This is a genomic window from Sphingomonas sp. STIS6.2 (genome assembly GCF_000732685.2).
In the GTDB taxonomy this organism is placed as follows: domain Bacteria; phylum Pseudomonadota; class Alphaproteobacteria; order Sphingomonadales; family Sphingomonadaceae; genus Sphingomonas; species Sphingomonas aerolata.
Map to the genome: position 1 here is coordinate 171,273 of NZ_JPDP02000160.1, position 50,111 is coordinate 221,383.

The 50,111-nt window shown below is 67.3% G+C and carries 56 protein-coding genes and 1 tRNA gene (1 of these 57 only partly in view); 38 read left to right on the forward strand and 19 right to left on the reverse strand.

The annotated features are described in order from the left end of the window. From ftsZ to sphst_RS18910, 3 genes are all read left to right on the forward strand, one after another. A protein-coding gene (ftsZ, locus tag sphst_RS18900) for a cell division protein FtsZ (protein ID WP_107045985.1) crosses the window boundary here: on the forward strand, window positions 1-1,092 show its 3' portion. 516 nt of this gene lie to the left of the window's left edge; only the last 1,092 of its 1,608 coding nucleotides appear in the window; its start codon lies off the left edge, out of view; it ends in the stop codon at window positions 1,090-1,092. 112 nt (window positions 1,093-1,204) lie between these two features. Further along, entirely contained in the window at window positions 1,205-3,397 is a 2,193-nt protein-coding gene (locus sphst_RS18905) for a tetratricopeptide repeat protein (RefSeq protein ID WP_107045986.1), read from the forward strand. Further along, window positions 3,394-4,560: a deoxyguanosinetriphosphate triphosphohydrolase gene (locus sphst_RS18910; protein WP_031394323.1), complete on the forward strand. Its 1,167-nt coding sequence runs from the start codon at window positions 3,394-3,396 to the stop codon at window positions 4,558-4,560. The genes sphst_RS18905 and sphst_RS18910 overlap by 4 nt, the downstream gene beginning before the upstream one ends. 58 nt (window positions 4,561-4,618) lie before the next feature. On the opposite strand, the gene sphst_RS18915 is transcribed toward sphst_RS18910, so the two are convergent. Further along, window positions 4,619-4,912: a hypothetical protein gene (locus tag sphst_RS18915; RefSeq protein ID WP_031394322.1), complete on the reverse strand. Its 294-nt coding sequence runs from the start codon at window positions 4,910-4,912 to the stop codon at window positions 4,619-4,621. A gap of 206 nt (window positions 4,913-5,118) precedes the next feature. Here sphst_RS18915 and sphst_RS18920 point away from each other — a divergent pair, with 206 nt between their 5' ends. The 10 genes from sphst_RS18920 to tatC all read left to right on the forward strand — a co-directional run bounded on the left by sphst_RS18920 (window position 5,119) and on the right by tatC (window position 14,370). Next, the gene (locus tag sphst_RS18920) at window positions 5,119-6,549 is read left to right on the forward strand and encodes a DUF1800 domain-containing protein (RefSeq protein ID WP_199849027.1); all 1,431 of its coding nucleotides are present in this window, start codon (window positions 5,119-5,121) and stop codon (window positions 6,547-6,549) included. 3 nt (window positions 6,550-6,552) lie between these two features. Then, on the forward strand, window positions 6,553-7,707 hold the full coding sequence (locus tag sphst_RS18925) for a DUF1501 domain-containing protein (RefSeq protein ID WP_107045987.1): 1,155 nt from the start codon (window positions 6,553-6,555) through the stop codon (window positions 7,705-7,707). A gap of 78 nt (window positions 7,708-7,785) precedes the next feature. Beyond that, a complete protein-coding gene (gene argS / locus sphst_RS18930) occupies window positions 7,786-9,510 on the forward strand; it encodes an arginine--tRNA ligase (protein ID WP_107045988.1) in 1,725 nt (574 codons plus the stop codon). Further along, complete coding sequence (locus sphst_RS18935; protein WP_107045989.1) at window positions 9,510-10,235, forward strand: SPOR domain-containing protein; 726 nt, start codon at window positions 9,510-9,512, stop codon at window positions 10,233-10,235. The genes argS and sphst_RS18935 overlap by 1 nt, the downstream gene beginning before the upstream one ends. 59 nt (window positions 10,236-10,294) lie before the next feature. Beyond that, window positions 10,295-11,317: a glycoside hydrolase family 3 N-terminal domain-containing protein gene (locus sphst_RS18940; RefSeq protein WP_031394826.1), complete on the forward strand. Its 1,023-nt coding sequence runs from the start codon at window positions 10,295-10,297 to the stop codon at window positions 11,315-11,317. 33 nt (window positions 11,318-11,350) lie between these two features. Beyond that, entirely contained in the window at window positions 11,351-12,109 is a 759-nt protein-coding gene (locus sphst_RS18945) for a segregation and condensation protein A (RefSeq protein WP_234387750.1), read from the forward strand. Further along, on the forward strand, window positions 12,106-12,717 hold the full coding sequence (gene scpB, locus sphst_RS18950) for an SMC-Scp complex subunit ScpB (protein ID WP_107045991.1): 612 nt from the start codon (window positions 12,106-12,108) through the stop codon (window positions 12,715-12,717). The genes sphst_RS18945 and scpB overlap by 4 nt, the downstream gene beginning before the upstream one ends. A 28-nt stretch (window positions 12,718-12,745) precedes the next feature. Next, complete coding sequence (locus tag sphst_RS18955; RefSeq protein ID WP_031394888.1) at window positions 12,746-12,985, forward strand: twin-arginine translocase TatA/TatE family subunit; 240 nt, start codon at window positions 12,746-12,748, stop codon at window positions 12,983-12,985. Between the two features lie 49 nt (window positions 12,986-13,034). Continuing rightward, window positions 13,035-13,547, forward strand: coding sequence for a Sec-independent protein translocase protein TatB (tatB, locus tag sphst_RS18960; protein WP_081877634.1), 513 nt, complete (start codon window positions 13,035-13,037; stop codon window positions 13,545-13,547). A 31-nt stretch (window positions 13,548-13,578) separates the two neighbouring features. After that, window positions 13,579-14,370: a twin-arginine translocase subunit TatC gene (tatC, locus tag sphst_RS18965; protein WP_107045992.1), complete on the forward strand. Its 792-nt coding sequence runs from the start codon at window positions 13,579-13,581 to the stop codon at window positions 14,368-14,370. Window positions 14,371-14,447: 77 nt separating this feature from the next. Here the strand turns inward: tatC and sphst_RS18970 are convergent, their stop codons facing one another. From sphst_RS18970 to sphst_RS21390, 3 genes are all read right to left on the reverse strand, one after another. Further along, entirely contained in the window at window positions 14,448-14,582 is a 135-nt protein-coding gene (locus tag sphst_RS18970) for an entericidin A/B family lipoprotein (protein WP_031394885.1), read from the reverse strand. Window positions 14,583-14,856: 274 nt separating this feature from the next. Continuing rightward, complete coding sequence (locus sphst_RS18975) at window positions 14,857-16,527, reverse strand: sensor histidine kinase (protein WP_107045993.1); 1,671 nt, start codon at window positions 16,525-16,527, stop codon at window positions 14,857-14,859. An 11-nt stretch (window positions 16,528-16,538) separates the two neighbouring features. After that, window positions 16,539-16,724, reverse strand: a complete 186-nt coding sequence (locus tag sphst_RS21390) for a NepR family anti-sigma factor (protein WP_146163677.1) — start codon at window positions 16,722-16,724, stop codon at window positions 16,539-16,541. Window positions 16,725-16,992: 268 nt separating this feature from the next. On the opposite strand from sphst_RS21390, the gene sphst_RS18985 reads away from it, so the two are divergent. Together sphst_RS18985 and sphst_RS18990 are read left to right on the forward strand one after the other, a co-directional pair. After that, window positions 16,993-17,796 carry a response regulator gene (locus sphst_RS18985; RefSeq protein ID WP_031394883.1) on the forward strand — a complete coding sequence of 268 codons (804 nt, stop codon included), beginning with the start codon at window positions 16,993-16,995 and terminating at the stop codon, window positions 17,794-17,796. A gap of 344 nt (window positions 17,797-18,140) precedes the next feature. After that, window positions 18,141-18,794 carry a sigma-70 family RNA polymerase sigma factor gene (locus sphst_RS18990; RefSeq protein WP_031439350.1) on the forward strand — a complete coding sequence of 218 codons (654 nt, stop codon included), beginning with the start codon at window positions 18,141-18,143 and terminating at the stop codon, window positions 18,792-18,794. Between the two features lie 30 nt (window positions 18,795-18,824). On the opposite strand, the gene sphst_RS18995 is transcribed toward sphst_RS18990, so the two are convergent. Then, window positions 18,825-19,007, reverse strand: a complete 183-nt coding sequence (locus tag sphst_RS18995) for a hypothetical protein (RefSeq protein WP_031394879.1) — start codon at window positions 19,005-19,007, stop codon at window positions 18,825-18,827. 73 nt (window positions 19,008-19,080) lie between these two features. On the opposite strand from sphst_RS18995, the gene sphst_RS19000 reads away from it, so the two are divergent. The 7 genes from sphst_RS19000 (at window position 19,081) to sphst_RS19030 (ending at window position 26,056) form a co-directional block, all read left to right on the forward strand. Then, window positions 19,081-21,765 (forward strand): bifunctional [glutamine synthetase] adenylyltransferase/[glutamine synthetase]-adenylyl-L-tyrosine phosphorylase, encoded by a 2,685-nt coding sequence (locus tag sphst_RS19000; protein WP_107045994.1) that lies wholly within the window; start codon window positions 19,081-19,083, stop codon window positions 21,763-21,765. Further along, window positions 21,758-22,222, forward strand: a complete 465-nt coding sequence (locus sphst_RS19005; RefSeq protein WP_031394552.1) for a peroxiredoxin — start codon at window positions 21,758-21,760, stop codon at window positions 22,220-22,222. Before sphst_RS19000 ends, sphst_RS19005 begins: the two co-directional genes overlap by 8 nt. A gap of 249 nt (window positions 22,223-22,471) precedes the next feature. Further along, window positions 22,472-23,695, forward strand: a complete 1,224-nt coding sequence (locus sphst_RS19010) for a M23 family metallopeptidase (protein WP_031394553.1) — start codon at window positions 22,472-22,474, stop codon at window positions 23,693-23,695. Between the two features lie 88 nt (window positions 23,696-23,783). Further along, window positions 23,784-24,122 carry an iron-sulfur cluster insertion protein ErpA gene (gene erpA / locus sphst_RS19015; protein ID WP_031394554.1) on the forward strand — a complete coding sequence of 113 codons (339 nt, stop codon included), beginning with the start codon at window positions 23,784-23,786 and terminating at the stop codon, window positions 24,120-24,122. 6 nt (window positions 24,123-24,128) lie between these two features. After that, complete coding sequence (gene xth, locus sphst_RS19020; protein WP_107045995.1) at window positions 24,129-24,899, forward strand: exodeoxyribonuclease III; 771 nt, start codon at window positions 24,129-24,131, stop codon at window positions 24,897-24,899. Beyond that, entirely contained in the window at window positions 24,896-25,717 is an 822-nt protein-coding gene (locus sphst_RS19025; RefSeq protein ID WP_107045996.1) for a transporter, read from the forward strand. Before xth ends, sphst_RS19025 begins: the two co-directional genes overlap by 4 nt. Next, window positions 25,718-26,056, forward strand: coding sequence for a hypothetical protein (locus sphst_RS19030; RefSeq protein WP_031395551.1), 339 nt, complete (start codon window positions 25,718-25,720; stop codon window positions 26,054-26,056). Between the two features lie 2 nt (window positions 26,057-26,058). On the opposite strand, the gene sphst_RS19035 is transcribed toward sphst_RS19030, so the two are convergent. Next, complete coding sequence (locus sphst_RS19035; protein WP_234387751.1) at window positions 26,059-26,931, reverse strand: class I SAM-dependent methyltransferase; 873 nt, start codon at window positions 26,929-26,931, stop codon at window positions 26,059-26,061. Window positions 26,932-26,972: 41 nt separating this feature from the next. Between sphst_RS19035 and sphst_RS19040 the strand changes: the two genes are divergently transcribed. The 4 genes from sphst_RS19040 to sphst_RS19055 are packed head-to-tail and all read left to right on the forward strand — an operon-like array spanning window position 26,973 to window position 29,242. Further along, window positions 26,973-27,701: a ComF family protein gene (locus tag sphst_RS19040; protein ID WP_234387752.1), complete on the forward strand. Its 729-nt coding sequence runs from the start codon at window positions 26,973-26,975 to the stop codon at window positions 27,699-27,701. A 31-nt stretch (window positions 27,702-27,732) separates the two neighbouring features. Beyond that, window positions 27,733-27,987: a glutaredoxin 3 gene (gene grxC, locus sphst_RS19045; protein WP_031396302.1), complete on the forward strand. Its 255-nt coding sequence runs from the start codon at window positions 27,733-27,735 to the stop codon at window positions 27,985-27,987. Beyond that, entirely contained in the window at window positions 27,987-28,814 is an 828-nt protein-coding gene (locus sphst_RS19050; protein ID WP_107045999.1) for a carbon-nitrogen hydrolase family protein, read from the forward strand. Before grxC ends, sphst_RS19050 begins: the two co-directional genes overlap by 1 nt. Continuing rightward, entirely contained in the window at window positions 28,811-29,242 is a 432-nt protein-coding gene (locus tag sphst_RS19055; RefSeq protein ID WP_031394804.1) for a DUF1178 family protein, read from the forward strand. Before sphst_RS19050 ends, sphst_RS19055 begins: the two co-directional genes overlap by 4 nt. A gap of 18 nt (window positions 29,243-29,260) precedes the next feature. On the opposite strand, the gene sphst_RS19060 is transcribed toward sphst_RS19055, so the two are convergent. From sphst_RS19060 to sphst_RS19070, 4 genes are all read right to left on the reverse strand, one after another. Then, the gene (locus sphst_RS19060; protein ID WP_267895137.1) at window positions 29,261-29,962 is read right to left on the reverse strand and encodes a hypothetical protein; all 702 of its coding nucleotides are present in this window, start codon (window positions 29,960-29,962) and stop codon (window positions 29,261-29,263) included. After that, complete coding sequence (locus tag sphst_RS21520) at window positions 29,935-30,324, reverse strand: oligosaccharide flippase family protein (RefSeq protein ID WP_159043709.1); 390 nt, start codon at window positions 30,322-30,324, stop codon at window positions 29,935-29,937. The genes sphst_RS19060 and sphst_RS21520 overlap by 28 nt, the downstream gene beginning before the upstream one ends. An 82-nt stretch (window positions 30,325-30,406) precedes the next feature. Continuing rightward, the gene (locus tag sphst_RS19065) at window positions 30,407-31,339 is read right to left on the reverse strand and encodes a glycosyltransferase family 2 protein (RefSeq protein ID WP_051916453.1); all 933 of its coding nucleotides are present in this window, start codon (window positions 31,337-31,339) and stop codon (window positions 30,407-30,409) included. A 236-nt stretch (window positions 31,340-31,575) separates the two neighbouring features. Next, complete coding sequence (locus sphst_RS19070) at window positions 31,576-32,271, reverse strand: hypothetical protein (RefSeq protein WP_159043710.1); 696 nt, start codon at window positions 32,269-32,271, stop codon at window positions 31,576-31,578. A gap of 245 nt (window positions 32,272-32,516) precedes the next feature. On the opposite strand from sphst_RS19070, the gene sphst_RS19075 reads away from it, so the two are divergent. Then, a tRNA-Arg gene (locus sphst_RS19075) sits at window positions 32,517-32,593 on the forward strand. Between the two features lie 178 nt (window positions 32,594-32,771). Here sphst_RS19075 and sphst_RS19080 read toward each other — a convergent pair. Beyond that, window positions 32,772-33,032: an SWIB/MDM2 domain-containing protein gene (locus sphst_RS19080; RefSeq protein WP_031394799.1), complete on the reverse strand. Its 261-nt coding sequence runs from the start codon at window positions 33,030-33,032 to the stop codon at window positions 32,772-32,774. Window positions 33,033-33,080: 48 nt separating this feature from the next. Then, a complete protein-coding gene (locus sphst_RS19085) occupies window positions 33,081-33,284 on the reverse strand; it encodes a DUF2945 domain-containing protein (protein ID WP_031394798.1) in 204 nt (67 codons plus the stop codon). A gap of 118 nt (window positions 33,285-33,402) precedes the next feature. Here sphst_RS19085 and sphst_RS19090 point away from each other — a divergent pair, with 118 nt between their 5' ends. The 7 genes from sphst_RS19090 to sphst_RS19120 all read left to right on the forward strand — a co-directional run bounded on the left by sphst_RS19090 (window position 33,403) and on the right by sphst_RS19120 (window position 38,444). Further along, on the forward strand, window positions 33,403-34,509 hold the full coding sequence (locus sphst_RS19090; protein WP_031394797.1) for an S-(hydroxymethyl)glutathione dehydrogenase/class III alcohol dehydrogenase: 1,107 nt from the start codon (window positions 33,403-33,405) through the stop codon (window positions 34,507-34,509). A 10-nt stretch (window positions 34,510-34,519) separates the two neighbouring features. Next, window positions 34,520-34,903, forward strand: a complete 384-nt coding sequence (locus sphst_RS19095) for a VOC family protein (protein WP_107046000.1) — start codon at window positions 34,520-34,522, stop codon at window positions 34,901-34,903. Next, the gene (fghA, locus tag sphst_RS19100; RefSeq protein ID WP_031395194.1) at window positions 34,903-35,742 is read left to right on the forward strand and encodes an S-formylglutathione hydrolase; all 840 of its coding nucleotides are present in this window, start codon (window positions 34,903-34,905) and stop codon (window positions 35,740-35,742) included. The genes sphst_RS19095 and fghA overlap by 1 nt, the downstream gene beginning before the upstream one ends. A 173-nt stretch (window positions 35,743-35,915) precedes the next feature. After that, complete coding sequence (gene folE, locus sphst_RS19105; RefSeq protein WP_081877669.1) at window positions 35,916-36,542, forward strand: GTP cyclohydrolase I FolE; 627 nt, start codon at window positions 35,916-35,918, stop codon at window positions 36,540-36,542. After that, window positions 36,539-37,312 (forward strand): SDR family NAD(P)-dependent oxidoreductase, encoded by a 774-nt coding sequence (locus sphst_RS19110; protein WP_031395192.1) that lies wholly within the window; start codon window positions 36,539-36,541, stop codon window positions 37,310-37,312. Before folE ends, sphst_RS19110 begins: the two co-directional genes overlap by 4 nt. Further along, window positions 37,305-37,661, forward strand: a complete 357-nt coding sequence (locus sphst_RS19115) for a dihydroneopterin aldolase (RefSeq protein WP_031395191.1) — start codon at window positions 37,305-37,307, stop codon at window positions 37,659-37,661. The genes sphst_RS19110 and sphst_RS19115 overlap by 8 nt, the downstream gene beginning before the upstream one ends. Before the next feature lie 105 nt (window positions 37,662-37,766). Then, window positions 37,767-38,444, forward strand: a complete 678-nt coding sequence (locus sphst_RS19120) for a type 1 glutamine amidotransferase domain-containing protein (RefSeq protein ID WP_031395190.1) — start codon at window positions 37,767-37,769, stop codon at window positions 38,442-38,444. Between the two features lie 42 nt (window positions 38,445-38,486). Here sphst_RS19120 and leuA read toward each other — a convergent pair whose 3' ends face one another. The 6 genes from leuA to miaA form a co-directional block, all read right to left on the reverse strand. After that, window positions 38,487-40,145, reverse strand: a complete 1,659-nt coding sequence (gene leuA, locus sphst_RS19125) for a 2-isopropylmalate synthase (RefSeq protein WP_031395189.1) — start codon at window positions 40,143-40,145, stop codon at window positions 38,487-38,489. Window positions 40,146-40,338: 193 nt separating this feature from the next. Beyond that, complete coding sequence (locus tag sphst_RS19130) at window positions 40,339-40,944, reverse strand: YceI family protein (protein ID WP_031395188.1); 606 nt, start codon at window positions 40,942-40,944, stop codon at window positions 40,339-40,341. Window positions 40,945-41,423: 479 nt separating this feature from the next. Further along, window positions 41,424-42,443: a ketol-acid reductoisomerase gene (ilvC, locus tag sphst_RS19135; protein WP_031395187.1), complete on the reverse strand. Its 1,020-nt coding sequence runs from the start codon at window positions 42,441-42,443 to the stop codon at window positions 41,424-41,426. A 107-nt stretch (window positions 42,444-42,550) separates the two neighbouring features. After that, entirely contained in the window at window positions 42,551-43,066 is a 516-nt protein-coding gene (ilvN, locus tag sphst_RS19140) for an acetolactate synthase small subunit (protein WP_031395186.1), read from the reverse strand. Further along, the gene (locus tag sphst_RS19145) at window positions 43,066-44,814 is read right to left on the reverse strand and encodes an acetolactate synthase 3 large subunit (protein WP_107046001.1); all 1,749 of its coding nucleotides are present in this window, start codon (window positions 44,812-44,814) and stop codon (window positions 43,066-43,068) included. Before sphst_RS19145 ends, ilvN begins: the two co-directional genes overlap by 1 nt. Before the next feature lie 82 nt (window positions 44,815-44,896). Further along, the gene (gene miaA, locus sphst_RS19150; protein ID WP_056405457.1) at window positions 44,897-45,826 is read right to left on the reverse strand and encodes a tRNA (adenosine(37)-N6)-dimethylallyltransferase MiaA; all 930 of its coding nucleotides are present in this window, start codon (window positions 45,824-45,826) and stop codon (window positions 44,897-44,899) included. On the opposite strand from miaA, the gene serB reads away from it, so the two are divergent. Beyond that, on the forward strand, window positions 45,819-46,700 hold the full coding sequence (gene serB, locus sphst_RS19155; protein WP_031393966.1) for a phosphoserine phosphatase SerB: 882 nt from the start codon (window positions 45,819-45,821) through the stop codon (window positions 46,698-46,700). The two genes, miaA and serB, sit on opposite strands and share 8 nt — an antisense overlap. A 140-nt stretch (window positions 46,701-46,840) precedes the next feature. Continuing rightward, window positions 46,841-47,575, forward strand: coding sequence for a Crp/Fnr family transcriptional regulator (locus sphst_RS19160; protein ID WP_056405459.1), 735 nt, complete (start codon window positions 46,841-46,843; stop codon window positions 47,573-47,575). Between the two features lie 22 nt (window positions 47,576-47,597). Here sphst_RS19160 and sphst_RS19165 read toward each other — a convergent pair whose 3' ends face one another. Then, window positions 47,598-48,665 carry an SPOR domain-containing protein gene (locus sphst_RS19165; protein WP_056405462.1) on the reverse strand — a complete coding sequence of 356 codons (1,068 nt, stop codon included), beginning with the start codon at window positions 48,663-48,665 and terminating at the stop codon, window positions 47,598-47,600. Between the two features lie 195 nt (window positions 48,666-48,860). On the opposite strand from sphst_RS19165, the gene sphst_RS19170 reads away from it, so the two are divergent. Continuing rightward, on the forward strand, window positions 48,861-49,574 hold the full coding sequence (locus sphst_RS19170; protein ID WP_031394522.1) for a ParA family protein: 714 nt from the start codon (window positions 48,861-48,863) through the stop codon (window positions 49,572-49,574). Beyond that, the gene (locus tag sphst_RS19175; RefSeq protein ID WP_056405464.1) at window positions 49,571-49,999 is read left to right on the forward strand and encodes a hypothetical protein; all 429 of its coding nucleotides are present in this window, start codon (window positions 49,571-49,573) and stop codon (window positions 49,997-49,999) included. The genes sphst_RS19170 and sphst_RS19175 overlap by 4 nt, the downstream gene beginning before the upstream one ends. Window positions 50,000-50,111: the final 112 nt, after the last annotated feature.

Below are 50,111 nucleotides of genomic sequence, written 5' to 3' on the forward strand. Positions count from 1 at the left end.
TTCCTGATCGCCAACGCGAACACGACCTTCAAGGAAGCGTTCTCGATGGCGGACGAGGTGCTGCAGCAGGGCGTCCGCAGCATCACCGACCTGATGGTCATGCCCGGCCTCATCAACCTCGATTTCGCCGACGTCCGTTCAGTGATGCAGGAAATGGGCAAGGCGATGATGGGCACCGGCGAGGCGAGCGGCGACAACCGCGCGCTCGAGGCGGCGCAGAAGGCGATATCGAACCCGCTGCTCGACGGCGTCAGCATGCAGGGTGCCAAGGGCGTGATCATCTCGATCACCGGCGGCGACGACATGCGCCTGCTCGAGGTCGATGAAGCCGCGAATCACATTCGCGACCTGGTCGATCCCGATGCCAACATCATCTGGGGTTCGGCGTTCAACCAGGAGCTGGAAGGCAAGATCCGCGTCTCGGTCGTCGCGACCGGGATCGATGCGGACGCCAAGCCCGCCGTCGCGCCCGAGCCGACGCGCTCGTTCAGCTTCGGCATGGGCCGCAAGAACGACGAATCGACGTCGTTCCGTCCGAGCGAGCCCGCGGCACCGGCCGGCACGACTGGCACGGGCGACGAGCCGCTCGACCTGTCGAGCGCAGACGCGGTACAGTCCGGCGCCACCGACGAGGAACTCGTCCTGGGCCAGGATAAGATGGTCCCCCCCGCACCGGCCGCACCGCAGTCCTATGCTCCTGCGCCGACCCAGGCGGCACCTGCACCCGCCCCGGTGCAGCCGCCGGTCCAGGCTCAGCCGGCACCGCAGCCGACCGCGCGTACGCCCCAGGCGCCTGCCTATCAGGCTCCGCCGCGTTCCTACGCGGACGATCGTTATGCCGCTCCCACGCCCGCGGCCCCGGCGCCGATGCCGGCTGCGGACGAGGGTGGTGCACGCCGTCGCTGGCTCGCTCCGGGTGCGGAAGCTGCGCCCGAGGCCGCCACGCCGGCGACGCCGCGCGTCAAGCTCGGTGGTACGCTGTTCGAGCGCATGTCGAATGCGGCGCGCGGCGCGGCCAAGGAAGACGGCGAGGCGGCTCCGACCGATCCGCTCGACATTCCGCGCTTCCTGCACCGCCAGAACAACCAGTAACGGCCTGCACAAAGGGGCGCGCCGGTTCGTCGCCGGCGCGCCCCGTCCTGGCGCGTAGCGCGCCGCGACATGTTGCCCGTTCCCGCGCGCTCGGGTCTAGCTACGGGCACCCATGATCTTCCCGACCCATCATCTCCTGACTGCCGCGCTCGCGCTGGTCCTGGTCACCGCACCGAGCGGCGCGCGGGCGCAGGAAGTCGTCCAGCCCCTGCCCGGAACGACCGACGCGGATCGTCTCGGCGACACGATGCGGCAGCTCGCGTCAAACCCCCGCAATGTCGATGCACTGGTACGCGCGGGGGATCTGTCGATCGGGCTCGGTGATCTGAGCGGTGCCGCGGCGCTGTTCGCGCGCGCCGAGAAGGTCGATCCGCGCAACGGCCGGGTGAAGGCCGGCATGGCCTCTATCCTGGTCCGCTCCGAGCGACCGGGCGAGGCGCTCCGCTATTTCGCGCAGGCCGAGGCGTACGGGCTCCAGCCGCGCTATTATGCCGCGGATCGCGGGCTAGCCTATGACCTGATCGGCGAACAGGACCGGGCGCAGCGTGACTATCGCGTCGCGTTGCGCGATGCCCCCGATGACGAGACTGTCCGGCGTTACGCCCTGTCGCTCGGCATATCCGGCAAGCGTGATCTGGCGCTGCAGCAGCTCGACCCGCTGGTCCTCAAGAAGGACCGTGGGGCATGGCGCGCGCGCGCGTTCATCCTGGCCATGAACAATGACGTGCGCGGCGCAGAGACGATCGTCACGACGATGATGCCCGGGGCTGCGGCCCGCGGTCTGCAGCCCTTTTTCCAGCGTCTGCAATTGCTTGCGCCCGCAGATCGCGCCTTTGCGGTGCATTTCGGCGAAGTGCATGCGACTCCGCAACGGATCGCCGATGCGCGGATGACGCCGGTCCTGCCGCAACTGGGTGCAGATCCGACCGCGCCGGTGATGCTCGCGGCGGCCGAGCCGCTGCCCGCACCACAGCCGACGGGCCGTGCCAAGGCGGCCGCCGATCGATCGGCTACCCGCCGCGACAAGACCGCACGGTCGAGTCGCGTCGAAGTCGCCGCTGTGACGCCGACACCTGCGTCAACGGCGACACCGTCGCCAACGCCTTCGCCCATCCGCCTGACTGCAACCGTGCAGGCGTCTGCGCCGATGGTCATGGTCCAGTCGCTGCCTAAGCCCCCGGTGGTGCTGGCATCGACGCAGGCGGTCCAGCGGCCGACCGATCCTGCAGCCGCCACGACGCTCGCACCGTCCGCGCCGACGTCGACCTTTGTCCAGCCCTTGCCGGCCCGGACGGCGACTGTCGCGGCGGCGGACGCGAACCGGGTCTCGCAGGCGAGCGTGGCCGCGTCTTCGCCGGCCCGCGCGCCCGATACGCCCGGTGCGCTGCCCTCTGCGATCGTCGCGCAAATGGCGGCGCTGCCGACCGCTCCGGCGACGACGGCTGGAACGACGTCGCCGGTAATCCCGCGCACCACAACGGCCCCGGTCACGGTGTCTTCGGCGGTCCCAACCACGCCAGCGGCGGCGGGTGTCGCCGCTACAACGCTTCCGGCGACGCCCGCCGCCGTCGCGCCCGGCATCGGGTCGACCCCGACGCAGGTCGCGGTCGCCGCCACGCCTGCTCCGACCGGGCGGACCATCCCCGTCAGCGAAGATTCGATCCTCGCACGAATCATTGCCGGGCTGTCGATCCCTGCTTCCGAACTCGGTGTCGCGCCGATCGCTCGGGCTGCACCCGTGGTGCCGGCGAGTCCTTCCGGGGTCGGCGCGGGCGACGACGCCGGCGCTCGTGCTCTCGCCGACGCGAAGGCCAAGGCGGAGCGCGATACCGCAGCCGAGGCGGAGGCGCTTGCCGCGACCCGGCTCGCCGAGGCGAAGGCGGCGCGCGCGAAGCTGGCGGCGGACAAGAAGATCGCCGACCGCAAGGCGATTGCCGACAAGAAGCTCGCCGCCGAGAAGAAGGCCGCCGCCGAGAAGAAGGCGATCGCCGACAAGGCAGCGGCAGAAGAGAAGCGGATCGCGCGCGCCAACCCCGAGCGCATCTGGGTCCAGGTCTCGACCGGCGCGACCGAGGGTGACCTGCCCAAGGCGTGGAAGGGCGTGAAGGCGAAGGCGCCGACCGTTGTCGGAACGCGTGGCGGCTGGACGGCGCCGTGGGGCGCGACGAACCGCGTGCTGGCAGGGCCGTTCAAGACCGCCGCGGAGGCGCGGACCTTCGTCAATGCGCTTGCCAAGGAGGGCGTCTCGACCTTCTCCTTCACCAGCGATGCCGGTCAGGTCGTCACGAAGTTGCCCGCCAAGTGAGCGCGCGTGCGCCCTGGGCCTCGGACCCGGCGCGGAGCAAGGGTCGGCTTCACGAGGAACAGAACGGGACCGTCCGCGGCCCGCGTGACGCATTCCAGCGTGACCGTGACCGGATCATCCACTCGATCAGCTTCCGCCGCCTGCGCCACAAGACGCAGGTCTTCATGGCGCCCGACGGCGATCATTTCCGCGTCAGGCTGACCCATAGTCTCGAGGTCGCGCAGATCGGCCGTGCGGTCGCCCGCACGCTCGCGCTCAACGAGGATCTGACGGAGGCGCTGTGCCTCGCGCATGACATCGGCCATCCGCCCTTCGGTCATGCCGGCGAGGATGCGCTCAAGATCGCGCTGACCGGGCAGGGCGGGTTCGACCATAATGGCCACACGCTGCGGACGCTCACCGAGATCGAGCGCCCCTATCCGCGATGGAACGGGCTGAACCTGTCCTGGGAAACGCTCGAAGGGCTGGCCAAGCATAATGGCCCCGTCCGCCATCCCGGCTGGGCGCTGCGCGTGGCGGACTCGGCCTTCGATCTTGCGCTCACGAGCTTCTCGTCGCTCGAGGCGCAGGTCGCGGCGATCGCCGACGACATCGCCTATGACAATCATGACATTGACGACGGGCTACGCGCGGGATTGCTGACGCTCGATCAGCTGATGGCGGTCCCGCTGATCGCGCGCGGCTGGGACGATACCTGTGCGCGCTTCCCCGATGTCGAGCCGAAGCGGCTGATGGGGGAGCTGGTGCGCTCGCAGATCGGCACGATGGCAAACGACCTGATCGCCGAGACACGCCGCCGGATCGCGGCGAGCGGTGTCACCAGCGTCGAGGACGTGCGCGACGCGGGCGAATGCCTTGTCGGATTTTCCGATGCGATGCGCGAGGAAGAGCGCGATCTGAAGCGGTTCATGTACGCGAACCTGTATCATCATCCGCGCCAGATCGCGGCGGCCGATGCGGCGCACGGAATCGTGACCGGGCTGTTCGCGATTTATCGCGACGATCCCGGCACGATCCCCGAGGAATGGCGCGACCGCCTGCCCGAGGCGGATCCTGATCGCAGCCGGCACATCGCCGACTTCATCGCCGGCATGACCGATCGCTATGCCATCTCGCGCTACCGCGAGCTGGTCGGGCCGATCGATCTGCCCGAGGGGTTCTGAAGCCCGGCCGATTTCGCGGGATCAATGTCCGCGCGAAATCGGCTGAGCCGCCAGCGTCTTAGCGTGCGACGGCGGCGATACCGCCGGCCGCGCCCGATGCTTCGGTCGTCGCGAAGGCGACCGGCACGCCGCCCGCCGTACCCGACACGCGGTCGCCGCGCACGATCAGGTGAAACGCCTGGCCCGACGGAAATCGGCGGCCGTTGATGACCTGGCGGCCGTTCTCGACGCTGCTGGTGTAGACATAGGTGCTGCCTTCATACTCGAAGGACTGCTTGGCTTCCTTGGCCATGCCGATCGTCGAGGTGAGGGCGGCCGCCGCGGCGGCGAGGATGTATACGGTCTTGCGCATGATATGTGCTCCGCAGTGAAAGATCGTACCGGGCGCAATCGGGTGGTCACCCAGCTTTGATGCCCTGAAGATATTGCGGTGCAGCATAAGCAGCAATTGCAAAGGAGTCCGTCGCACTTGCACGGCGTGCACGGCAACCCTTGGCGCCGCGATTGGCATAATCCTGCGACACTCCCGGCTTAGGGCCAGACCGCAGGAGATGATGGATGACGCAGGCGAGCATCGCATTGAACCGGTTCGGAATTGGTGCGCGACCCGACGACGTGGTCGGTAACGGCAGGGACTGGCTATCGGCGCAGATGCCGGCGTTTGTGATCCGCCCGCCGGCGATTGCCGCCGCCCCTGACAGCGCGCGCGTTGCAACCGATCTCGCCAGTTATCAGCAAGCACAGCGGGCAGCTCGCGCGGCCGCACCGCCACCGGATGCAATCCGCACCGCGCCGGCGACACCGCCGGTGCGGAGCGACGCGGTGCGGGCTGCACGACAGGCGATGGGGAAGCAGGCGCGGGACGATTATGGCGCTGCGGTCGCCGCCCGCGCGATCGCCGCGCTCACCTCGCAGACTCCGTTCGTCGAGCGGCTCGTGCATTTCTGGGCGAATCACTTTGCGGTGTCGGCCGACAGGCTGACGGTGGTGGGACTGGCGGGGACGCTAGAGTTCGAGGCGATCCGGCCGCACGTGCTGGGTCGGTTCGGCGACATGCTGGCGGCGGTCGAACGGCACCCGGCGATGCTGCTGTATCTCGACCAGGCGGTGTCGGTCGGACCGAACAGCGCGCTCGGCATGCGGGTCGCGGCGCGGGGCGGGCGCAAGGTCGGGCTAAACGAGAACCTCGCGCGCGAGATCCTCGAACTGCACACGCTGGGGGTGCGCACCGGCTATGGTCAGGACGACGTCACCGAGCTTGCGCGTGCGATGACGGGGTGGACGGTGGCGGGCCTGGGACGTGGCGGCGGACGGGATCAGGGCCCGGCGGGGCGGTTCCGGTTCGCGGAGGCGGTCCACGAACCCGGCGTGCGGACCGTGCTGGGGAAGCATTATGCAGAGGATGGCGAGGATCAGGCGCGGGCTGTCTTGCGCGACCTCGCGGTGAACCCGGCGACCGCGACGCACGTCGCGACCAAGCTCGCCCGGCACTTCGCCGGTGACGTGCCGCCGCCCGCGATGGTCGCACGTTTGCGTGCGGTGTTCCTCGAGACCGGCGGCGACCTGCCGAGCGTGTACCGCGCGCTGATCGCATCGCCCGAGGCCTGGATCGAGACGCCGGTGAAATTCAAGACGCCCTGGGAATGGTCGATCGCGGCGATGCGTGCGCTGGGCATGACCAGTGTTCAGCCGGGGGCGATCGCCGGTCTGCTGACGCAGCTTGGCCAGCCGGTGTGGAAGCCCGGACAGCCGGCCGGCTATGACGATATCGCCGCGAGCTGGGCGGGGCCGGATGCGGTGATGCGCCGGGTCGAGGCGGCGGAGCGGTTCGCGTCGCGCGCGGGCGGGGCAATCGATGCCCGCAGGCTGGCGGCGACGCTGTTCCCCGGATCGGTGAGCGCCGCCACGACCGAGGCGCTGGCGCGCGCCGAAAGCCCCGGGCAGGCGCTCGCGCTGCTGCTCGTCGCACCCGAATCGATGCGGAGATAAGCCATGCTCGACCGTCGTCACGTCATCACCTCCGCCATGCTCGGCGGCCTTGCCAGCGCCTTTGCACCGCGCATGGCCTTTGCCCGCGCCGCCACCGCCAAGCGGTTCGTCTTCATCATCCAGCGTGGCGCGGCCGACGGGTTGGGGACGATCGGGGCGGTCGGCGACCCGGCCTTCGCGGGCATACGCGGCGATCTCGCCGCGGACTTCGCGTCCGGCACCCGGCTCGACGGGTTGTTCACTTTGCATCCCGCGCTCGCGACGACCGCTGGCCTCTATGCGCGCAAGGAGGCGGTGTTCGCGCATGCGATCGCGTCCCCCTATCGCGACCGATCGCATTTCGATGGTCAGAATGTCCTCGAGACGGGCGGCGCCACCGCCTATCAGGTCAAGGACGGCTGGCTCAATCGCCTGCTCGACCTGCTGCCAGCGGACTCGGCGCGCGGCATCGCGGTCGCGGCGACCGTGCCGATGGCGCTGCGCGGCCGCCGGGAGGTCGCCTCCTACGCGCCGTCGAACCTGCCCGATGCGTCCGACGACCTGCTCCAGCGCGTCGCGATGCTGTATCAGGGCGACGCACAGCTTCATGGCCTGTGGAGCGAGGCGATGGCGACGCGGAGCCTGACCAGCGATCTCGCGCAGGCGAACGGCCAGAATGCGGCAGCGACGGGCACGCTCGCCGCGCGTCTGATCGTGCCCGAGAACGGCGCACGGATCGCGATGATCGAGACCGGCGGTTGGGACACGCATGCCGGCCAGCGCGGACGTCTCGCCGCGCAACTCAAGGGCCTCGATGCGATGATCGGCGCGTTGCAGACGGGGCTCGGGCCGCTCTGGGCCGAGACGATGGTGCTGGTCGCGACCGAGTTCGGGCGGACCGTCGCGGTCAACGGGACCGGCGGCACCGATCACGGGACGGGCGCGTCGGCGATGGTGCTGGGCGGCGGGGTCGCCGGCGGACGCGTGATCGCCGACTGGCCAGGGCTGGGGGCAGGGGCGCTCTACGACGGGCGCGACCTCAAACCGACCATGGCGCTCGACGCGTTCATCGGCGGTGCGGTCGCGGCGCATTTCGGCGTCGAGCCCGGCCGCGCAATGGCGACGCTGTTCCCGGCCAGCGCCCGGACCCTGGCGATCGAGGGGCTGGTCCGCACCTGACCGGGCCGGTGCGGGATGAATTGAGCCCGGCCCTGATTTGGGCTAGAGCCCCCGCTTCCTTACGATACCGGAATTGTCATGACGCTCTATACCCGCTTCGCCGCGCATATCGATGCGGCGCTCGACACGCTGACCGAGGCGGGGTTGTTGCCGGCCGGGCTCGACCGCAAGAACGTGACGGTCGAGCCACCGCGCGATGCAAGCCACGGCGATCTCGCGACCAACGCGGCGATGGTGCTGGCCAAGCCCGCCAAGACCAACCCGCGCGTGCTGGCGGATGCGCTGGTCGTCGAACTCGGCAAGATCGAGTCCGTCGACAGCGCGAGCGTGGCGGGACCGGGCTTCATCAACATGAAGCTGACCGACGATGCCTGGCGCGGCGAGCTGGCCGCGGTGCCGGTCGCGGGGGCCGATTACGGGCGCTCGACGCTGGGCGACGGGATCACCGTCAACATCGAATATGTGTCGGCGAACCCGACCGGACCGATGCACATGGGGCATTGCCGGGGCGCTGTGGTCGGCGACGCGCTGGCCAGCCTGCTCGAATTCGCCGGCCACCGGGTGATCCGCGAATATTATGTCAACGATGCCGGCGGGCAGGTCGACGTGCTCGCACGCTCGGTCCACCTGCGGTACCGCGAGGCGCTGGGCGAGACGGTGACGATCCCCGAGGGCCTGTATCCCGGCGATTACCTCGTGCCGATTGGCCAGGCGCTGGCGAGCGAATATGGCGACCGGTTCGTCGGCGCGCCGGAAAGCGAGTGGCTGGCGACGTTCCGGACGCGCGCGGTCGCGGCGATGATGGTGATGATCCGCGCCGATCTCGCGCTGCTCGGGATCGAGCATGAGGTATTCTCCTCGGAGGCGGAGCTGCAGGCGCTCGGCAAGCCCGAGGCGGCGGAGGCCGAGCTGCGGTCGCGCGATCTGGTCTATGACGGCGTGCTCGAGGCGCCCAAGGGCGAGATGGCGGACGACTGGGAGCCGGTCGAACTGCCGCTGTTCCGCTCGACGCAGTTCGGCGACGATCAGGATCGGCCGATCAAGAAGTCGAACGGGTCATGGACCTATTTCGGTGCCGATCTCGCCTATCATTTCCAGAAGAGCCAGACCGCCGACCAGCTGATCGACATCTGGGGCGCGGATCACGGTGGCACGGTCAAGCGGATCGTCGCGGGCGTGGCCGCGCTGACCGGCGGCAAGACTCGGTTCGACGTCAAGCTGGTCCAGATGGTCCGGCTGCTGCGCAATGGCGAGCCGGTGAAGATGTCCAAGCGGTCGGGCAATTTCGTCACGCTGGCCGATGTCGTGAACGAGGTCGGCAAGGATGTTGTACGCTTCACGATGCTGACCCGGCGGTCGGACGCGCAGATGGATTTCGACTTCGCCAAGGTGGTCGAGGCGTCGAAGGACAATCCGGTCTTCTACGTCCAATATGCGCATGCACGGATTGCCTCGCTGCACCGGCGCGCGGACGAGGCGGGAATCGCCGCGATCGAGGCGGACCTGTCCCGGCTTGATACGGACGAGCTCGCGCTGATGAAGCTCGCCAGCCAGTTTCCGCGGATCGTCGAAACCGCCGCTACGGCGCGCGAGCCGCACCGGATCGCGTTCTATCTCTACGACTTGGCCGCAGCGTTCCATGCGTTGTGGAATGTCGGCAACGATCGGCCCGAGCGGCGCTTCCTGGTGGTCGAGGATCCCGGCGGCACGGCGGCACGGCTTTTCTTGGCGGACGCAATCGGGCAGATCATCCGCAACGGCCTTGCCATCATGGGCGTCGAGGCGGTTTCGGAGTTGAATTGATGGCCGACGAGATGAACCTGCGCGAGGAAGATCGACTGCCCTGGCTGGAGACGATCGAGTCGGACGATCGTGACGGCCCGCCGATCGCGCGTGTCGTCGCGCTCGTCGTGCTGGGGCTGGGTCTGCTCGCGGCGATCATCTTCGGGGTCTACACGCTGCAGAACCGCGTGCCGTCGGGCGACGGCCAGCTGATCGCCGCGCCGGCGACCCCGTACAAGGTCAAGCCGGATGCGGTCGGCGGCCTCAAGGTCAATGGCGAGGGCGACAGCGCGATCGCGACCAGCGCGGGCAAGGGTGCCGGCAATGGTGCGATCGACCTGACGGGCGTGCCCGAGGCGCCGGTTGCCGGTCGCCGTGCAGTAGCGACGTCGACGGGGGCGGACGATCCTGCCGGCCGCAACGCGGTGGCGCAGGTGCCCGCATCGGGCGGCCGGCTGGTCGCGGCACCCCCGCTTCAGGCGCGGCCGGCAGCGGCGGGCCCCGTCGCGAGTGGATCGCTCGTTCAGCTCGGTGCCTTTCCGAGCGCGGCGGTGGCCAATTCGGCATGGACCAACTTCGCCAAGCGGTTCAGCTATCTCGCGCCGCTGAACAAGTTCGTCGAGCCGGTCGCACGCGGTGGCAACACGCTGTACCGGTTGCGCGTCGATGCGGGCAGCGCGAACCAGGCCGCCGATATTTGCGGGCGGTTGCGCGTCGCCGGCGAAACCTGCTTCGTCGCCAGCTGATCGTCGCGCTGCGACAGGTTGAACGTGACGACGCGGGGGCGGTTCGCTAGGCGAGGCGCATGAAGCCCGTCATCTTCGGCCTGTCCGGCCCCGTGCTCACCCCGCAGGAACGCGCATTCTTTGCAGAGTGCGTACCGGCCGGATATATCCTGTTCAAACGCAACGTCGTCGACCGTGCCCAGCTGCGCGCGCTGACGGAGTCGCTGCGCGCGCTGGCGGGGCGCGACGACCTGGCGATCCTGATCGATCAGGAGGGCGGACGCGTCGCCCGGATGGGGCCGCCCGAATGGCCAAGTTTTCCGGCCGGACCCGTGTTCGACGCGGCCTATGACCGCGCGCCGATGACGGCGATCCAGGCAGCCCGGGCGAACGCCCAGGCACTCGGGGTGATGCTGAGCGAGGTCGGGATCACGGTCGACTGCCTGCCGCTGCTCGACGTCGCGCAACCCGACACGACCGAGGCGGTCGCCTCGCGTGCGTTCGGGTCCGATCCGATGCGCGTCGCAGCGCTCGGACGCGCCACGCTGGAGGGGCTGGCCGCGGGCGGTGTCGTCGGTGTCGTCAAGCACATGCCCGGCCATGGCCGCGCGCGCGTCGATACGCATCATCACCTGCCCACCGTCACCGCCACCGATGCCGAGCTCGAGGTCGATCTCGAGCCCTTCCGCACGCTCAACCAGGCGCCGATGGGCATGACGTCGCATATCGTCTTCGACGCCTGGGACGCGGATCGCCCGGCGACGCTGTCGCCAATCGTCATCGACCGGATCATCCGCGACCGTATCGGGTTCGACGGGCTGCTGATGACCGACGACATCGACATGAAGGCGCTGTCGGGCACCGCAGGCGACAAGGCAGCCGGTGCGATCGCGGCAGGATGTGATCTGATCCTCGACTGCTGGGCGCGCATGGACGAGATGGTCGAGATTGCCGGCCGGCTGGGTCCGATCTCCGCGGTGGCGCGAGCCCGTCTCGACCGCGCGATGGCGTCGGTGGGGCCCGCAGAAGGTGTGTTCGACGACCTGATTGCGACCCGGGATGCGCTGCTCGACCGGGCCATGCAGGACCCTGCCGGAGCCTAATCGGCTCACGAGCGGGCTGCGACGGATGCGCGGATGCTGTACGCAGCGCGGATGGACGATGCACAGCTGACGCTCGATCTGGATGGATGGGAGGGACCGCTCGACCTGCTGCTGTCGCTCGCGCGCGCGCAGCGGGTCGATCTGCGGACGATCTCGATCCTGTCGCTGGTCGAGCAATATCTGGCCTATGTCGATGATGCGCACACGCTCAAACTCGAACTCGCCGCGGATTATCTCGTGATGGCGGCGTGGCTGGCCTATCTGAAGTCGGCATTGCTGTTGCCCCGAGACCCGTCGGTCGAGCCCGATCCGGACGACCTCGCACGGCGTCTCCAGCACCGGCTCGAGCGGCTCGATGCGATGCGCGAGGCGGGGGCGCGGTTGATGGCATGCGACAGGACGGGGCGCGACGTCTTCGTGCGCGGCGCACCCGAGGGGCTGCGGACGATCCGCAAGGCAGTCTGGACAGCGGAGATCTTCGACCTGATCGCGGCATACGGGCGGGTATCGGGGCGCACCCGGCCGGTGATGCACGTGGTGGTGGACCGCGCGGTCATGACGCTGGAGGCGGCGCTCGAGCGCGTGTCGATGATGGTCGGCGAGCGGCTCGACTGGAGCAGGATCGAGGCGTTCCTGCCTGCGTCCGCTGTCGCGCCCGGCGCGGAGCGGTTTCGTCGGTCGGCCCTGGCGTCGAGTTTCGTCGCGGCACTCGAATTGGCGCGGCAGGGGCGTGTCGAGCTGCGACAGGCCGCGCCCTTTGCCCCGCTCTATCTGCGCGCCACGCCGGCATGACGCGGCCCGATGCGCTCGTCCGCGCGGTCGAGGCGGTGCTGTTCGCCGCCGACGCCCCGCTCACGCTCGACGCGATCCGCGCGCATGTCGGGGCGATCGCGACGGCGCGCGACGTCCGCGCCGCGATCGAGGTGCTGGTCGAGGCCTATGCGGGGCGCGGCTTCAATATCGTCCGGCGCGGCGATCGCTGGCAGTTCCAGACCGCGCCCGACCTTGCCCATGTGCTGCGTCGCGAATCCGAAGAGCCGCGGCGGTTGAGCCGCGCGGGGATCGAGACGCTGGCGATCATCGCCTATCACGAGCCCGTCACCCGCGCCGAGATCGAGGCGATCCGCGGCGTGCAGATCTCCAAGGGCGTGCTCGACGTGCTGATGGAGGCGGACTGGGTCCGGCCCGCGGGGCGGCGCGAGGTTCCGGGGCGGCCGCTGCTCTATGCCACGACCGCCGCGTTCCTGGTGCATTTCGGGCTGAAGACCCGTCGCGACCTGCCGGGGATCGACGATCTGCGCGCTGCGGGGCTGCTGGATCCGGTCGATGTCGACGTCGAGGACCGTACAGATCGCGGCAGCCATGAAAGCACTGTGGCAAAGCGTGACGATGACGCCTAGATAGAGGCAGGTTTTCAGGAGAATTGTCATGGGCGGATTCAGCCCGATCCATCTGCTCGTTCTTGCGGTCGTCGCGATCCTCCTTCTGGGCGGCGGTCGGTTTTCCAGCCTGATGGGCGACGTTGCCAAGGGCGTTAAGAACTTCAAGAAGGGCATGGCCGAGCCCGACGACGAGACGCCGGCCAAGCCGTCCGCTCGCATCGAAGCTCAGAAGACCGCAGATCCGGCCTTCGATCGCGACGGCAATCGCGTCCGCGAAGACCGCTGAGCCGCGCTTGACGTTCCCAGACTCGACGGGTCCAGATAGGCGCGCCTGAATGTTCGATATCGCTCCGTCCGAATTCCTGCTCGTGGCGTTCGTCGCGCTTGTCGTGATCGGTCCGAAGGACCTGCCCAAGGCGATGCGCGTCGTCGGCTATTGGGTCGGCAAGGCGCGCGGCGTCGCGCGCCAATTCCGGTCGGGCTTCGACTCGATGGTCCGCGAGGCGGAGCTCGAGGAAATGGAAAAGCGCTGGGCGTCGGAGAATGAGCGGATCATGCGTGAGCACCCGTCGACCGACACCGCGCATATCGTCCATTCGCCCGAACCCGACATCCATCACGATCTGCCGTCGTCCGAACCCGTGATGGTCGAGAAGCCCGTCGTGCTCCCGGCATCCGGGCCCTCGGCGGATAAGCCGGCGCCGGCCGGCCTCGATATCGAAGCGCCGGCCCCGGATCACCGGGACAGCGTCGACGTGACACCCGGGCAGGATCGACACGAACTCGCCGTACCGGCTGCCACGCCGTCCGACGCGCGGACGGGCAAGTCCGACGTAGCGTCGTCGTGACCGACTTCCAGACTGCCGAGAGCATAGCGTCATGAGTGAGATCGACGAGAGCCGGGCCCCCTTGCTCGACCATCTGATCGAATTGCGGCGGCGGCTGCTGTATTGCATCGCCGCGCTGGTCGTGACGTTCGCCGTGGCGATGTATTTTGCCGAGGATATCTTCGGCTTCCTCGTCCACCCGCTGCTCGCGGCGGGGCAGGGTACAGTGATCTACACCGAGGTGTTCGAGGCGTTCTTCGTCCAGGTGAAGGTTGCGTTCTTCGCGGCGATGATGCTGTCCTTCCCGGTCATAGCGAACCAGCTCTGGCAGTTCGTTGCCCCCGGTCTGTACAAGAAGGAGAAGAACGCGCTCCTGCCGTTCATCCTCGCGACCCCCGTCCTGTTCCTCACGGGCGCGGCCATGGCCTATTATGTCGCGATCCCGATGGCGCTCCACTTCCTGCTGGGGTTCGACGGCGTGGTCGGCGGCGTGAAGCGCGAGGCGCTGCCGGCAATCGGCAACTACCTGTCGTTCACGATGCAGTTCCTGTTCGGCTTCGGGATCGCCTTCCTGCTGCCCGTGCTGCTGATGCTGCTCGAGCGCGCCGGGATCGTCACGCGCAAGCAGCTCGTCGGCGCGCGGCGCTACGCCATCGTTGCGGCGTTCGCGATTGCCGCGGTCCTGACGCCCCCGGATATCGGGTCGCAGCTGCTGCTCGCGATCCCGCTGACCATCCTGTATGAATTCGCGCTGATCGGCATCTGGTTCACCGAGCGCAGCCGGGCAAAGGCCAAGGCGCAGGATGAGACGTCGGACTCCACCGATATCGCCGAAACGCACTGAGCGATCGGCGCCAGACGTAAAAACGGGGCCCGGTGCAGCTGCACCGGGCCCCGTTTTCGTATCTCAAGCGCAAAGGCTTACTTGGCGTCGCTCGCGGTCTTCGCCACGGTGCGGCCGGCCGAGCTCACGTCCTTGCCGGCGCCTTCGACCGTGTTGCATGCCGACACGATGAGCGCGCTGGCCACAACGGCCAATCCAACCAACTTACGCATAATACTTCCTCCTAGAAGGGCTTGAATGCCACCGAGGGGAGAAATGTACGGGCGCGGGTTTCGTTCCGTTGGTGCAACCAGGCACGCATCTGATTTGGAATGATAAAGGCCCGGAAGCGTCACCGGGGGGGGGGGAAGGGTGATGCTTCCGGGCCTGTCACTTGGATAGCGAGAGCGGGGGGGCATAAAGTCGCTATCCGAACTATAGAACGGCGCTCGGGAAAGGTGGTTCCTGCCGTTTTCAAGTTTTTTTCGACGAGGTGTTTTGTCGTGCTCAATCGCGCCCGATGACCGCAAAGGCGATCTCATACGCGCCGACCAGCGGGTCATGATGGAGCGCCGAGCGCAACTGGCGTGAAAGGCCTTCCATTACACGGCCATAGCGTGTTGCTGCCTCGCGGAGCGCGTCGCTCTCGATCAGCGCCCGCGAGACGACGCGGAGCACTGCGCGGTCGGGCGTGGCGCCGGGCTGGATCGATACGCGGATCTGTGCCGAAGGATCGCAGGTCATCGCCAGCTCGATCGTTTCGGTCGCAAGGAACGCGACCGCGCCGGCGACGTCCTGATTGACGAGGAACGGAGCGACGTCGAGCGTGATGCCCAGACCGTGCGAGCGATCGGGGGCGGTGGCGCGAATGTTGGCGGACAGCTCGCCCAGCATCGTGCGCATGTTGAGCCCGCGATTTTCCTCGAGCTCGGCAAAGTGGTTGCGGTGCACGACCGCCAGCGCATCGACCCGGCGCTGGATCGACGAATAGGCCTCGGTCGCGTCGGCGCTGCGTGCACTGCGGGCGTGGAAGTTGATCAGGCTGGAGATCACCTGGAGGTTGTTCTTCACCCGGTGATGCACTTCGCGCGTTAGCTTGGTCTGTCGCACGAGTCCGGCCGCCAGGCCCGCTTCGTGCGCCGCCACGGTCCGGCTGATGACCTGGAACGTGTCGCCGAGCTCGCGGATCTCCTGCGCGGGTATGGTGCGGACGGTGCCGGTATCAATGACCTCGCCCGGCGTGAACGCAGCGACCGCGGCGCGCAATTGCCGCAAGGGACGGATCAGCAGGCGGTCGACGACGAACCACCCGATCCCCGCTGCCGCCGCCCACATCAGCAGCGGCAGCAGCAGCGCGATGATCAGCGACGAGGTAATCGGTGCGCTGCGAATGCTGGTGCGCAGCGCAAGGCCCGCGACGCCAAGGTCCGTACGCATCGTCTCCAGCCGGTCGAGCGGTGCCTCGTCGTCGATCGATTCGAGGAGCAGCGCGTCCTGTCCGAGCATCAGCGCACTGTTGAATTCCAGGGCCTGGTTGGACGGCCGGCCGATCCGTTCGATGAAGGGTTGTGGGAAATAGGCGCGTGCGGATGTCTCGCCGCCGGGGCCGGTGATCGCGAGGACCAGGCCGCGGTTCGGGACGATCGCGGCGGCAACGGGGTTGCTGGTCGAATCCAGTGCGACGGCTTCGGGCAGCGCGCGCCCGCACAGCACGCGGCCGGCGCGGTCGGTGATGACGAATCGCGTTCCCGAGGAGGCCTGCTGCGCGAACACGCCCTGCGCGCGGGCGCAGCTTGGCGCATCGGCCGGGTCGAAGCCCAGCGCGTTCACCGCAACGCGCAACGCGGTCATGTCGCCGATCAGTTCGATGGCGATCGATCGCGCGCTTTCTGCGGCAGCGACCCGCAACCGTGCACGGGCTTCCGCATCGGCGACACGCGTCGTTTGCAACGTGGCGAAGATCGCGATCAGCGCGAGCGGCAGAAGCGCTGCGCTGAGGATCAGGAAAAGCTTGGCCCCGGTGGGGAGCCGCCCGATCGCGGTGGCGATCTGCGACGGTGGACGAGCCGCTGTCGCATCGGCGTCAACGGAGCTGGTGTCGGTCGGGGTCTCTGTGGAGCCCGGGACGGCAGGTGACGGGGTGCCGGATTTGCTCACGGAACCGGTTGGCGAGGCCATGCGGCCCGCCCTCAGTCCAGCTTGCCGAGCAGCGCCAGAAACTCGTCAGGAACGGCTTCCTCGACGGTCTGCTGATAGACCGACCGCAATGCCGTTCCCATCTGCCGATCGCGGGCCGTGTCGCGCGGCTTGCCGGTGCCCTTGCCGGCGGGAGTGCCGGCGGGAGTTTCGTTCTGCGTGTCGTGGCCCAAACTCAAAATTTCCCCCTGCACGACGCACGTAAGATGATGTTTACCATAGGCCGCGGGCGGCACATGACACAGCTAGACCTGCGTCATACACTCGCGGTGATTGTCCGTGAAACCAAATAGCCTCTCGTTAGTTCCCTGTTCGAGCGAAAAATCGATATTGTCGTGGGCGTCGGGCCAAAAGGTTCCGAGGGTCTGGCAATCGGTCGGTCGCGTCATATTCTAGTATCGTCGTCCTCACCGGGCCGGCGTAACGATCAGGGAGTTACCAATACCCATGTCGCTTGGACAGCAACTCGCACCGCATCTTCCCTTTCTGCGGCGCTACGGCCGGGCCCTGACCGGCAGCCAGAGTCATGGCGACAAATATGTTCGCGCGACGCTCGAGGCGATCGTCGCGGCGCCCGATGAATTCCCGAAGGACGTCGATCCGCGTCTCGGTCTTTATCGGATGTTCCAGGCGATCTGGTCGTCGGCGAATTATGACGAGATGGGCGACGAGGGTGTGGGCGATACCGACGGCCACGCCGCAGTTGCTCGCGCACGTATGTCGCGGATGACTCCGCTGTCGCGTCAGGCGCTGCTTCTGACCGCGATGGAGGGTTTCACGCCCGAGGACGCGGCCTATCTGATCGACGTCGATGCGAACGAGGTCGAAGAGCTCGTCGCCGCAGCACTGGCGGAAATCGAAGGTCAGACCCGCGCGCGCGTCCTTATCATCGAGGACGAGCCGATCATCGCGATGGATATCGAGACGATCGTGCGCGACCTGGGTCACGACGTGACCGGTGTCGCGGTGACTCGCGACGAGGCCGTGGCCCTTGCGATGGAAGAGCGTCCCGGTCTCGTGCTCGCCGATATTCAGCTGGCAGACGACAGTTCAGGTATCGACGCGGTCAAGGACATCCTCGCCGAATTCGAGGTTCCCGTGATCTTCATCACCGCGTTCCCCGAACGACTTCTGACCGGTGAACGTCCCGAGCCCACCTTCCTGATCACCAAGCCGTTCCAGCGCTCGACAGTGAAGGCGGCAATCAGCCAGGCACTGTTCTTCGATCAGACGACCGTTCCCGGCGCCTGATGCGCCGCTAGACTTGGGCCGGGGTTGCCGTCGCTGATATCGTCAGCAACGCCGGCATCAAGTTTTTGATAGTTACGGACCCAAAACGGCGTTCGGGGGTTTCAGTCTCATGGTTGACCCAAAAGAGCAGATCCACGTCGCCGGCGAAGACGCCCGCGCCGGCGCAACACCGCATATGACCCGCTATATCCTTGTGATATCACTGGTCCTGGTTATCGCCATTTTTGCATTTCTCGTCATTCGATAGCATATGCGTGGCGTGGCGGACCGGTTGATGCCGATCCGTATGCTCAAGATCGCCGTCCTCTGGGCGGCGGTCGTCATTCGGGAACGATCGGAATTTCATGGTACAGCCCGCCCAGCGTGACGACGAAGTCGACGGCGCCGAGCCCCAGGTCGCGCCCGTTGAGCACGTCTCGCTTTCCGATGCCGAGTTCAAGGTCCAGCTTGCCCAGGTGATCCCGCATCTCCGTGCGTTCGGGCGTTCTCTGTCGGGCAGCCGCGACCTTGCGGATGACCTGGTGCAGGAGACGCTGCTGAAGGCGTGGGCCGCACGGCTGCGCTTCCAGGCCGGTACGAACATGCGCGCCTGGACGTTCATCATCCTGCGCAACCTCTATCTGTCACAGATGCGTCGCGCCCGTTTCAAGGGTGAGTGGGACGATCTGGTGGCGGATCGCATCCTTGCGGCGCCTGCGAGCCAGGACCGGCATGTCGAGTTGGGCGATATGCAGCGCGCATTGATGCACCTGCCGCAGCCGCAACGCGAGGCGTTGATCCTCGTCGGCGCGGGCGGGTTCGCGTATGAAGAGGCGGCGGAAATCTGCAACGTGGCGGTCGGCACGATCAAGAGCCGTGTCGCGCGTGGCCGTGTCGCGCTCGAAACCATTCTGACAGATGGATCGCTGCCGTCGCGTCGCGATCACGAAACCGACACGACCAAGACGGCACTCGACTCGATCATGGGCGATGTCGAGGAACTGAGCCGCGGGCGTTGAAGTAGGCGCTCGCCGCGGCTGGCGTTTGGATCAGTGTGGTCGCGAGGATACAGTGTCGAGTTCTCGCAGCAGCGACATGAACTCGTCGGGCATTCCGGAGTCGCGATCGAACGCACCGCGAAGCGACTGTCCGATCGCATCCGTCTTGCGAGGCGCGCGAACGACCAGATGATCGGTCTGGTCACGGCGAATGGTCGGGTGCAGATGGGTCATGCAGGGTCAACGAGCCTCAAGAGCTTTTGTTGCTACCCTGGCTTGACTTTATAAAAGAATTGTGGGGTGTGGCATGGATAACGCGCATCGGGCGTCGGACATCATCGCCGCAACGCAGCGCGCGCGACGCTGGTCCCCCTTCCTCAATATGCTCCTCGACCGCGAGCCTGTCCTTGCCACGGAGCTGGCAGAGGGGCGGCTGGATCCCATCCCGGCGTCGCTCGATCTCGACATGCCGGTCGCACGACGCCTCCGCCTCGAACGGCGTGCGCTCGCGCTGAGGGTCGCGATAGGTGACCTCGCGGGGGTGTTCGATCTCACCGCTGTGACGCAGCAGCTCACCGGGTTTGCGGACCACGCGCTCGACACCGCGATCCGCACCGCGATCGAAGAACGCACGCCCGGCGCCGAGGCGTGCGGGTTCGCCGCGATCGCGCTCGGTAAACAGGGGAGTGGCGAACTCAATTACTCGTCGGATATCGATCCGATCCTGATCTACGATCCGGACACGCTGCCGCTCCGCCCGCGCGAGGAACCCGAAGCCGCCGCCGTGCGGATCGGCAAGCGCGTCGTCGAACTGCTCCAGGCACGCGAAGGCGACGGCTATGTGCTGCGCGTCGACCTCCGCCTGCGGCCGTCTCCCGAGATCACGCCGATCGCGCTGCCGATCGATGCGGCGATCAGCTATTACGAGGCGCAGGCGCTTCCCTGGGAGCGTGCCGCCTTCATCCGCGCGCGCGCCGCAGCGGGCGACATCGCACTCGGCAGGCAGTTCCTCGACACGGTCCGCCCGTTCGTCTGGCGGCGCGCGCTCGATTTCGGCGCGATCGGCGAGATCCGCGGCATCTCGCGACGGATCCGCGATCATCATGCGCAGGGTCAGGCCTTCGGGCCGGGCTACGACCTGAAGCGCGGCCGCGGCGGGATTCGCGAAGCCGAATTCTTCGCGCAGATCCATCAACTGATCCATGGCGGTCGCGATCCCGCGCTGCGCGCGCCGGCCACCCGCGTTGCGCTTGCGCGGCTGGCGGAGGCGGGGTGGATCGGCGCGGACGAAGCGCGCGCACTGATCGAGAGCTACACGCTGCTGCGGACGATCGAGCACCGGGTGCAGATGATCGACGACCGGCAGACGCATGCCTTGCCGACCGGCGATGCGCTCGAGCGGGTGGCGTGGCTGCACGGGCTCGACGGCAGCGCGGCGCTGCTGGCGCTGCTCGCCCCGCATGTGGCGGCGACCGGGCGGATCTACGACGCGCTCGACGATGGCGCGGCATCCGGGCTTTCGCATGATCCGACGCGGCTCGACGCCGAGCTGGCAGAGGCGGGGTTTGCCGAACCCGAACCCGCGCGCCAGCGGATCGCCGCGTGGCGGGCAGGGGCCTATCCCGCGCTGCGTAGCAGTGCCGCGCAGGCGGCGCTCGAGGCGGTCCTGCCGACGCTGGTCCCGGCGCTCGCCGCCGCGCCCGAGCCGCAGGCCGCGATGCTGAGACTCGATTCGATGCTCGAGCGTCTGCCGAGCGCGATCAACGTATTCCGACTGCTCGAAGCACGACCGGCGCTCGCCACGCTCCTCGCGGCGATCCTGAGCCACGCGCCGACGCTGGCGGAGGAACTGGCGCGGCGCCCCGCGCTGCTCGACGGGTTGATCGATGCGACGGCGCTCGCCCCGGTCGCGGCGGTCGACGCGCTGATCGACCGGATGCGCGCGGGCGAGGCGGGGCTCGATTATCAGGGGCGGCTCGATCACGTCCGGCGCGTGGTCGGCGAACTGCGCTTTGCGCTGGGTGCGCAGATCGTTGCGGGGACGTCGGATCCGCTCGACGTCGCGGCGGGCTATGCGCGCGTGGCGGAGGCGGCGATCGCGGTGCTGGCGGAGGCGACGATTCGCAGCTTTGCCGAGGTCCATGGCCAGGTACCGGGCAGCGAACTCGTGATCCTCGCGCTCGGCCGGATGGGCGGCGCGATGCTGACGCATGCGTCCGATCTCGACCTCGTCTATCTGTTCACCGGCGATTTCACCGCCGAGTCGGATGGCGCCAAGCCGCTTGGGGCGACGCTCTACTACAACCGGCTGGCGCAGCGGGTGACCGCGGCGTTGTCGGTCGCGACCGCGGCCGGGCCGCTCTATCAAATCGATACGCGGCTGCGGCCATCGGGCGCGCAGGGGCCGCTGGTCGTGACGCTCGACAGCTTCGCACGCTATCAGCATGAGGAGGCCTGGACGTGGGAGCATATGGCGCTGACCAGGGCGCGGCCGGTCTTCGGATCCGCGCCCGCCCGGACGGCGCTGTCGGCGGTGATCGCCGATGTCCTGACCGGCGCGCGGACCGAGCGCGACGTGGTCGGCGATGCGACGCGGATGCGCGCCGACATGGCCGCGCACAAGCCTGCCAAGGGGCCGCTTGACGCGAAGCTCCTGCCGGGTGGTCTGGTCGATCTGGAATTTGCGACGCATGTGGTACAACTCGTTGAGCGCAGCGGCTTCGATGCCAATCTGGGACGTGCGATCGGGCAGCTCGTTGCCGAAGGGCGGATGCCCGCGACGATGCTCGCCGCGCATGATATGCTGACGCGGTTGCTCGTGACGCTGCGGCTCGTCGCGCCCGACGCGGCGCCGCCCGGCCCGCCGACCCAGGCGTTGATCGCGCGGGCGCTCGGGCTGAGCGACTGGCCTGCGGTTCTTGCGGGCCTCGCCGAGGTCCGGCAACAGGTGACCGCGTTCTGGCACGAACTGACAGGAGAGCAGGATGGATGACGGTGCGATGATCCCGGACGTCGCGGTGACGATGCCCGATGGCACGGTCGTCGCGCTGACGACGCTGGCGCGGCCGCTGGTCGTCTATTTCTATCCCAAGGATGATACCGCCGGCTGCACGCGCGAGGCGCAGGACTTTTCCGCGCTCGAGTCGGCCTTCGCGGAGATCGGGGTCGGCGTGCTCGGCGTGTCGAAGGACGGACCCGCCGCGCATGCCAAGTTCAGCGCCAAGCACGGGCTGACGGTCTCACTGGCGACCGACGTCGATGGCACGGTCTGCGAGGGTTTCGGGGTCTGGGTCGAGAAGGCGATGTACGGCCGCAAATATATGGGAATCGAGCGCGCGACCTTCCTTTTCGACGCGGACGGCCGACTGGCGACATCGTGGCGCAAGGTCCGTGTCCCCGGCCATGCCGAAGCCGTTTTTGCCGCCGCCAAGGCGCTGGCCACGCGATAAAGGCCGTTCCACGGGGCAGGGCGCGGCGTCCCCTGGCAGGGCGATTCCTTTTTACCGGTACCATTTGGTTTCAACGGCTCAACGCACGCGCGTCCCGGTCCACCCCAAGTTTACGGCGCGGCTCTTGCCGAAGTGGGTCAAATCGGCACACATCCTGACTTGTCTGGGACGCGGAGGGGCTGCGGTTCAGGACAGAGTCTTGGCGCCGGGCCCGTTTGCGATCCGGCTCCTGTTTTTTGTCGGGGACCAATGGTCGATATCACCGTTTCCGCTGCAGCCTTAGCCAACCGCGCAGCCTTTCGTATCAAGACGCTCTTCGCCGCGCGGGACCTGACGGTTCACGACGGCCGCTCGGTCCGCCGGGTTCGCCTGGGCAGCCGCAAGCAGGCGGCGATGGCGGCTCTCAGCGCCGTGACGCTCGGCTTTTCCGGCTATGGTGCCGCGCAGGCAGCCTATGGTGCCGCAGCCGCGACCGGCGTCGTTGCCGCACCCGATTCCGAACTCCAGGTCGCGCAGATGGAGCGCCGCATAGGTCAGATGCAGGCCCGCGTCGCGACCATTCGCCAGACCGCCGCAGCGCATGCCGCGCGCGTCGAACAGCGCCAGCAGCTGATCACCGCCGCCCTGACCGGCAAGGGCGACACCAAGGCGATGGCGCTGGCGACGCTGGCGATCGACCCCGCGCCCGACGCGCTGGCAGCCGATGTCGTCAAGCCGCTGGTCAGGGTCGAAGGCCGCCAGCGCGTTCTCGCCGACGCGGCGCAGACGGTTCTCGATCAGCGTTATGCCGACACCACCGACACCGTGCGCAAGCTCGGTCTGCGTCCCGAACGCGTCGTTGCTGCCGCCAAGCGCACCCAGGCGAGCAAGCAGGCCGCCATGGGCGGACCGCTGGTCGCCGCCGACAGCCCCGAGGCGCTGGCCGACGTCCGCGCCGACGCCCAGTTCCGCACGCTGTTCCAGACCTGGAAGAAGCTCGACACGCTGCAGCAGGGGGTGATCGCGATCCCTTCGGTCCAGCCGGTCCATCTGCTGTCCTTCACCAGCAATTTCGGCATCCGCTCGGATCCGTTCCGCGGGACTGCCGCGATGCATGCCGGCGTCGACATTCCGGGTCCGGTCGGCACGCCGATCTACGCCACGGCTGACGGCATCGTCTCGCATGCCGGTCGTCAGGGCGGCTATGGCAATCTCGTCGAGCTTAATCATGGCAAGGGCATCGCGACCCGGTACGGCCATCTCTCGAAGATCCTCGTCGGCGACAATGCCCGGGTGACGCGCGGCCAGCTGATCGCGCTGATGGGCTCGACCGGTCGCTCGACCGGCCCGCATCTTCATTATGAAGTCCGGATCGATGGTCATGCCGTGAACCCGATCCCGTTCCTCACGACCGCCGACTACCTTCTCGCCGCGCAGGATCGCTCGGTCGGTGCGATCCCGGTCTCGACGGACGGTCCGGCGGCGCAGGACTGAGGCGCACGGTTTTCTATCAAGCCCTGTCCGCGGTTCTCCGCGGTAGGGCGAGGTTGCCGCGGATAGCGGGACCGCCTATCTCGGGACCATGGCAACCTTGGCTCCCGACATCATCCTGACCCCCTCCGCCGCAGCGCGCGTCGCCGCAATTGCTGCCCGACAGGGCAAGCCCGCGATCCTGCGCCTTTCGGTCGATGGCGGTGGCTGTTCGGGGTTCCAGTACAAGTTCGGCTTCGCCGATGCGGCCGAGGCGGATGACGTCGTTGCCGAACGCGACGGCGTCCGGCTGGTCGTCGACAGCGTCAGCATCGACCTCGTCCGCGGTTGCGCGGTCGACTATGTCGAATCGCTCGCCGGCGCGGCGTTCCGCGTGGAAAATCCCAATGCAGCCTCGGGCTGCGGTTGCGGCTCGAGCTTTTCGGTCTGACGCCCGGTGAAGATCGTCACGTACAACATCAACGGGATCAAGGCCCGTCTCCCGCGGCTGCTCGAATATCTTGCCGAAGAGCAGCCCGAAATCGTCTGTCTGCAGGAACTCAAGACCAGCGACGAAACCTTTCCGGCCGCGGAGATCGAGGCGGCGGGGTACGGTGTTGTCTGGCATGGGCAGAAGGCCTGGAACGGCGTGGCGATCCTTGCCAAGGGCCAGACCCCCAGGGTCCGGCAACGCGGCCTCGAAGGCGAGCCCGAGGACGAGCACAGCCGCTATATCGAGGCCGAAGTCGACGGACTGACGATCGCCGCACTGTATCTGCCCAACGGCAATCCGCAGCCCGGGCCGAAGTTCGACTATAAGCTGCGCTGGATGACGCGGCTTGCGGCGCGCGCGCGCGTGCTGCTGGCCGAGGAGGTGCCCGCCATCCTCGCGGGCGATTACAACGTGATCGCGAATGACGACGACACGTTTTCGGTGTCGCGTATGCAGGACGATGCATTGATGCAGCCCGAAAGCCGCGGCGCCTATCGCGCGTTGCTCGGGCAGGGCTGGACCGATGCCCTTCGAACGCAGTTTCCCAAGGGAGGCGTGTGGACCTTCTGGGACTATCAGGCGGGCGCGTGGCAGCGCGACGCGGGCTTCCGCATCGATCATCTGCTGCTCAGCCCGCAGGCGGCCGACCGGATGATCGATGCCGGTGTCGACAAGGCCTATCGCGGCCGCGAGAAGGCGAGCGATCATGCCCCGACCTGGGTCCGCCTGCGATGAACGCACCGGCGGGGCGGCCTGCGACACGGCTTGCCGCGAGTGTGCTGGCGACGCTGCTGCTGGCCTGTTCGACCCAGGTTCGCGCGCAGGAGCGGGACTATTGCCCTGAACGCCCGGGAATCGATACGCCCGCCTGCACCATGGAAAAAGGCCGCGTCTCGGTTGAAACCGCGCTCGCCGACTGGACGCGCGACGACGGGGCGGGCTCGCGCGAGGACAATGTCCTGATCGCCGATACGCTGGTCCGGGTCGGGGTCAGCGACACGGTCGAGGCACGGGTGGGATGGACGCCGTTCGGCCATGACCGGACGCGCGACGAAACGGGGATCGACGTCGCGGACCGCATCGGCGACGTGTCACTGAGCATGAAGGCCAGCCTGAGCCATCCCGACGGCAAGGGCCTGTCGATCGCCGTCCTGCCGTTCGTGACGCTGCCCGTCGGCCGGTCGCCGGTCGGTGATGGCGACTGGGGCAGCGGGCTGCTGCTGCCGGTGACATTCGAAATGTCCGATACGGTGTCGCTCGACCTGACACCCGAAGTCGATGCCGCGGTCGACGATGACGGGCATGGCCGGCACCTGGCCTATAGCAGCGCGGTCGGCCTCGCGTTCACGCTCGACAAGGCGGTGACGCTGAACGCCGAGCTGCAGGCGCTGCGCGACGATGACCCGGCCGGCCGCAGCACCCAGGCACTGGCCGCGCTCTCGCTTGCCTGGATGGTGGGCGACGATCTTCAGTTTGACATTTTCGGGGCGGCGGGCTTGACCCATGATACCCCCGACGCGCGGCTTTATGCGGGGGTGGCGCGGAGGTTCTAGATGATCGCGGTGCTGATCGGACTGCAGGCCGTCGCCGGCCCCCCGCTGCCGCGCGAACTTCGCCCCCCGGTCGCTCGGGCGGCGACCCCCTGTCCCGTGACGCCTCCCGGTGGCGAGATCGTCGTCTGTGCCCGGCCGACCGACCAGCGTCTTGCACGGCTCCCCACGCCGCCCGTCAGTTCACCCGATGCACCGATGACGTTCCGGCTGCCGGGCGGCGGGACGGGCAATGTGCACGCGGTCCAGAGCACGCTGCCGGGGGCAACCGGATCCGGGGCGGTGGTCACGCTGCGTATCCCGTTCGGTCCGGGTCGCCGAGCGGCCGACCCCGCCCGTTAGGCTCAGGCCGGGTCGCGGGGCCGGGTCCGCAGCGCATCGCTGAGCGAGGCGGTGCCGCTGCCGCGTCGCGCCGGCTTGGGCTGTGACGGGGCGGGCGACCAGCCGGTGAGGAAGATGATCTCGAACCGTTCGGCGGTCCGTCCGTCCGCGTCGGCGAGCTCGGCAAAGGCCTGTGCGAGCCCCGCCAGCGCCTGCCGGCCGAGTGCGCTGCGCCCCGCGAGCACGTTCGTCGCCGCCATCCCGCGAAGATCGCCGAGCAGGCGCCCTACATCGCGGTAGCCGACGTTTAGTGTCTCGATGTCCGCCACCGGCAGCGCGAAGCCCGCGCGCATCAGCAGATCGCCCGCCGAACGGACGTCGATCTGCGGATGCAGCCGCGCGGCGGGTCGCTCCGCCTCCGCCACCCGCAACGCCTGGCGGAGCGCCGGCAGGCTCCCCGCCCCGACGAACGCGCCGAGGAACAGTCCATCCGGCCGCAGCACGCGGCGGATCAGCGACAGCGCGCCAGGCAGATCGTTGACTTGGTCGAGCACGCCCGCGCTGACGACGAGGTCGAACGATGCGTCGGCAAAGGGCAGCCGGTCCTCGTCGGCCTGAACGCCGCCCGCGTGCGCGGCAAAGCCATGGCCCGCATCGCAGCGTCCGACCCGTGCTCCCGGGGGCGCGACGAACGCGCCGTCGAAACAGCCGAGATCGAGGATGTCGGCAAAGTCCCGCGTCACCGCATCGAGCCGCTCGGCGATCCCGTCGAGCATCGTCGCGCGCACGAAATCCGCGTCGGCATAGGCGGCACGCGCGCGGTCACGGCGCTGGCGGCGGGCGACCCGGTCGAAGATTTCCGGGGCGCTGCCTTGGCTGGGGTCTGGGATCTGCACGCCGCGCTTGTGCCGTCTGCATGCTTTGACGACAAGGGCGGATGCGGTTGCTCGATCCGATTGGCGCGGTGATCCGGCTGGCGCTGCCGCCGCGCTGCCCCGGCTGCGGCAGTCCGGTGGCGGCGGACCACCGGTTCTGCGCAAGCTGCTGGAACGGCCTGCACTTTCTCGGTCCGCCCTGGTGTGCCGCGTGCAACCGGCCCTTCGCGCATGATCGCGGCGACGGCGCATTGTGCGCCGTGTGCCTCACCCAGCCGCCGCGTCACGCAGGCGTCCGCGCCGCGGTCGCCTATGGACCGGTTGCGCGCGGCCTGGCGCTGCGGCTGAAATATGGCGGCCGAACCGCGTTCGCCGCCACGATGGCGCGCGCCATGCACCGGCTGATGCCCGAGCAGGCGGCGCTGATCGTGCCGGTACCGCTGCACCGCTGGCGGCTCTGGTCGCGCGGGTTCAACCAGGCGGCGCTCATCGCGACGACACTCGCGAGCCTGTCGGCCGTGCCCGCCGACCTGAACGTCCTCGTCCGGACGCGGCAGACGACCGTGCTGCGCGGGCTCGGCAGGCGTCAGCGCGGCAGGGCGGTGGCGGGCGCCTTCGCCGTCGCGGCGGGCGGGCGCGCCCGGCTGCGCGGCAGGGCGGTCGTGCTGATCGACGATATCTATGCGAGCGGGGCGACGAGCGCGGCGTGCACCGGCGCGCTGCTCGCGGCGGGGGCGGAATCGGTGACGATCCTGTGCTGGGCACGTGTTCTGGACGACACCGATTATTGACAAGCGCACGGTCAGACCACACCTGAAAATAATGGCTAAAGTTGAAATCTACATCAAACAATTCTGCCCCTATTGCACGCGGGCGATGAAGCTCCTTGCCGCCAAGGGCGTCGAACCGGAAACGTTCGACGTGACGATGGGCGGGCCGAAGAAGAAGGAGATGGTCGAGCGCTCGGGTGGTCGCATGACCATGCCGCAGGTGTTCATCGACGGGAAGCATATCGGCGGGTCGGACGACCTTGCCGCGCTCGATGCCCGGGGTGGGCTCGACCCGCTCCTGGCCTGATGCCCCGCATCGCGCTTCTGCAGATGACCAGCGGGATCGATCCCGCGGTCAATGCTGCAACGCTGATCGCTGCGATCCGGTCGGCGGCAGGGCAGGGCGCGGTGATGCTGTTCACGCCCGAAATGTCGGGTCTGATCGACCGCGATCGCGCGCGGGCCGCCGCGTCGATCGTGGCCGAGGCCGACGATCCTGTGCTCGCGCGCGTCTGCGCCGCTGCGGCCGAGGCGGGGATCTGGGTGCATCTCGGCTCGCTCGCCGTCCGCCGGGCAGACGGGCGGTTTGCCAATCGCGGGTTCGTGATCGATCCGGCGGGCACGATCCGCGCGCGCTACGACAAGCTCCATCTCTTCGATGTCGACCTGCCGACGGGAGAAAGCTGGCGTGAATCTGCCGCCTATGCGGCGGGTGACGCGGCGATCGTCATGCAGACGCCGATCGGCATGCTGGGCGCGTCGATCTGTTATGACCTGCGCTTTCCGGACCTGTACCGCGCGTTGAGCGATGCCGGCGCGACGGTGCTTTCGGTCCCGGCGGCGTTCACCAGGCCGACGGGGGCGGCGCATTGGCATGTCCTGCTCCGCGCCCGGGCGATCGAATCGGCCTCCTACGTCGTCGCCGCGGCGCAGACCGGCGTCCACGCCGATGGTCGCGCGACCTATGGCCATTCGCTGGTGATCGATCCCTGGGGCACGGTCGTGCTCGACATGGGTGAGGCGGCAGGGCTCGGCTATGCCGAGATCAGCCCGGACAGCGTGACGGACGTCCGCGCCAGGATCCCGGCGCTCGATCATCGGCGGCCGATCCCATCCGTGGCCGTGATCCGGTGATCGTCTTTGACCTGAAATGCGGCACCGGGCATGTGTTCGAGGCGTGGTTCGGCTCGAGCGCGGCCTATGAGGCACAGCGCGCAGCCCGACAGGTCGAATGCCCCCTATGCGGCGATGCAGAGGTGGCGAAGGCGGTGATGGCGCCGGCCGTCTCGGGCAAGGGCAATCGCGTAGCTGAGGCTTCGACGCCCGCGCGGATGAAGGCGATGATGACGATGTTGGCATCGAAACAGGCCGAACTGCTCGCGTCATCCCGGTGGGTCGGCGGCGCCTTCGCGGATCGCGCGCGCGCGATGCATCTGGGCGACGAGGCCCCCGAACCGATCCACGGCCAGGCCAGCCTCGCTGAGGCCAGGGCGCTGGTCGAGGACGGCGTCGCCGTGCTACCGCTGCCCCTCCCGGTCACGCCACCCGATACGATCAACTAAAGATGGGGTCGCCCGGCCTTACCGCGTAACGCGCGCGAGCACTGGTTTCAGCGCGGACTTGATCTCGAAGAACAACGGATGCTTCAGCAGCCGCAGCGCGATGCCCCACAGGGCGATGCCGATGCCGACGGCCAGGACGATCGGGACCAGCGGCGTCGTCGCGGCCCAGCCATGCCAGGCCATGACGATGATCGCCGGCGCGATCGCGGCGCTGGTTGCGATCCCGCTGCGCAGATAGATGGCGAACATGTCCCGGTACTGGCTGTCCGTGATCCGGCGGATATGCGGCATGTAGAGCACGCAGGCAAAAATCGCATCGATGACCTTCGCCAGCGCTGCAGCCTCGATGCTGATGAAGCAGGCTGCCGAAAATACGACGAAGCCGACGATGCTGCGCACGAACTCGAAGCGTGCCTGACGGCCGGTTTCGTCGGCGATGATGAACAGATCCCACGCCATCGCGATGGCGGTATTGAACACGCCGACGACGCACAGGATCGACAGGCACATCGCGATCGATACCCATTTCGCGCCATAGATGAGCAGCACGAAAGGCCCCGACAGCACGCCAAGCCCCAGGAAAGTCGGCCACATCAGCGCGGTGAACAGGGCCAGCGCGTTCTGATAGCGCGGCCCGATCGGCAAGCCGGCGCGGATCCCCGCGGCAAAATCGACGAACATGATGCGGCAGATCACCAGGAACACGCTGTCCCACAACATGCTGAAAATGTTGCCGGACCTGGAATATAAGCCGAGCGCGGCCAACCCCACCAAGCGAGCGCCATATCCTGCAACCGCGAGAAGACCCGGGAAATGCCCAGCGTGGCGAGCACGTTGATGCTGAACCGATGCACGTCGCGCCAGTTGTCGAATGCGACTTTGACCCTGGCATGATGCGGCGCGAGGCCGATCGCCATCGCGGTGCTGATCAAGGCGGCGATGATCTGCCCATAGGCAAAGCTCATATAGCTCTGGCCCGCGACCGCGAAGGCCACGGTGGCGATCGTGCCGGACAAAGTTAACCAGCTGGAGTATGGAATATATTGCTGAGAACCGCCCATCCATCCAAGTGACTTGCGCATACGCAACGCCTCGGGCTCACTCTATCACTGTCGTTGCAACGTATAAGGCGGGGGTCGTGCTGGCACACGATGCGCGGCGGCGCTAGCGGATCAGTCGTGCGACCTTCCTGATCGCGCGCCCGGCATATTGCCGCACGATGAAGGGATGTCCAAGGAACAGGCGGATTGCCTGGCCGCGCTTGCCCGACTGCACCGCGTGGCGAAATCCGTTCAAGGTCTCGAGCCGTCCAAGCGCCTGCCTGCGATCGTGCAATAGTGCGACCAGCTTGCCGTCACCGGCAACGTCGGAGCGTTTCGCCAGCAATGCGCTCATCGCAATCTGCGCCGTATAATCGACGGTCGTCTGGCTTTTGCCCGATGTGCGCAGCGTCCAGACATAGCCGGGTTGCGGGGTAATGACGAACTTTGCCCCGCACAGCATGGCATCGAAATACATCTTGAAGTCTTCACCATGGCGGATGGCCGGATCATAGCGAATGGCATGGTCTTCGAGAAACTGACGGCGGAACATCGGTTTGAGCAAACCATAGTCCATGTCCTGGTTGAACGGCCGGGCCGCCGCAACGAAGGCGTGGCGGTCAATCTCCGTGGCGGACCGGATTGCCCGGATTTGTGGCGGGCTCGACGCCGCCTGGGCCTCGTCCAGAAATCGCACATTGTCCGCAACCATATCGGCGGCAAACGCACCGGCGACGTCGAGGAGGTGCCGCAACCGGCCGGGTTCGAAGGCGTCATCGGCATCGAGCACCGCGATCCACGGCGCCCGAGCCGCCGCAAATCCCGCATTGCGCGCCGCCGATGGGCCGCCGTTCCGGTCGAGCCGGATCACGGAGAGGTTTGCGACATGACCATAGCGCGCCGTCACGGCTGCGTGCGTGTCATCAGGACAATGATCGTCAACGACGATCATTTCGAGCGCGACGTCGGTCTGGGACAGGGCAGAGTCGATCGCCTTGCCGATGAACTGGGCCGCACGATAAGCCGGGATCACGACGCAGATCTCAGGCGTATTCATCTGAATTGCGCTCGTCGGCGAAACGCTATTTGGCATCTTCGAAGTCCTGGATTGAGCCGCCAAATGCGTACTTGACGGGCCTTAAGCGGACGTCCGCTCGAATTGCAATACACCGCGGGCTGCTAACCAAGGTCAAGACGGGACAGGTCAAATCGACGCCGCGTCGTAGATGATCGCGCGATTGGCGACACGTCGCCGTGCTTCCGTGTCAGCGACGTGGAGCGGCTCAGTTGTCGCTAAGCAACCTCAAGCGCATCGTGCGGTATCATGCCAATTGTCACGTGCGGCACGATCATACGGCCGAAAATGCCCCATATGGCGAGGATGAGCGTCAGACTTATCAGTTCGCCGCCATCTTCGACGAGCGTGCTGATCGTCTGAAAATGCCCGGGGCCGATCAGCATCTCATGAAGCTTGTCGACGACCACGGCGAAGAACGCGGTGACGCAGAAACCGAAGAGCAGCATGAGGGCGGGGGCGATGCGATCGCGAGCAAGCCTGACCATGCCCAACAGGGTCAGCGCCAGGGGAATGCCGGACAAGATTGCCTGCGCAAGAATTTCGCCATGAGGTCCGATCACGGCATACTGCGACAGCACCGCGCCGAAATGCTCGTGAAGCCGCAGCGAGTCGTCGGCGAGTACCACCAGAAACAGGAGCGCGTAGGCCGCGTAGAAAAGCTCCTTCGCGTGGAGGAACGCATAAAGCGCGAGGCCGATGATCGTCAGTTCCTTGAGATATCCCCAGATCTCCATCAGCGATCCGTCGACGGACGAGTAGAGCAGCTGACCATAGAGCATGCTCTCCGTCACATTCGCGTGCTCGACATAGGCCCAGCGCAGGAACATCCCGAGTACAACAAGGTCGATCGCTAGAATGACCCCCAGGCCGATCAGCATGGGTCTTGCAGCCGTGGCGATCATTTTTTTCATCACGGCCCCCAATTGCCCTGTCACAAAACTGTAATGCGTTTGTTGACAGTTGCATAGGTGGTTTAGATGATGCGCCTTTTCGGCGGCCTAGCCCGTTTGGGCAGGGCGCAGGTCCGCGGTTCAGCGTTCGCCCGCCTTGCAGCCGCGTTGCGCAGGTTTGGGTCTGGCTGTCATAATCGCTTGCGTCGACGGACGCGCGCAGTCTGGACCGACGGGAATGGGGCTAGTATGGACGTCGCGTGCGTGGCCCCGTAGCTCAGCCGGATAGAGCACCAGATTCCTAATCTGGGGGCCAGTGGTTCAAATCCACTCGGGGTCACCACCACCGACATTATCAAGCGATCCGCCGCCTGCGGGCATCGCGACATTCGTCAGGGATGTAGTTTGGCCGGCGACAGGGGTTGTCGTCTGGCGCGGCCGGGTCGCGAGGGGTTAGGAGCAATCAGGCGACGTTGAACCCTCCGCGGAGGTGGCAACGTCGCCTGGCGTCCCGGTCAGGCTTAGGCCTTGACGTGCTGCGAGATGTACTTGTTCATCTCGAACATGGTGCACTTGTCACGGCCGAAGACCTTCTTCAGCTTCTCGTCGGCGAGGATCTCGCGCTTGTTCTCAGGGTTCTGCAGATTGTGGGCCTTGATATAGACCCAGACCTTGCTGATCACTTCGCTGCGCGGGAGCTTGTCGTTACCGACGATCTCGCCGAGCTCGGGAGAGGGCTGGACGGGGGCGTGGATGCCGCCGGTCTTGGGAGCTGTAGCCATAAGCATTCCTTCCTGTTCGCATGCGTGCGTTAGGCACTGCACGCGTGGTCACGCCTTGTTGAGCGCGCCCGCCTTGTGCGCTGCCTTGCCGCCATTGTCACTCTTTACGATGAATTGCGGCTCGTCCTTGGACGCGCGGACGGTGTGGCCCTTGATCGTCGTGTCGCTGGTCTGCTTCTTTTCGACCGTGCCGTGCGCGGTGCCGCCGGGGGATTTCCAGGTGACCTCGTCGCCCTTTTTCGGATCCTTCATCACACCATCTCCTTGATATTCAACGATCAAGCGCAGAGGTGCGGGTTTTGTTGCATGATCCGCGGTTGCAGACCCAGGGGCTGCGGTTCATCTGATGCGCCACCAAGGAGACCCATGCATGAAGACCCGCGCCGCCGTAGCCTTCGAGGCGAAAAAACCGCTCGAGATCGTCGAGCTCGACCTCGAGGGACCCAAATCCGGCGAAGTTCTGGTCGAAATCATGGCCACAGGCATCTGTCACACCGATGCCTACACGCTCGACGGACTTGATTCGGAAGGCCTTTTCCCGAGCGTGCTGGGGCATGAAGGGGCGGGCATCGTCCGCGAGATCGGCGCGGGCGTCACCAGCGTCGCGGTCGGCGATCACGTCATCCCGCTCTACACCCCCGAATGCCGCCAGTGTAAGTCGTGCCTGAGCCAGAAGACCAACCTGTGCACCGCGATCCGCGCGACGCAAGGGAAAGGGCTGATGCCCGACGGCACGACGCGGTTCAGCTACAAGGGGCGGCCGATCTTCCATTACATGGGCTGCTCGACCTTTTCGAACTTCACCGTGCTGCCCGAGATCGCACTGGCCAAGATTCGCCCCGACGCGCCGTTCGACACCTCCTGCTATGTCGGTTGCGGCGTGACGACGGGCGTCGGCGCGGTGGTCCACACCGCGAAGGTCCAGCCCGGCGATACGGTCGTGGTCTTCGGGCTCGGCGGGATCGGGCTGAACGTGATCCAGGGCGCGCGACTGGCGGGTGCAGGGATGATCGTCGGCGTCGACATCAATCCCGACCGCGAGGAATGGGGTCGCCGCTTCGGCATGACGCATTTCGCCAACCCGAAAGATGTGGGCGACATCGTCCAGCATATCGTCGCTTTGACCGACGGCGGCGCGGATTACACATTCGACGCGACCGGCAACACGACCGTCATGCGCCAGGCGCTCGAGGCCTGTCATCGCGGCTGGGGCACCTCGATCGTGATCGGCGTGGCCGAGGCGGGCAAGGAGATCAGCACGCGGCCGTTCCAGCTCGTCACCGGGCGCAACTGGCGCGGGACCGCGTTCGGCGGTGCGCGTGGACGTACGGACACGCCCAAGATCGTCGACTGGTATATGGACGGCAAGATCGAGATCGACCCGATGATCACGCACCGCCTGACGCTCGACGAGATCAACAAGGGGTTCGACCTGATGCACGCCGGCGAGAGCATCCGCTCCGTCGTGATCTACTGAGGAATACGCCATGTTTAGCCATGTCATGCTCGGCGCCGACGATATCGCGGCATCGAAAGCGTTTTACGACGCGAGCCTGGGTGCGCTTGGCGTGCCCGAGGGCGTCGTCGATGAGTGGGGCCGGCTCGTCTATGCGCACGCTGGCGGCCGCTTCCTGCTGACCAAGCCGCTCGACGGGCAGCCGGCCAGCCACGGCAATGGCAGCACGATGGGGTTCGTCGCGGCCTCGCCCGAGGCGGCCGACGCCTGGCATGCCGCGGGGCTCGCGCATGGCGGCACCGCCTGCGAGGATCCGCCCGGCGTGCGGCACGGCACCGCGGGTCGCACCCTGTATCTGGCGTATCTGCGCGACCCGTCGGGCAACAAGCTCTGCGCCACTCACCGGGTCGCATGATGGAGACGTTATCGACCAGCACGGCGTTCGGCGGCACGCAGGGCGTCTACCGCCACGCGTCGACCGCGACCGGCACCGACATGACCTTTGCGGTCTATGTCCCGCCGCACGCGCCGGACGCGCGCTTGCCGGTGCTGTGGTTCCTGTCGGGGCTGACCTGCACGCATGCCAATGTCATGGACAAGGGCGAGTATCGGCGTGCCTGTGCCGAACACGGCGTGATCCTGATCGCCCCCGACACGAGTCCGCGCGGAGAGGGGGTTCCCGACGACGACGCCTATGATTTCGGCCAGGGCGCGGGCTTCTACGTCGATGCGACCGAGCAGCCCTGGGCCGCGAACTTCAACATGAAGCGCTATGTCGAGGACGAACTCCCAGCGCTGATCGCGGCGGAGTTTCCGATGGCGGACATGGCGCGGCAGGGGATCACCGGGCATTCGATGGGCGGGCACGGCGCGCTGACGATCGCGCTGCGCAATCCCGACCGGTTCCGCAGCGTGTCGGCCTTCGCCCCGATCGTCGCGCCGCTGCACTGCCCCTGGGGTGAAAAGGCGCTGACGGGGTATCTGGGGCCGGACCGTGCCGACTGGCGTGCCTACGACGCCTGTGCGCTGATCGCCGATGGCGCGCGGGTCGCCGATATCCTCGTCGATCAGGGGGAGGCCGATGGGTTCCTCGACGAACAACTGAAGCCGGCGCTGCTGGCGGAGGCGTGCGCGGCGGCGGGGATCGAGCTGACGTTGCGGATGCAGCCGGGATACGACCATAGCTATAACTTCATATCGACCTTCATGCCGGATCATGTCGCCTGGCATGCGGAACGGCTGCGGCGCGCCTGACACGCCGTAGCGCAAGCGATATGATGTGGCCCTTGTGTTCGGGCCGCGGACGGCCGCATGGCGCGCGGCGGGCGGGAGTCCGCTGCGATATTGTCGATATTATGATACCTCGGTCGGGCTTTCGTACCGAGGACCTTGCACGCCGACCTGCGGCGGAATGATGGAGCGCTGTGATGATCGCCGAAACGCCTTTTGCCGATGCCGAGCCAGCCGTCGGCCCGGATGGCAAGCTGATCGTTCCGCAGGAGGTCGAGGCGGCGATCCGGACACTGATCCGCTGGACCGGCGACGATCCGGCGCGCGAGGGGCTGGTCGACACCCCGCGCCGGGTCGCGCGCGCCTGGAAGGAATATTGCGCGGGCTATGGCGACGATCCGGCGCGGCATCTCGAACGCGTGTTCGAGGAGGTCGGCGGCTATGACGAGATTGTCCTGCTGAAGGATATCCCGTTCCAGTCGCATTGCGAGCATCACATGGCGCCGATCATCGGCAAGGCGCACATCGCCTATCTGCCGCGCAACCATGTCGTCGGCATCTCGAAGCTGGCGCGCGTGCTGCACGGCTTTGCCCGCCGGTTGCAGGTGCAGGAGCGGCTGACCGCGGAGGTGGCCGACTGCATCTGGGAGCAGTTGAAGCCGCAGGGCGTCGCGGTCGTGATCGAGGCGACGCATGCCTGCATGGCCGCGCGCGGCGTGCGGACGCCGGGGGTGACGATGGTCACCAGCCGGATGATGGGCGTGTTCCGCGAGGACGAGCGCAGCCGCAAGGAGGTGCTGTCGCTGATGGGCGCGCGCGCATGATCCGAACCGTCCTGGTCACCGGCGGGGCGAAGCGCTTGGGCGCTGCGATCGTCCGGCGGCTGGCGTCGGACGGGCATGCGGTGGTCGTGCATCAGGGGCATTCGCCCGAGGAGGCCGCGGCGCTGGTCGACGAGATCGTCGCGAGCGGTGGCCGCGCGGCGGCGGTCGAGGGCGATCTGAGCGATCTGCACGGGGTCGGCGATCTGTTCGCGGCGGCGCGGGGCGCGATCGGCGGTCCGATCGACGGGCTGGTCAATTGCGCATCGAAGTTCGCGTTCGATCGACCGCCCGCGGTCGATCCTGCGCTGTTCGCCGAGCTCGCTGCGATCAACTGCGGCGCGCCGGTGCTGCTCGCCTCGGCGCTGGCGTCGCAGGAGGATGTCCGTGACGGCGCGATCGTCAATCTGCTCGACCAGAAGGTCGTCAACCTGAACCCCGATTTCTTCTCCTATAGCTGCGGCAAGATCGCGCTGGAGGGGGCGACGGTGATGCTGGCGCAGGCGCTGGGCCCCCGGATCAGCGTCAACGCGGTCTCGCCAGGGCTGACGCTGCCGAGCGGTGACCAGACCGCCGCGGAATTCGAGGCAGTGGCGAGCGACAACCTGCTCCAGCGCCCGGTCGGGGCGAAGGCAGTCGCCGACGCGGTCGCGTGGCTGCTGGGTGCGAACGGCGTGACCGGACAGAATCTGTTCGTCGATTGCGGGCAGCGGTTTCTGGCGCGCGACGGCGATGTGATGTTCGACCGGCATCATGGGGAGCGCAATGGCTGAGTTCACGACGATCCTCGACGGGCTCGAGGTGATGATGCGGCTGGGCATTTATCCGCACGAGGTGGCGCCGCAGCGCGTGGTCGTCTCGGTCGAGATGACGGTGGTGTATCCGGGGCCGCTCGGCGAGGATGCGATCGGCGAGGTGCTCGATTACGACTTCGTACGCGCCGGGATCCTGGCGATGGCGGCGGAGCGTCCGTTCGCGTTGCAGGAGACGCTGTGCGAGGCGATCGCGGCGCTGTGCCTGGGTGATGCGCGGGTGCGGCGGGTCGAGGTCGAGACGATGAAGACCGACATCTACCCCGATGCCGCGATCGGGTGCCGGATCGTGCGGGAGCGTGCGATCTAGTGGAGGCGATAGTCCCACGACCGGGCGCATTTGGTGCCCGTGAGCGGCGCCGATCCTGGAGCCGGCTCGTTCCCTGCCCATAACCCCCTCATCCGGAGACTTATGGTGAACATTCTCGTCGTCCTCACCTCGCATGCCGATCTCGGCGATACCGGCCGAAAGACCGGCTTCTGGCTCGAGGAGCTTGCCGCGCCCTATTACGTGTTCAAGGATGCCGGCGCGTCCATCACGCTGGCCTCGCCGGCCGGTGGCCAGCCACCGCTCGATCCGAGCAGCGCGAAGCCCGACGCGCAGACCGATGCGACGCGCCGGTTCGAGGGCGATGCCGAGGCGACGGCTGCGCTCGCCGACACGCGGAAATTGTCCGAGATGAAGATCGCCGACTTCGACGCGATGTTCTATCCCGGCGGTCACGGTCCGCTCTGGGATCTGGCCAACGACCAGGCGTCGATCGCGCTGATCGAGACGACCATCGGCGCGGGCAAGCCGGTCGCGCTGGTCTGTCACGCGCCCGGCGTGCTGCGCGACGTGAAGGCGGCCGATGGCTCGCCGCTGGTGAAGGGGAAGACGGTCACCGGCTTCACCAACAGCGAAGAGGCGGCGGTCGGGCTCAGCGATATCGTGCCGTTCCTCGTCGAGGACGTGCTCGCGCAGCAGGGTGGCAATTACTCGAAGACTGCCGACTGGGGCGTGCATGTCGTCGAGGACGGCCTGCTGATCACCGGGCAGAACCCTGCATCGTCAGAAAAGGCGGCACAGGCGCTGCTGGCAAAGCTCGGCTGAGCGAACGGCCACCGGCTTGACCGGTGGCCGCCCTTCCGGGTGTCAGGCGCGGTTGGCGGCGCTGAGGACCGCGCGAACCGAGGCGGTGGCGATGTCGGTGTCCATGCCGACGCCGAACACCGTCTTGCCCGCCGCGGTCCGGCATTCGACATAGGCTGCCGCCTGCGCGTCCGCGCCATGACCGATCGCATGCTCGTTATAGTCCACGACGTCGAGCGTCGGGCCGGTCGACTCCGCGATCGCCGCGATCACGCCCGAGATCAGCCCGTTGCCACGCCCCGAGATCGACCGTTCCTCGCCATCGATCGCGACGCGGCCGATGAAGACGCGCTGCCCCGCGGTGCCGCTTTCCTCATAGTCGCGCAGCTCCACGCGGTCGTCGGCGTGCGGCAAATAGGTCCGCTCGAACAGCTGCCAGATATCCGCCGCGTTCAGCTCGCGGCTCGTCTCGTCGGCATAGGCCTGCACGTGGCGGCTGAAATCAGCCTGGAGACGCTTGGGCAGCTTCAGCCCCTTGTCCTGCTCGATCACCCAGGCGACGCCGCCCTTGCCCGATTGCGAGTTGACGCGGATCACCGCCTCGTAGCTGCGGCCGAGATCGGCGGGGTCGATCGGCAGGTACGGCACCTCCCACAATGTGTCGTTCTTCGCCTCCTGTGCGGCGAATCCCTTTTTGATCGCGTCCTGATGGCTGCCCGAAAACGCCGTGAAGACGAGGTCGCCCGCGTAGGGTGTGCGCGGATGGACGGGGATGTTGGTGCAGTAGTTGACCGTGTTCACGACCGCGTCGATGTCCGACAGGTCGAGCTTCGGGTCGACGCCTTGCGTGTACATGTTGAGCGCGACGGTCACGAGATCGCAATTGCCGGTGCGCTCGCCATTGCCGAGCAGGCAGCCCTCGACCCGGTCCGCGCCCGCCATCATGCCGAGCTCGGCGGCGGCGACGCCGGTACCGCGGTCGTTGTGCGTGTGCAGCGAGATCGCCACCGAGTCACGGTTGCGGATATTGCGGCCGAACCATTCGATCTGGTCGGCATAGATGTTCGGCGTCGCGCACTCGACGGTGGCGGGCAGGTTGAAGATGATCGGATTGTCGGGCGTCGGCATCAGCACGTCCATCACCGCCTCGCAGACCTCAAGGCTGAACTCGAGCTCGGCCGTCGAGAAGGTCTCGGGCGAATATTCGAACTGCCAGCGGACGTTCGGTTGCTTGGCGGCCTCGTCGCGCAGCACCTTGGCGCCGTCGATCGCGATCTGCTTCACCTGCGCGCGGTCCATCCCGAACACGATCTTGCGCCATGCCGGCGACACCGCGTTGTAGAGGTGGACGATCGCGGTCTTCGCGCCGACGAGGCTGGCGAAACTCGTCTCGATCAGGTCGCGGCGCGATTGGGTCAGCACCTGAATCGACACGTCGTCGGGGATGCGGCCAGTCTTCACGAGACCAGAGATGAAATCGAACTCGGTTGCGCCCGCGCTCGGGAAGCCGACCTCGATCTCCTTCAGCCCGACCTTGCAGAGCAGGTCGAAGAAGCGCGTCTTCTTCTCGGCATCCATCGGGTCGATCAGCGCCTGGTTGCCGTCGCGAAGATCGGTCGACAGCCAGCGCGGCGGCTTGACGATCGTCTTCGACGGCCATTGGCGGTCGGGCAGGTCGATTTGCGGGAAGGGTCGGTACTTGGTCGATGGGTCGCGCAGCATGGCTCGTGTCTCTCGTGATCGGGAGCGTTCGGGTCAGCCCTTAGGCGCGAGGCGCGGGGGCTGGCCACCACGCAAACGATCGGCGCGCCTAAGGGCGCGTAAGTCGAAGCAGCAGGAGGCGACCGTGAGACATTGCGTCTTCCCTATCGCGCGGACACGGTAAATGTCCAGCGCGATAGGGTCGGCGTACGTATTATTGCGCAGCGAATGCCGCGTTGATCGTCAGGTCGACCTTGTCCGACACGACGGGGGCATAGGCGCCGATGTTGAAATCGCTGCGCTTGATCGATGTCGTCGCGCGGAAGCCGAAGTTCAGCTTCTTGTTCATCGGGTTCGCGCCCGCGCCGACGAACGTTGCCTGCAGCACGACGGGCTTGGTGACGCCCTTGAGCGTCAGGTCGCCGGTGATGGTCGCCTTGTCGCCGGTCGCGACGACCTTGGTCGAGACGAACTTGGCGGTCGGGTAGGTTGCGACGTCGAAAAAGTCCTTCGACTTCAGATGACCCGCGAACGGCGCGGACGTGACCGACAGCTGGTCGATCGCGAAATTGACCTCGACCTTGGTCGCGTTCGGCTTGGCCGGATCGATCGTGATGCTGCCACCCGACGCGCCGAGCTGCCCCTCGAGCATCGAGAAGCCCATATGGTTGAGCTGCCACGTCACCTGCGTGTGGTTGGCATCAACGGCATAGGTACCGGCGGCGACGCGCGCCTTGACGGGGGCGCCGGGGACGGCGGCGGTCTGGGCAAGGACGGGGGCTGCAGTGAGGGCGAGGATGGTGGCTAGGGCTAGGCGCATGCGGGGTCTCCTGTTGAACGCGCGATGCTGGCCGAGCGGAGGGAGCGCGTCAAATGACGTTATGCCAACGCTGTGTTTCGGATTTGGGTCGGTGGGGGGGGGGGGGAAGGCACGCCCGCTGTTGTTCCCCCGCGGACGCGGGGGGCTAGCTGAACCACGATTACCGCCCGAGACCTGGACCCCCGCCTTCGCGGGGGAACGGGTGTGGTTGGGAACGGCAGTGGTGTGGGAACGGGGAGGAGAGCGGTTACCCCCCCAAAAAAAAGCAACCACCCCGGCGAAGGCCGGGGCCCAGTTGGGGGACGGTGGTAACGGAAGACGGCGCTTCGTTACTCCGGCCTTTCCAACTAAGCCCCGGCCTTCGCCGGAGTGGGGTAGGGGGTGTTGGGGCGAGCGACGCGCAATCCCCACGCCCGCCCGTCGGCCACGGCGAAGCCGCGCCCTATGGGCGTGCTCCGTCGTGCCGGCCGCGCTCGCGCTTAGTTGCGCTCGCGATCCACCAGCGCATTCTTCCCGATCCACGGCATCATGCCGCGCAGCTCGCTGCCGATCTTCTCGATCGGATGCGCCAGCGCCTGCTTGCGCGCCGCCTTAAGCTCGGGCTGGCCCGCGCGGTTGTCGAGGATAAAGTTCTTCACGAAGCGGCCCGACTGGATGTCGGCCAGCACGCGCTTCATCTCGGCCTTGGTCTCCGAGGTGATGATCCGCGGACCCGTGGTGATGTCGCCATATTCGGCGGTGTTCGAGATCGAATAGCGCATGTTGGCGATCCCGCCCTCATAGAGCAGGTCGACGATCAGCTTGGTCTCGTGCAGGCACTCGAAATAGGCCATTTCGGGGGCGTAGCCGGCTTCGGTCAGCGTCTCGAACCCGGCCTGGATCAGGTGGGTGATGCCGCCGCAGAGCACGGCCTGCTCGCCGAACAGATCGGTCTCGCATTCCTCGCGGAAATTGGTCTCGATGATGCCCGAGCGCCCGCCGCCGACGCCCGATGCATAGGCGAGCGCGATGTCGTGCGCGTTGCCCGACTTGTCCTGGTCGATCGCGATCAGGCAGGGGACGCCGCCGCCGCGGACATATTCGCTGCGCACGGTGTGGCCGGGGCCCTTGGGCGCGATCATGATGACGTCGAGATCGGCGCGTGGCTCGATCAGGCCGAAATGCACGTTAAGGCCGTGCGCGAACGCGATCGTCGCACCCTGCTTCAGATTGTCGTGCAGGTCGGTCGCATAGATCGCGGCCTGATGCTCGTCGGGCGCGAGGATCATGACGATGTCGGCCCAGGCGGCCGCCTCGGCGTTCGACTTGACTGCGAACCCGGCCTCGATCGCCTTCTTGGCGGTTGGCGAGCCCTCGCGCAGCGCGATCGCGACGTCCTTGACGCCCGAATCGCGCAGGTTCTGCGCGTGCGCATGGCCCTGCGAGCCGTAACCGACGATCGCGATCTTCTTTTCGGTGATCAGGTTCAGGTCGGCGTCGCGATCGTAATAGACACGCATTATATTCTTCCTTCTTTCGTCATTCCGGCGAACGCCGGAACCCAGGGTTCCAGGCGGCGCCGTTCGTGGTTCTGTGTCCCGACTTGCGTCGGGATGACGGGGTAAATTCAGGCCGGCTCTTTGCCGCGGGCGATTGCGACGATGCCGGTGCGGGCGACTTCGATCAGGCCGACTTCGCCCATGAGTTCGACGAACTTGTCGATCTTGTCGATCCCGCCGGTCACCTCGAACACGAAGCTCGACGTCGTCGCATCGACCACGCGCGCGCGGTAGACGTCGGCGAGGCGGAGCGCCTCGATCCGGTGGTCGCCGGTGCCGCGCACCTTGACCAGTGCCAGCTCGCGCTCGACATGCGCGCCCTGCGCGGTCAGGTCGGTGACCTTGTGGACGGGGACGAGCCGGTCGAGTTGCGCGAGGATTTGCTCCATCGTCGCGGGAGATGCGCTGGTGACGATCGTGATCCGGCTGACCGCCTTGTCGGCGGTGATCTCCGAGACGGTCAGGCTCTCGATATTATAGCCGCGCGCGGTGAACAGGCCGGCGATCCGGGCGAGGATGCCCGGTTCGTTGTCGACGATCACGGCGAGCGTGTGCCGCTCGGCCTTTTCCTGGGAAATATGCATCAAACCAGTGCCTTCGCTTCGTCGTCCATCGTGCCCGACACTTCGTTCGCCTGCAGGATCATGTCGGTATGCGCAGCACCGCTCGGGATCATCGGGAAGCAGTTGGTCAGCTGCGACACGCGGCAATCGACGATCACCGGGCCGTCATGGGCCAGCATCTCGGCGATCCCGCTGTCGAGCTGGTCGCGCGTCTCGATCAGGATGCCCTTCCAGCCGTATGCCTCGCCCAACCGGACGAAATCGGGCAGCGAATCCGAATAGCTCTCGGCGTAGCGGCTCTCATAGGTGAGTTCCTGCCACTGGCGGACCATGCCCATATACTGGTTGTTGAGGATGAAGATCTTCACCGGCAACCGGTATTGGGTGGCGGTCGCCAGCTCCTGGATGTTCATCTGGATCGACGCCTCGCCGGCGATGTCGATCACCAGCGCGTTCGGATTGCCGAGCTGCGCGCCGATCGCGGCGGGCAGGCCGTAACCCATCGTGCCGAGACCACCGCTGGTCAGCCACTTGTTCGGCTTTTCGAACCTGAAATGCTGTGCTGCCCACATCTGGTGCTGGCCGACCTCGGTCGTGATGATCGGGTTGCGTGCCTTGGTCGCGTCGAACAGCGCCCGGATCGCGCGCTGCGGCATGATCTCGTTCGGGTCGTTCTCGGGGAAGTCCAGGCACTTGACCGCACGCCAGCCGGCGATCCGCCGCTGCCAGTCGGTGGTGTCGGGCTTGGGATGCTGACGGCTCTTCCAGATCCGCACCATGTCCTCGAGCGCATGGCCGACGTCCGCGATGATGCCGAGATCGACGCGCACCGTCTTGTTCACCGACGAGCGATCGATGTCGATGTGCACTTTCCGCGAATTCGGGCTGAACGCGTCGAGCCGGCCGGTCACGCGGTCGTCGAACCGACTGCCCAGCGCGACGACGAGGTCGGCCTGGTTCATCGCCATGTTGGCCTCGTAGGTGCCGTGCATCCCGAGCATGCCGAGCCACTGCTCACCGCTCGCGGGATAGGCGCCGAGGCCCATCAGCGTCGACGTCACCGGTGCGCCGGTGATGCGGACCAGCTCACACAGCAGCTGGCTCGCAGCCGGGCCCGAATTGATGATGCCGCCGCCGGTGTACAGGACCGGACGTTCGGCCGTGGCGAGCATGTCCACCAGCTGCTCGATCTGGCTCTGGTCGGCCTTCACCTGCGGGCGATAGGTCTTGTGCTGGATCGGGCCGGGCTTCGCATAGCGCGCGGTCGCGACCTGCACGTCCTTGGGGATGTCGACGACCACCGGCCCCGGACGACCCGAGGTGGCGATGTGGAACGCCTCGTGGATCACCCCGCCGAGCTTGGCGGGGTCCTTCACGAGATAATTGTGCTTCGAGCAATGGCGCGTGATGCCGACGGTATCGGCCTCCTGGAACGCGTCGGTGCCGATCAGCGCGGTCGGCACCTGACCGGTGATCACCACCATCGGGATCGAATCCATCAGCGCATCGGTGATCCCGGTGACCGCATTGGTCGCGCCGGGCCCCGAGGTGACGAGCACCACGCCGGGCTTGCCGGTCGAGCGGGCATAGCCCTCCGCCGCATGCGTCGCCGCCTGTTCGTGGCGCACCAGGATGTGCTTGATCCGGCCGCTGCGGAACAGCGCGTCGTAGATCGGCAGCACGGCACCGCCCGGATAGCCGAACACGACCTCCACGCCGAGATCGCACAGCGCCTCGATCAGGATATCGGCTCCACTCTTCTCGGTCATCACGTCAAAATCCTTTCGAATGCGCCGCCTTTAGCGCCTCGTGGAGGGGGCGGCTACCGATATAAAAGATGCGTGTCAAACATCATTTTAGCAATATAGTTTCAAAATGCTGCAAGCGCGTTGAAAAATCGAGTGCATCGGTGCGCGTCCAGGCGGCCGGGGGCTGGTGCCGGAGCCAGGTATATTGCCGCTTGGCATAGCGCCGCGTGGCGAGCGATCCGGCCGCGATCGCGTCGGTTTTCGACATCTCTCCGCGAACGAGCGCGGCGATCTCGGGAACGCCGATCGCGCGGCGGATCGGCGCGTCCTGCGGGATGTCGGTGCGGGCGAGGAGTGCGGTGACTTCCGCTTGGCTGGTCTCGGCCATCTCGGCGAAGCGCTGGTCGATGCGCGCGTTCAGCCAGTCGCGGTCGGGGATCAGGATCAGCGCGCGGACATCGAGACGGTCGCCGATCCCACCCACCCGTTCGGTCTGCCAGTCGGCGAGCGTGCGGCCGGTCCCGCGGACCACCTCCAGTGCGCGCGCGACGCGCGTGGTGTCGGCGGCGTTGAGCCGTGCGGCGGCGGGCGGGTCGAGCAGCGCGAGCGCGGCATGCGCCTCGGCGACGGGAAGCGCGCGGACCTTTTCGCGCAGATCGGGGTCGATCGCGGGGACGGGGGCAATGCCGTCGAGCAAAGTGCGGACATAGAGCCCGGTGCCGCCGACCAGGATCGGCAGTCTGCGCTCCGCCACCACCTCGTCGATTGCCCGCGTCGCCTCCGCGGCCCAGCGCGCGGCGGAATAGGTCGCGTCGGCGGCGTCGACATGGCCGAACAGGCGGTGCGGGACGCTCGCTTCCTCTTCGGCCGAAGGACGCGCGGTGAGGATGCGCAGATCGGCATAGACCTGCGCGGAATCGGCATTGATGACGACGCCGTCGTGGCGCGCGGCGATGGCAAGCGCGAGCGCGGACTTGCCGCTCGCGGTCGGCCCTGCGATGAGCGCGACCTTCGGGAGATGTTCTATGTTCACGGCAACGCTTATAGCCTCGGGCACGCTGACCGCAGGCGATATTTCGACCGCGATGGACCGGCTCCGCGATGCGGGCTGCGCGCCGGGTGCGAGCGGCTGGATCGACGAAGGTGACGCCGCCGACCTGATCTTCGGCATGGCGCCCGACGCGGCGCGGACCGCGCTCGAGGGGGCGTTCGGCAAGACCGATGTGGTCGTGCAGTCGAGCCTGACCCGGACCAAGGCGCTGCTGATCGCGGACATGGATTCGACGATGATCACCGTAGAGTGCATCGACGAGCTCGCCGACTATGCAGGCATCAAGCCGCAGATCGCCGAGATCACCGAGCGCGCGATGCGCGGGGAACTGGACTTCGAGGCGGCACTCGATGCGCGCGTCGCGCTGCTTGAGGGGCTGGCTGAGAGCGACATCGAACGCTGCCTTTCCGAACGGGTCCGGATCATGCCGGGCGCCAAGGCGCTGGTGCGGACGATGCGCGCCCAAGGGGCCGCGACGGTGCTCGTCTCGGGCGGGTTCACGCGTTTTGCTGAGCCGGTCGCGCGCGAGATCGGTTTCGACCGCGCGATCGCCAATGTCCTGAAGGTCGAGCGCGGCGTGCTGACGGGGGCGGTCGAAAAGCCGATCGTCGGATCGCAGACCAAGCTGACGACGCTGCGCGCGGCAATCGCTGACGGGCAGCTGGTCGAGGGACAGTCGCTGGCGGTCGGCGACGGCGCGAACGACCTGGCGATGATCGAAGCGGCCGGCCTGGGCGTCGCGTATCACGCCAAGCCGATCGTCGCGGCGGCGGCGGCGGCGAGGATCGACCATGGCGATCTGACCACGCTGCTCTACGCACAGGGGCTGCCCCGTGCGGCGTGGGTAATCGATTAACCCCCGTCGATTGCGTCCGTAGGCCGCCGAGTCCCACTTTGGTGATCCAGGTTAAGGCCGTGCACCATATCTCAGCTTGCCAAGTCACGCGCAAAATTTAGGGGTCGCGCCAAAGACTTACGATCGATTGGCTGAGACGAATGGATGCTGGCTGGGATTATGAGCGCTTCAAGGCGTTCACCTGTGCGGATGACGACGACATTGATACCTTCCGGCGGCTCGCCGGGCCGACGATCGGGTTGAAGCGTGGTGATACCCTGCGGATGCAGGGCTCGCCCGACCCGCAGGTCTATATGCTGCTGAGCGGCTGGGTCGCGTGCAGCATCATCGTCGGCGAGAGCGCGCGGCAGATCGTCAAGGTTCATCTGCCCGGCGATCTGGTCGGGATGCCGAGCCTTGCCGCCCCGACCGCGTGTGACACGATCGAAGCCGTCTCGGCGGCGAAGCTCGGCGTGATCGAGACCGCAGCGATCGGGCAGGTGTTCAGCAGCAACCCGCGGCTCGCGGCCCTGCTCTTCCTCGTCTCGCAGCAGGAGCGTGTCGTGTTGATGGAGCGGCTGGCGTCGATCGGGCGGACCAGCGCGGCGAGCCGGATCGCCGCGCTGATCCTCGAACTGCGCACCCGGCTGCGGCGCAACGACCCGACGATCGAGAACGTCGTGCCGGTGCCGCTGACGCAGGAGGATATCGGCGACATGACCGGGCTGACCCCGGTCTATGTCAACCGGACGCTGCGCCAGCTGCGGACCTCGGGGATCGCGACGTGGCGGCGCGGGGTCATCACGATCGACGACCGCGACGCGCTGGCGGTCCTCGCCGCGTTGCCGCAAAGTCCGGAACGCGACACGAGCTGGATCCCGAGCCGGCGCGGCTGAACGCCGGGCGTGTCGGGATGCGTCAGGGGGCGACGATGACGCAGGGCTGGCCTGACGCGGCGCAGGCGCGCGTCGCGTCCGCCCGGCTGGCGAATCCGCCCGCCTGCAGCCGCGTCACCGGTCCCGCCGCGACATAGCTGGGCTGCGCGCCGCCCAGCCTGCCCTTGACCTTGCCCCACAGCGTCTCGGCATTGCCGCGATCGCGGAACGCGCCAAGCTGGATCCGCCATTTCCCCGACCCGGCCACCGGCTTCGCTGCTGGCTTCGGCACGGGCTTCGGCGCCGGCTTGGGCGCGGACGCGAGCCGGGGCGGGGTGACCGGTGCGGGTCTGGTCGCGGCTTGCGAGGCAGCACGCTCCGGCGCAGCGCGCGGGGGCACCGGCGCGGGGGACACGGATGAGGCGGGGACCGTGGTGCGCGCGACCGGCGTCACCGGCCGGGGAGCGGGCTGGGGAGCGGGCCTGGCAGGGCCAGTGGCCGAGATCGGCGGCGGCGACGCAGGCGACAGTCCCGACCGCGCGATCTTTTCCTGCGCTGCATAGCGCTCGGCGAGCGCCGTGCCGCGCTGGCGGTCTTCGGGGGAGATATACTGGTCCATCTGCGCCAGCGTCTGCGAGGCCGACTGCAATCCCGACGTGCTCGCGCGCGACATCAGCGCATAGGCGCGCGGATAGTCGCGGGGGACCGCGTCGCCGTTGAACAACATCGTCCCGAGCACGAGCTGAGTCCGCGGTTCGCCGCGCGCCACCGACTTTTCGAGCCAGGGCAGCGCGTCCGCCTTCTTGTTGGCCTGGAACAGCGCGAGGCCGTAATTGTCCTGCGCCTGGACATGACCCTGCAGCGCCGCCTTGCGGAACCAGCTTTCGGCGAGCGCGGGGTCGAGCGTGACGCCGCGGCCGAGCTTATAGGCCTGGGCGAGATTGAACTGCGCATCGGCGTCACCCGCGATCGCGAGCGGACGCCACTGGTCGATCGCGGTCGCATAGTCGCCGCGGCTCCAGGCATCGACGCCGGCCTTCACGTCCGCCGCGGCCGGCACCGCGCCCAGCGCTGCCACCGTCGCCGCCGCGCCCAGAATCAGGTTGCGCATCGAGTACCTCGTTAAAGCCAAATGATGATCGTCATGTCGCGATAGCCCGGCGAAGGCAAAGATCGGGTTAAGCCGTGCGCCGTCGGGTGCGGGGGCGCAGCACGTCGTCGTAACGGCTTGGGAACCACGCGTTAACCGCTTCTTATCCGCTGGCATGGCATCGCGTGCCTTGGTTGACGAGACGTAAGGGGGCTTATGCGCGTTCTGGCGATGGCATCGCAGAAAGGCGGGTCGGGAAAGACGACACTGTCCGGGCATCTCGCGGTCCAGGCGGAGCGCGCCGGGCAGGGGCCGGTCGTGCTGATCGATATCGATCCGCAAGCGTCGCTGACCGACTGGTGGAACGAGCGCGAGGCGGAGGCGCCGGCGCTGGCGCAGACCACGGTCGCGCGGCTCGCCGCCGATCTCGAAATTCTTCGCCAGCAGGGGTTCAAGCTGGCGGTGATCGACACGCCGCCGTCGATCACGGTCGCGATCCAGACGGTGATCCAGATCGCGGAGCTGATCGTCGTGCCAACCCGGCCGAGCCCGCATGACCTGCGCGCGGTCGGTGCGACCGTCGATCTGTGCGATCGCGCGGGCAAGCCGCTGATCTTCGTCGTCAATGCCGCGACCCCCAAGGCGCGGATCACGGCCGAGGCGATCGTCGCGCTCTCTCAGCACGGCACCGTCGCGCCGATGACGATCCACCAGCGCACCGATTTCGCCGCCTCGATGATCGACGGCCGCACGGTCATGGAGGTCGATCCCAAGGGCAAGTCCGCGGCGGAGATCGAAGCGCTCTGGGCCTATGTCACCGACCGGCTCGAAAAGAATTTCCGGCGCACGGTGTTCAGCGTGCCGAACGCAGGCGCGGGGTTCGGGCAGCGCGGGCCCGCGCCGGGCTTCGGCCGGCGGGTGGTCGGATGAGCGCGATGCCCGCCCGCCCGCCCGTCCAGTCGCATCCCGAATCGGCCGACCTGCCGAAGCCGCTGGGCTCGCTGTCGGCGTCGCTGCTGGCGCGCAAGGGCGACGCACGCCCGGCGATGCGGCCGCTCGCGCTCGGTACGGCCACGGTCGTACCGGTCGAGGATGATGCCGCTTCTGTCACGTCGGTGACGGTTGCGACCGCACGCCGGATCGCGCGCGAGAGCGCAGCCAGAACGCGCAACGGCAAGGCCGCCTTTACACTCCGCCTCGACAGCGACCGGCATGTCCGGCTGCGGCTGGCGAGTGCGATGACGCGGCATTCGTCGCAACACCTCGTGACGCTCGCGCTCGATGCCTTTCTTCAAAATCTGCCCGAGGTCGACGCGCTCGTTGCGCAGCTTCCCGTGACCAGGGCCCCGAAATGAACCGGTGGGATCATAGCCGATGACGACACGAATCCTTCTTTCGATGGGGCTGTCGGCCCTTGTACTGGGCGGCACGATGGTCGGGTGCAGCGCGGGCGAGACCGGCCGCGGC

Excerpts from the sequence above, each read along its gene's own strand:
- sphst_RS18905 (WP_107045986.1), top strand. The coding sequence starts at position 1,205 with ATGATCTTCCCGACCCATCATCTCCTGACTGCCGCGCTCGCGCTGGTC.
- sphst_RS18915 (WP_031394322.1), bottom strand. The coding sequence starts at position 4,912 with ATGCGCAAGACCGTATACATCCTCGCCGCCGCGGCGGCCGCCCTCACC.
- sphst_RS18920 (WP_199849027.1), top strand. The coding sequence starts at position 5,119 with ATGACGCAGGCGAGCATCGCATTGAACCGGTTCGGAATTGGTGCGCGA.
- sphst_RS18925 (WP_107045987.1), top strand. The coding sequence starts at position 6,553 with ATGCTCGACCGTCGTCACGTCATCACCTCCGCCATGCTCGGCGGCCTT.
- argS (WP_107045988.1), top strand. The coding sequence starts at position 7,786 with ATGACGCTCTATACCCGCTTCGCCGCGCATATCGATGCGGCGCTCGAC.
- sphst_RS18935 (WP_107045989.1), top strand. The coding sequence starts at position 9,510 with ATGGCCGACGAGATGAACCTGCGCGAGGAAGATCGACTGCCCTGGCTG.
- sphst_RS18940 (WP_031394826.1), top strand. The coding sequence starts at position 10,295 with ATGAAGCCCGTCATCTTCGGCCTGTCCGGCCCCGTGCTCACCCCGCAG.
- sphst_RS18945 (WP_234387750.1), top strand. The coding sequence starts at position 11,351 with ATGCTGTACGCAGCGCGGATGGACGATGCACAGCTGACGCTCGATCTG.
- scpB (WP_107045991.1), top strand. The coding sequence starts at position 12,106 with ATGACGCGGCCCGATGCGCTCGTCCGCGCGGTCGAGGCGGTGCTGTTC.
- sphst_RS18955 (WP_031394888.1), top strand. The coding sequence starts at position 12,746 with ATGGGCGGATTCAGCCCGATCCATCTGCTCGTTCTTGCGGTCGTCGCG.
- tatB (WP_081877634.1), top strand. The coding sequence starts at position 13,035 with ATGTTCGATATCGCTCCGTCCGAATTCCTGCTCGTGGCGTTCGTCGCG.
- tatC (WP_107045992.1), top strand. The coding sequence starts at position 13,579 with ATGAGTGAGATCGACGAGAGCCGGGCCCCCTTGCTCGACCATCTGATC.
- sphst_RS18970 (WP_031394885.1), bottom strand. The coding sequence starts at position 14,582 with ATGCGTAAGTTGGTTGGATTGGCCGTTGTGGCCAGCGCGCTCATCGTG.
- sphst_RS18975 (WP_107045993.1), bottom strand. The coding sequence starts at position 16,527 with ATGGCCTCGCCAACCGGTTCCGTGAGCAAATCCGGCACCCCGTCACCT.
- sphst_RS18985 (WP_031394883.1), top strand. The coding sequence starts at position 16,993 with ATGTCGCTTGGACAGCAACTCGCACCGCATCTTCCCTTTCTGCGGCGC.
- sphst_RS18990 (WP_031439350.1), top strand. The coding sequence starts at position 18,141 with ATGGTACAGCCCGCCCAGCGTGACGACGAAGTCGACGGCGCCGAGCCC.
- sphst_RS18995 (WP_031394879.1), bottom strand. The coding sequence starts at position 19,007 with ATGACCCATCTGCACCCGACCATTCGCCGTGACCAGACCGATCATCTG.
- sphst_RS19000 (WP_107045994.1), top strand. The coding sequence starts at position 19,081 with ATGGATAACGCGCATCGGGCGTCGGACATCATCGCCGCAACGCAGCGC.
- sphst_RS19005 (WP_031394552.1), top strand. The coding sequence starts at position 21,758 with ATGGATGACGGTGCGATGATCCCGGACGTCGCGGTGACGATGCCCGAT.
- sphst_RS19010 (WP_031394553.1), top strand. The coding sequence starts at position 22,472 with ATGGTCGATATCACCGTTTCCGCTGCAGCCTTAGCCAACCGCGCAGCC.
- erpA (WP_031394554.1), top strand. The coding sequence starts at position 23,784 with ATGGCAACCTTGGCTCCCGACATCATCCTGACCCCCTCCGCCGCAGCG.
- sphst_RS19025 (WP_107045996.1), top strand. The coding sequence starts at position 24,896 with ATGAACGCACCGGCGGGGCGGCCTGCGACACGGCTTGCCGCGAGTGTG.
- sphst_RS19030 (WP_031395551.1), top strand. The coding sequence starts at position 25,718 with ATGATCGCGGTGCTGATCGGACTGCAGGCCGTCGCCGGCCCCCCGCTG.
- sphst_RS19040 (WP_234387752.1), top strand. The coding sequence starts at position 26,973 with ATGCGGTTGCTCGATCCGATTGGCGCGGTGATCCGGCTGGCGCTGCCG.
- grxC (WP_031396302.1), top strand. The coding sequence starts at position 27,733 with ATGGCTAAAGTTGAAATCTACATCAAACAATTCTGCCCCTATTGCACG.
- sphst_RS19050 (WP_107045999.1), top strand. The coding sequence starts at position 27,987 with ATGCCCCGCATCGCGCTTCTGCAGATGACCAGCGGGATCGATCCCGCG.
- sphst_RS19060 (WP_267895137.1), bottom strand. The coding sequence starts at position 29,962 with ATGTTGTGGGACAGCGTGTTCCTGGTGATCTGCCGCATCATGTTCGTC.
- sphst_RS21520 (WP_159043709.1), bottom strand. The coding sequence starts at position 30,324 with ATGCGCAAGTCACTTGGATGGATGGGCGGTTCTCAGCAATATATTCCA.
- sphst_RS19065 (WP_051916453.1), bottom strand. The coding sequence starts at position 31,339 with ATGAATACGCCTGAGATCTGCGTCGTGATCCCGGCTTATCGTGCGGCC.
- sphst_RS19070 (WP_159043710.1), bottom strand. The coding sequence starts at position 32,271 with ATGAAAAAAATGATCGCCACGGCTGCAAGACCCATGCTGATCGGCCTG.
- sphst_RS19080 (WP_031394799.1), bottom strand. The coding sequence starts at position 33,032 with ATGGCTACAGCTCCCAAGACCGGCGGCATCCACGCCCCCGTCCAGCCC.
- sphst_RS19085 (WP_031394798.1), bottom strand. The coding sequence starts at position 33,284 with ATGAAGGATCCGAAAAAGGGCGACGAGGTCACCTGGAAATCCCCCGGC.
- sphst_RS19090 (WP_031394797.1), top strand. The coding sequence starts at position 33,403 with ATGAAGACCCGCGCCGCCGTAGCCTTCGAGGCGAAAAAACCGCTCGAG.
- sphst_RS19095 (WP_107046000.1), top strand. The coding sequence starts at position 34,520 with ATGTTTAGCCATGTCATGCTCGGCGCCGACGATATCGCGGCATCGAAA.
- fghA (WP_031395194.1), top strand. The coding sequence starts at position 34,903 with ATGGAGACGTTATCGACCAGCACGGCGTTCGGCGGCACGCAGGGCGTC.
- folE (WP_081877669.1), top strand. The coding sequence starts at position 35,916 with ATGATCGCCGAAACGCCTTTTGCCGATGCCGAGCCAGCCGTCGGCCCG.
- sphst_RS19110 (WP_031395192.1), top strand. The coding sequence starts at position 36,539 with ATGATCCGAACCGTCCTGGTCACCGGCGGGGCGAAGCGCTTGGGCGCT.
- sphst_RS19115 (WP_031395191.1), top strand. The coding sequence starts at position 37,305 with ATGGCTGAGTTCACGACGATCCTCGACGGGCTCGAGGTGATGATGCGG.
- leuA (WP_031395189.1), bottom strand. The coding sequence starts at position 40,145 with ATGCTGCGCGACCCATCGACCAAGTACCGACCCTTCCCGCAAATCGAC.
- sphst_RS19130 (WP_031395188.1), bottom strand. The coding sequence starts at position 40,944 with ATGCGCCTAGCCCTAGCCACCATCCTCGCCCTCACTGCAGCCCCCGTC.
- ilvC (WP_031395187.1), bottom strand. The coding sequence starts at position 42,443 with ATGCGTGTCTATTACGATCGCGACGCCGACCTGAACCTGATCACCGAA.
- ilvN (WP_031395186.1), bottom strand. The coding sequence starts at position 43,066 with ATGCATATTTCCCAGGAAAAGGCCGAGCGGCACACGCTCGCCGTGATC.
- sphst_RS19145 (WP_107046001.1), bottom strand. The coding sequence starts at position 44,814 with ATGACCGAGAAGAGTGGAGCCGATATCCTGATCGAGGCGCTGTGCGAT.
- serB (WP_031393966.1), top strand. The coding sequence starts at position 45,819 with ATGTTCACGGCAACGCTTATAGCCTCGGGCACGCTGACCGCAGGCGAT.
- sphst_RS19160 (WP_056405459.1), top strand. The coding sequence starts at position 46,841 with ATGGATGCTGGCTGGGATTATGAGCGCTTCAAGGCGTTCACCTGTGCG.
- sphst_RS19165 (WP_056405462.1), bottom strand. The coding sequence starts at position 48,665 with ATGCGCAACCTGATTCTGGGCGCGGCGGCGACGGTGGCAGCGCTGGGC.
- sphst_RS19170 (WP_031394522.1), top strand. The coding sequence starts at position 48,861 with ATGCGCGTTCTGGCGATGGCATCGCAGAAAGGCGGGTCGGGAAAGACG.
- sphst_RS19175 (WP_056405464.1), top strand. The coding sequence starts at position 49,571 with ATGAGCGCGATGCCCGCCCGCCCGCCCGTCCAGTCGCATCCCGAATCG.